We start from the raw sequence: 57,671 nt of genomic DNA on the forward strand, positions 1-57,671 counted from the left end.
GCGCCGAACGCGGCTGTTGCCAGGTTCGGCATCGGCAACGTCACAATCGGAGACATTCGATTGTGACGGAGAGGGCTCGTCGTCGTGTCCAGCCCTCGCGCTCCACCTCAGAGCAACCTCATCCTGAGGTGCCCGGCGTTAGCCGGGCCTCGAAGGATGCTCCTCCGGGTGCGCTCAAGCGAGCATCCTTCGAGGCTCGCTTCGCTCGCACCTCAGGATGAGGTCGCTCTATTGCATGAGCGGCCTGATGCCGCCTCTAGCTCTCCTCCAGAACCCAGGTGTCCTTGGTGCCGCCGCCCTGGCTGGAATTCACCACCAGCGAGCCGGCCTGCAGCGCCACCCGCGTCAGCCCGCCCGGCACGATGCGCACCTTGTCCGCTCCGGTCAGCACGAAGGGGCGCAGGTCGACATGGCGCGGCGCGATGCCTTCCTCGACGAAGGTCGGGCAGGTGGACAGCGCCAGCGTCGGCTGGGCGATGAAATTGGTGGGGTCCTGCTTCAGCTTGGCGCGGAACAGTTCGATCTGCGCCTTGTCCGCGCGGGGGCCGATGAGCATGCCGTAGCCGCCGGAGCCGTGCACCTCCTTCACCACCAGCTCGTGGAGGTTGTCGAGCACGTATTTCAGGTGGTCGGCCTCGCGGCAGCGCCAGGTCGGCACGTTCTTCAATATCGGCTCCTCGCCGAGATAGAAGCGGACGATCTCCGGCATGTAGCTGTAGACCGCCTTGTCGTCGGCGACGCCGGTGCCCACCGCGTTGGTCAGCGTGACGTTGCCGGCATGGTAGGCGCTCATCAGCCCGGGCACGCCGAGCACGCTGTCGGGGCGGAAGGCGAGGGGGTCGATGAAGTCGTCGTCGAGCCGGCGGTAGATCACGTCGACACGCTTCGGCCCCTCGGTGGTGCGCATGTAGACGATGTCGTTCTTGATGAAGAGGTCGCGCCCCTCCACCAGTTCCACGCCCAGCTTGTCGGCGAGGAAGGAGTGCTCGTAATAGGCCGAGTTGAAGATGCCGGGGGTGAGCACCACCACCACCGGGTCGCTGGTGGCGGTGGCCGGCGCCAGCGATTTCAGCGTCGCCAGCAATTCGTCGGCATAGTTCTCCACCGGCGCGACGCGGTTCTCCGCGAACAGCTCGGGGAACAGCCGCAGCATGATCTCGCGGTTCTCCAGCATGTAGGAGACGCCGGAGGGCGTGCGGGCATTGTCCTCGAGCACGTAGAAGGTGTCGGCGTCGATGCGCACCACGTCGATGCCGGCGATGTGCACATAGAGGTCGTGCGGCACCTTCTGGCCGTTCATCTCCGGGCGGAACACCGGGTTCTGGTAGACGAGGTCCTCCGGCACGATGCCGGCGCGCAGGATGTCGCGCTTGGAGTAGACGTCCTTGATGTAGAGGTTCAGCGCCTTGGTGCGCTGCTCCAGCCCCTTGGACAGCCGGCTCCATTCGCCGCTGGTCAGGATGCGCGGGATGATGTCGAAGGGGATCAGCCGCTCCTGGGCGTCACTGTCGCCATAGACGGCGAAGGTGATGCCGATCTTGCGGAAGATGAACTCGGCTTCCTTGCGGCGATGGTCGAGCACCTCGGGCGGAACATTGCTCAGCCAGCGGGCGAGGGCGGTATAGGCGGCGCGGATCGAGCCGTCCGCATTGGTCATTTCGTCGAAGGCGACGGTCATCGCGAAAGCTTCACTCCCCAACTCCGGCAAGTTAGCTACAAACGCCGTGCCAGCGGAAGAGGCCGCGAAGGCGCCGGGACGATATTGCGCCGATTGGTTTCATTTTGCCCAAAAGGCGGGCGTCGTGCCCTTGCCTCAAGCGAGCTTTGCGCGCATGTGCGGCAAATGCGCCGGAAGCTGGGGCGCCAGGGAGCGGGGAATCGGGTGATGAGCACGCAGGAAGCGATCACGGCGGGCATTCTGGTCATCGGCGACGAGATCCTCTCCGGGCGCACCAAGGACAAGAACATCGGCTACATCGCCGAATATCTCACCGCCATCGGCGTCGACGTGGCCGAGGTGCGGGTGGTGCCGGACATCGAGGACGAGATCGTCGCTGCGCTGGACGCGCTGCGCCGCCGCTACACCTATGTGTTCACCACCGGCGGCATCGGCCCGACCCATGACGACATCACCGCCGATGCGGTGGCGCGGGCGTTCGGCGTCGACATCTCGGTGAACCAGGAGGCGCGGGCCATGCTGCTGGAACGCATCCCCGAGGCCGATCTCAACGAGGCGCGGCTGCGCATGGCGCGCATTCCGCACGGCGCGACGCTGATTCCCAACAAGGTGTCGAAGGCGCCGGGCTTCCGTATCGGCAACGTCATCGTCATGGCGGGCGTGCCGACCATCATGCAGGCGATGCTCGACGAGGTGGCGCCGCAGCTGAAGACCGGCCGCGTCATGCTGTCGGAGACGGTGCGGGCGGATGCGAAGGAAGGCGATGTCGGCGGCCCGCTCGGCGAGATCGCCAGGGCCCATCCGGGCGTGTCGATCGGCTCCTATCCCTTTGCCGACGAACTTGGCCGGCCGAACACCAATCTCGTGGTGCGCTCGCGCGAGCCGGAGCTGCTCGCCGCTGCCATGGCGGACGTCAAGGCGATGCTGGCGGCGCGGGCAGGGTAGGGCGGCCGGGGCGCTGCCCCTGCCCGCCGCCGCCTCATTTGCCGGACGGGATCGCGCAGCCGTCGTCACCCTGGCCGCCGGACTGCTTGCCGCAGTCCAGATAGGTCTGGAAGTCCTTGACGCGGCGATCCGTCAATGCGCCGGCGCAGATGTTGAACTCCATCGGATTGATGCTGCCGCCGGCCGTGCTGGCCGTCGAGAGCGTGCATTCGGCGTCGCGGAAGGCGACCCATTTGCGCTGGGCGTCGACGAGCAGCTTCTTGGTGGCGTCATCGCCCTTCAGCCGGGCTGCCATTTCCCGATAGAGCTTGTTCAGCTGGTCGTCCGACCGCTTGAGATCGGCGACGGAGCATTCCGTGAGGGCCGCCTGGCTCTGCGCCTTGTCGTAACAGGCCTGGTCGGCCCATGCGGACGGCGAGGGGGCGAAGGCCAGCCATCCCAGCATGGCCGGGAGCAGGCAGGCACGGCGGGCGGAGGCGGGGGGCATGAGCGGTCTCCGAAACGCGTCGGAGCGGCAGGATAGTGCGTTCCTCTCGAATGAAGAGGTATTCGCATAAAGATCGCCAGTCGCCGCCGGCCCGTGCGCCAGTGGCGCTCAGGGCCCCGCTCCGCGGGCATCCGGCACCCCTCTCCCGGTGGCCGGCGGGTGGTATTGGCCACGGTCCGGCGTGGATCGGCGATCCGCGCCGCGCAATCCTGTTGTTTCCGCTTGTGGCCCCCTTCATCCCCGCCCCGGCACCGGCTATTGATCGCGCCGGGGAACATGCGTTCCCGCCGAAGGAGGCCCGACCATGTCCGATGACCGTCAGCAGAAGGCGTTTCCCGTCTCGTGGGACCAGTTCCACCGGGACGCGCGCGCGCTCGCCTGGCGTCTGCACGGCTTCGGGCCGTTCCAGGGGCTGATCTGCATCACCCGCGGCGGGCTGGTGCCGGCGGCGATCGTCGCCCGCGAGCTCGGGTTGCGGCTGATCGAGACCGTGTCCATCGCCTCCTATCACGACTACAAGAATCAGGGCGAAACCCTGGTGCTCAAGCCCATCGCCCAGGCGGTCATCGAGGCGGCCGGCGAGGGCGGGCGCGGTCTTCTGGTCATCGACGATCTCGTCGACACCGGCTCGACGGCGCGGCAGGTGCGCGCCATGCTGCCCAACGCGCATTTCGCCACCGTCTATGCCAAGCCGCTGGGGCGCGATGTCATCGACACCTTCATCACCGAAGTGAGCCAGGATACCTGGATCTACTTTCCCTGGGATATGGGCCTGTCCTTCCAGCCTCCCATCCGCGACGGCGTGGCCTAGAGGAGATTTTCAATGAGCGGCAATGACTTCCATGGAAATCCTCCCGAAGACGGCGAGGATGGTTACGACGAGGCCTATGAGAGCCACCGCGCGGCGCTGTGGGACATGCTGATGGCCTATGCCGACGAGCACGATCTCGCCGACGGCTTCCTGTCCGATCTGGTCTCCGATCTCGGCCTGTCGCTGCGGATGGTCGCCTATGCGGCGGAAACCGAGCGTCCCTCGGTCGGCGGCCTGCGGCTCGATCTCGACCGCTATGCCCGCGAGCTGGGTGAATCGGTGCGCGAGGCCAAGAAGGGCGCCTCCGAGTTCATCGCCGAGGCCAAGGCCGCGCGCGAGGCCGAAGGGGCCGAGGCGGAAGAGGGAGCGGCCGCCGGCGAGGCCACGGAGAGCGGCGACGAGGGCGAGGGCCTCGGCGAAGGTCTGGGCGAGGATGCGGGCGCCGAGGAGACGGCCGCTTCCGAGAAGGCCGGCGTCAGCGCCGCGCGCAGCTTTCCGCGACGTCAATAAAGCCGGCGCGGGCCTCGCAAACATGCGGCCGTTGCGGTATTCCGAGGTGTTCCGCAACCTTTGCCACAGGGCCCTTCCATGACGCCTGCCCTCATTTCCGCGATCCTCAGGTCGCCGGCCACCTTCCTGTTCGCGCGCGTGCTTCTGGTGGTGCCCTTCCTCGGCAGCGGCATCTCCAAGCTGGTCGATTTTCCCGGCGCGGTCGCGGAGATGGCGCATTTCGGGCTCAACCCGCCCTGGCTCTATGCGGTGGCCACCATCGTCACCCAGCTGCTGGGCTCGGTGCTGATCCTCGCCAACCGCGCGACCTGGCTCGGGGCCGGCGCCTTCGGCATCTTCACCGCGCTCACCATTCCGATCGCCCATCATTTCTGGACGATGGAAGGCATGCAGGCGCAGATGGAATTCTTCTTCGCGGTGGAGCACATCGCGGTCATCGGCGGCATGATCCTCGTCGCCATTCTGGGCGAGCGCACCCGCGCCGCCTAGCGGGCGCCGCCGGCGGCCTTGAGCAAGCCGGCCTCGCCATGCTCTAAGGCGGCGCGGAACCTAAAGTGACGGACATGGGAATGGCAGGAACGGCGATGGATCGCGGCGCGCGCAAGATCGATCCCAACAGCGACGTGGCGATAGCCGCCTCGGTGACTCCGCAGCCGATCGAGGAGGTCGGTGCCCGGCTCGGGCTCGATCCGCAGGTGCTGTTCCGCTACGGGCACATCAAGGCCAAGATCGCGCTGGAGGCGGTGCGACCGGCCGAGGCGCAGGCCGACGGCAAGCTGATCCTCGTCACCGCCATCAATCCGACCCCGGCCGGCGAGGGGAAGACCACCACCACCGTCGGGCTGGGCGACGCCCTCGCCCGCATCGGCAAGAAGGTCGCCATCGCGCTGCGCGAGCCGAGCCTCGGGCCGGTGTTCGGTTCCAAGGGCGGCGCCACCGGCGGCGGCCGGGCGCAGATCATCCCGATGCAGGACATCAACCTGCATTTCACCGGCGATTTCCACGCCATCAGCGCCGCGCACAACCTGCTCGCCGCCGCCATCGACAACCACATCTACTGGGGCAACGCCCTCGACATCGACGCCCGCCGCATCAACTGGCGCCGCGTCGTCGACCTCAACGATCGTGCGCTGCGCCATGTCACGGTCGGCCTCGGCGGCCCGCCCAACGGCTTTCCGCGCGAGGACGGCTTCGACATCACCGTCGCCTCCGAGGTGATGGCGATCTTCTGCCTCGCCCGTTCCTTCGAGGATCTGGAGGAGCGGCTCGGCCGCATGGTGGTGGCGCAGACCCGCGCCCGCCAGCCGATCACCGCCGCCCAGCTCAAGGTCACCGGCTCGATGGTGGCGCTGCTGCGCGATGCGTTCCAGCCCAATCTGGTGCAGACGCTGGAAGGCACGCCGGCGCTGGTGCATGGCGGACCGTTCGCCAACATCGCCCATGGCTGCAACTCGGTGGTGGCGACGCGCACCGCGCTCGGCCTCGCCGACTATGTGGTGACGGAAGCCGGCTTCGGCGCCGATCTCGGCGCGGAGAAGTTCCTCGACATCAAGTGCCGGCAGGGCGAGATCGCTCCCTCGGCGGTGGTGATCGTCGCCACGGTGCGGGCGCTGAAGATGCATGGCGGTATCGCCCAGAAGGATCTCGGCCCTTCGAACCCGGCCGCGGTCGCCGCCGGCGCCGGCAATCTGGTGCGCCACATCGAGAACATGAAGTCCTACGGCCTGCCGGTGGTGGTGGCGATCAACCGCTTCACCTCCGACACCCCGACTGAGATCGAGGCGATCGAAAAGGCCTGCGCCGCCGTCGGCGCCGAGGTGCATCTGTGCAATCACTGGGCGGAAGGCTCGGCCGGCGCGGTCGGCCTCGCCGAGGCGGTGGTGCGGCTCGCCGATGGCCCGTCCGACTTCAAGGTGCTGTATCATGACGACCTGCCGCTGGTGCAGAAGATCGAGACCATCGCCCGGCGCATCTACCGCGCCGGCTCGGTGGCCTTCGACGCCGGCGCGCTGAAGAAGCTGGCCGATTTCGAGGGCATGGGCTATGGCGACCTGCCGGTGTGCATGGCCAAGACCCAGTACAGCTTCTCCGCCGATCCCGGCCTGCGCGGCACGCCCTCGGGCTTCGTGCTGCCGGTGCGCGATGTCCGGCTGTCGGCCGGCGCCGGCTTCGTCGTCGCGCTGTGCGGCGACGTGATGACCATGCCCGGCCTGCCCTCGCATCCGGCGGCGGAGAACATCTATGTCGACGAGACCGGCTTCATCGCCGGCCTCAGCTAGGGCGGCCCGCCCGGAGGGGACGGCGGGGCGCCTGTCGAGCGGACGTGGCGAAACTGGTAGACGCACGAGACTTAAAATCTTGCGCCCTTAAAGGCTTACGGGTTCGAGTCCCGTCGTCCGCACCATCTCATCGCACCGGCGCCGCCCGGTGCTTCTGCCTCATCTGATCGTGCGCGACGGCCCGCACGGGGAGTGTCCTGATTGTTCGACCGGGATTTCGCCGCCTTCCTCTTCGACATGGACGGCACCGTGCTCACCTCCATCGCGGCGGCGGAGCGGGTCTGGACGCGCTGGGCGCTGCGCCACGGCCTCGACGTGGCGCGCTTCCTGCCGACCATCCATGGCGTGCAGGCCATCGACACCATCCGCCGGCAGGCGCCGAACCTGCCGGGCATAGACGTCGAGGCGGAAGCCGCCTGGGTGACGCGGGCGGAGATCGAGGATGTCGGCGGCATCGAGCCGATACCCGGCGCGGTCGCCTTCCTTGCCTCGCTGCCGGCCGGGCGCTGGACCATCGTCACCTCGGCGACGCGCGAACTGGCGGAGGCGCGGCTCGCGGCGGCGGGCCTGCCGCCGCCGGTGCAGATGGTCTGCGCCGAGGACATCTCGCGCGGCAAGCCGGCGCCGGACGGCTATCTGCTCGCCGCCGAGCGGCTCGGCGTCCGGGCGGCGGATTGCCTGATCGTCGAGGATGCGCCGGCCGGCATCGCCGCGGCGGAGGCGGCGGGCGGCACGACGCTGGTGATCACCCACACCCATCACCACCCGCTCGCGACGCCGCACGTCACGGTGCCGGATTATCTCGGCCTCGCCGCGACGGCCGGCGCCGATGGCCGCATCCGGCTCACCTGCCGCACGGCGCAGGAGCGGGCAGGGAAGGGCGCCGCCCCCCGCTAAGCGCGAGGGCGCGCCGGGCCTTCTCAGTCGATGCCGTCCACCGCCTTGAGGCGGGGCACGATGAAGTCGGCGAAGGCCCGCACCGCCGGCCGCAGGAAGCGCGTCGAGGGGAAGCTGAGATAGAGCTCGCTCGGCTTCACCTCATAGTCCGGCAGGATGCGGACGAGTTCGCCGCGCGCCATCTCGTCGGCGACCAGCAGCTTCTGCACCGGCCCCGGCCCGTGCCCGTCCTTGAGGCTGCGCACCAGCACCTGCCCGACATTGGTGCGCAGCAGCAGTGGCACCGCCAGCTCGATGCTCTCGCCATCCTTCACCAGCATCAGCCGGTCGCGTTCGGAAAGCGCGCCCGCCGTCGCCACCATCGGGCGGGTGGCGAGTGCCTCCAGCGTGTCGATCGGGCCGGCATCGGCGAGATAGCCGGGGGAGGCGACCAGCAGCCGGCGCACCGTGCCCACCCGCCGGGCCACCACATCCGTGCCTTCCGGCCGGCCATAGCGCAGGGCGAGGTCGAAATTCTCGTAGACGAGATCGACATTGCGGCCGTCGAGCACCAGATCGGCGGCAATGCCGGGATGGGCGCGCTGGAAGTCGATCAGCAGCGGATGCAGGCACTGCGCGCCGATGCAGGCGGGCGCGAACAGGCGCAGCGTGCCCTCCAGCCGTCCGCTGTCGCGCCGCACCCCTTCGAGGGCGGCATCGATGGAGGCGAGCGCCGGGCGCGAGGCCTCGAACAGCGCCTGTCCCTGAGCGGTGGGGCGCACCGCCCGCGCCGAACGTTCGAGCAGGCGGGCATTCACATGCCGTTCGAGATTGCGCAGGTGCTTGGTTACGGCCGGCTGCGAAATGTCGAGGTCGCGCGCCGCGCCGGTCACCGATCCCTTTTCCACGGTGCGGATGAAGGCACGCAAGGCCAAGGATAGATCCATGGGTCTCCCGGGGAATGCCATATCCCAAAGTTATGATCACAATTACATCATACCATATGGACATGATTTCCGTCATGAGGCTTTCTGCCGCCATTGTTCAGTCGAGGCTGTGGAGAATCATGCTGCTTACCCGTCGTGCCGCGCTTATCGGTGCCCCCCTGTTTCTGGCCGGTTGCGCGACGCAGGGCCGCCTGCCGGCCCCGACTGCCGCCACCCCCGTGGTCGATCCGCGCTGGGCGGCGATGTATGGCCCGGTGGAAGGCGAGCCCTTCCCGGTGCCGGCGATTGATATCTCCGAGATCGATCCGCAGTTCCTCCGGCAGGAAGTAGCCTTCCGGGGCGCCGATCCGGCCGGCACCCTCGTGGTCGATCCCAATCGGCGCTTTCTCTATCTGGTGCGCGAGAATGGCCGGGCGATCCGCTACGGCGTCGGCGTCGGCAAGGAGGAAGGGTTCAATTTCCAGGGCGAGGCGACCATCGCCCGCAAGGCTCAGTGGCCGCGCTGGACGCCGACCCCCAACATGATCGCCCGCGAGCCGGAGCGCTACGGCCCCTATCGCGGCGGCATGCCCGGCGGACCGACCAATCCGCTCGGCCCGCGCGCGCTCTATCTGTACAAGGACGGCCGCGACACGCTCTATCGCCTGCACGGCACCACCGAGCCCTATACGATCGGCACCATGGTGTCCTCCGGCTGCATCCGCCTGCTCAACCAGGACATCATCGATCTCTATCGCCGCGTGCCTGTCGGTTCGCGCGTCGTGGTGCTGCCGGCCGGGTCGCCCGGCGTCGCCTGAATCGGGCGAGCGGTCAGGATGGATCGAGGCGGAGCGGGGCAGGGGTCCCGCTCCGCCTCATTGCTTTTCGGGGCCCCCCGGGGAGCCTGCTGGCTGCCGTCTCCCGCCTGTGGACGGATGGCGGAACCCGGTTGGAAATGTCGGGGAGTGGCGGCAGGATGCCGCCGCAATCTTGCCGCCAGCCTGTCCGCCGGCGGAGGTGGAGCCTTGAAAATGCAAGGCTTTCCGAAATGTCAGCTTACCGTTTGTTTACCACGTTGTAATGTGCGCCGCATTTTCGCCGCACTCGGGCAGCCTCCTGTGGCATAAGGAGTGGGGGATCGGGTGTCTGGCCCGATGTCCCGAATGTGGGTTTGCAGCCGCCAGTATTCTCGACGTCAGCCTTCAATCGGCGTCGCGGCGATTGCCAACGGAACGGTCGGGTGCATGGGGCAGGAAGCGGCTCTGGGTCGGGGTGCCGGCAAAAAAACAGCGCGGTTTGGTTCGTCGGGCCTCTCGGGGGTCTGCCGCGTCGCGGTTCTTGTCGGGGCTGGCCTTCTGGTCGCCAACTGCACGGGTGAGAACAAGCTCACCAGCAAGATCGATCCCAAATATGGCGTGTCGGCCAGCCCGCGCGTGGTGAAGCCGGGTGATCCGGTTCCCAAGGGTGGCGGCACCTATCGCGTCGGCAAGCCCTACACGGTCGCCGGCCGCGTCTACACGCCCTCCGAGAACAGCAAGTATCGCTCCGAGGGTCTCGCCTCCTGGTATGGCGACGATTTCCACGGCCGCCTGACCGCCAATGGCGAAGTCTTCGACATGCACTCCATCGCCGCGGCGCATCCGACGCTGCCGATGCCGAGCTATGTGAAGGTCACCAACCTCTCCAACAACCGCTCGATGGTGGTGCGCGTGAATGATCGCGGGCCCTATCACGGCAACCGCGTCATCGACGTGTCCTCGCGCGCCGCCGACCTGCTCGGCTTCAAGCGCTCCGGCACCGCCCGCGTGCGGGTCGAATATGTCGGCCGTGCCCCGCTCGAGGGGTCCGACGACATGCAGCTCGCCTCCACGCTGCGGCAGGATGGGCGGCAGGTCGTCCCGACCACCATGCTGGCCTCGGCCGGCTCCGCCCTGCCGACCCGCATGGCCACGCCGGCCACTCGCGTAGCCGCCGCCAACGTGCCGCTGCCGCCGAGCCGTCCGTTCGAGCTCGGCGAGCCGAGCGCCGAGGACGTCGCCGAGGCCCCGGTCGCCGGGTCGCGGGTCGCGAGCGCCTATTCCGTCAATCCGGTGCGCGTCAGCACCCGTCCGGCGCAGCAGGCGGCGGCCGTGGTCGCTCCGCCGGCTCCCGCTCCCCAGCAGGTCGCCTTCGCGCCGCTGCCGCCGAAGCCGGCGGCCAAGCCGGTCGCGCCCGCCCGTCCCGCCGCGGTGGCCACCGCTCCGGCTCCCCGGCCGGCGGCTCCGGCCCGGCAGGTGCCCGCCACCGCGCCGGCCGCCGTCGCCCAGATGGCGCCGCAGCCGACCCAGCAGCAGGCGCTGGCCGCCTCGGGCTGGGTGGTGGGCGCGCAGCCGGTGATGAGCTATTCCCCCTCGCAGGGCAGCGCGGCGACCGGACAGGGTCTCTACTGATCCGTTCGCCTTCCACCGGCGACCGACGGCGGGGCTGATTGCCCCCGCCGGGTTCGGCTGGTAACTGTTCCGGCATGCGCGGAGGGTCGTCGAGCATGTCGTCTGGCAAGCGGTCATCGTCTGTCGCCGCCGGGCTCGGCCGGATCGGTCAGTTCGGCCTGCGTTTCGGCCCCATCGTACACCTCATCGTCCTGGTTGCGGCGTTCTCCGGCTCCCCTGCCCAGGCGCAGAGCCAGCCGCCGGTGATCGCCTCGCCGCAAGCGATTCTGGTCGATTACGAGAGCGGTACCGTGCTCTTCGAACGTGGCGCCGACACGCGCGTCGCGCCCGGCAGCATCGCCAAGATGATGACGACAGCCGTTGTTTTTCAAGAGCTTGCGGAAGGCCGGCTGACGCTCGACACCAGCTATAAGGTGAGCGAATACGCCTGGCGGCACGGCGGTGCGCCCTCCGGCGGCGCCACCATGTTTGCCGGCATCAACACGTCGATCAAGGTGTCGGACCTGCTGCGCGGGGCGATCATTCCCTCCGGCAACGATGCAACCATCATTCTCGCGGAAGGTATCGCGGGCAACGAGCTCGCCTTTGCGCAGAAAATGAACGAGGAGGCGAAGAAAATCGGATTGACCGACTCCGTCTTCGCAAATGCAAGCGGGCTGTCGGATCCGACGCAACTGACGACGGCTCGGGATATGATGAGGTTGGCGACCCATATCATTCGCCAGTTCCCGCAATTTTACACGATCTATTCCGAAGCGGATTTCCTCTGGAACAAGATTCGTCAGAGCAATCGCAACCCTCTGCTGGGCATGAGCCTCGGGGCCGATGGGTTCCAGACCGGCTATCTCAAGGAATCGGGGTTCAATCTCGTCGGGTCGGCGATACAGAACGACCAGCGCCTGATCCTGGTGATCCTGGGGGCCAAGAGCGACAAGGAGCGGGCCGAGGATGCCCGTAAGCTGTTCGAATGGGGGTTCCGCGCCTTCGAGGCCAAGCTGTTGTTCGATAAGGGACAAGTCGTTGGAGAGGCTGCGCTTTATGGCGGAGAACGTGGCGGTGTCCCCTTGGCCGGCACCTCCGCGATCCGCCTTCTGGTGCCGCGAAACGGCGCGGAGAGGATCAATGCCCGCATCCTGTATGAGGGCCCCATCGACGCGCCGGTAGCGGCGGGTACCGAGCTTGCCCGGCTGCGGGTGATGCGGGGCGACCAGCTGGCGCTCGAGGTGCCGCTGGTGGCGGCGGAGGATGTCGTGCGCGGGCCGCTCTGGCGACGGGCGCTTGATGGGGCCTATGAACTGGTTGTCGGCCTTGCCCGGCAAGGTTTCAGCAAGCTGAAGAGTGCTTATGCCCGAGCCACTTAAGTCGCGTGCGCCGCGCCGGCGCACGGCGCGTTCTCCAGTGCCGGGGCGCTTCATTACCTTCGAGGGCGGGGAGGGCGCCGGCAAGTCGACGCAGGTGCGCCTGCTCGCCGAGCACCTGCGCCAGGGGGGGCTGGAAGTGGTCACGACCCGGGAACCGGGTGGCTCGCCGGGAGCGGAAATCCTGCGTCACGTCATTCTGTCGGGTGCCGCCAAGCCTTTGGGGCCGCTTGCGGAAGCGACCCTGTTCGCCGCGGCCCGCGCCGATCATCTGGATGCCACCATCCGTCCCGCCCTGGCCGCCGGCTGCTGGGTGATCTGCGATCGCTTCGCCGACTCCACGCGGGTTTATCAGGGCGCGCTGGGACAGGTGGATATCGGCGTGCTGCGGCAGCTCGAGACGGTGACGGTCGGCGAGACGCGCCCGGACCTCACCCTCGTCCTCGACGTGCCGGCGGAGGAGGGGCTGGGGCGTGCCGCCGCCCGCTCCGGGGCGGGTGCAGATCGCTTCGAGAGCGAAGGCCTCGGCTTTCACCAGCATCTGCGCGAGGCGTTTCTCGCGCTTGCGCGCCAGGAACCGGAGCGCTGCGCCGTGATCGACGGCCGTCGCGGCATAGAGGCGGTCGCGGCCGATGTCCGGCAGGTGGTCGGCGAGCGATTGAAGCCGCCCGCAGCACGCAGCCGAGCGAGGAAGTCGCTATGAGCGAGGCCAATGCCCTGGAGGCCGATCGCTTCGGTGCCGCTCCGACGCCGCGCGCCAATCACTGGCTGATCGGTCATGACGAGGTCGAGGCGGCCATTCGCGAAGCCTGGGATGCCGGCCGGTTGCCGCATGCGCTGCTGATCGGCGGACCGGAGGGCATCGGGAAGGCCACCTTTGCCTATCGTCTTGCGCGCTTTGTTCTTTCCGGTGGGAAGGCTCCCGTCGGTACGCTGGAGATTGGTGCCGATCATCCGGTTTCGCGACAGGTGACCGCGCTTTCGCATCCCGACCTTCTCGTCTTGCGCCGGGTACCCAACGACGCCGGCAAGCTGCCGACCGCCATTCCCGCCGAGGTGGTGCGCCGGGTGCGAAGCTTCTTCGGGTCGACAGCGGCCGCCGGCGGCTGGCGGGTATGCGTCGTCGATACGCTGGACGAGATGAACGCGCAGGGCGCCAACGCCCTGTTGAAGACGCTGGAAGAGCCGCCGGACAACGCGCTGTTCCTGCTGGTCAGCCATGCCCCCGGCCGGCTGCTCCCGACCATCCGCTCGCGATGCCGCTCGCTCACGCTGCGCGCGCTGCCGCAGGATGGGGTGATGGCGGCCCTGGAACATCTTGCCGGCCACATGCCGGACCTTGCCCGCGAGCGCTTCGCCGAAGCGGCCGAGGCGAGCGATGGCAGCGTGCGCGAGGCCCTCGCGCTCCTCTCCGCGGACCGCCTAGCGGTCCGGCGCGCCACCAACGAGCTTCTGGCACAGTTGCCGCATGTCGATTCCAGGGCGTTGCACGGCCTCGGCGACAAGCTGCAGGCCGACCGCGAAGGCGGCATCGAGAGCTTCGTGGCGGCGGTTGAAAACTGGATTTCCGACCGTGCGACAGGGAGAGTGCAAAGCCCCGGCGTGCGCCTTGCACGCCTGCCGGAGGTGTGGGAGAAGGTTCGCCGCGCCGCGATCGACGCGGATGTCTACAATCTCGATCGCAAGACGTTCGTATTCCGCATCTTCGCGTCGCTCCACGAGGCGGTGAAACCCTGACCGCCGAAGGCAGGCCGCGAGGTCCGGTTGCCGCAGGATCGTGCCAGGATTACGCCTCGTGAAACCCGCCTTCTACATCACCACGGCCATCGACTACCCGAACGGCGCGCCGCATATCGGCCATGCCTATGAGAAGATCGCCACCGATGCCATCGCCCGCTTCAAGAAGCTGGACGGCTACGATGTGTTCTTCCTCACCGGCACCGACGAGCACGGGCTGAAGATGGCGCAGACGGCGGAAAAGCAGGGGCTGACGCCGTTCGACTGGGCGACGAAAAACTCAAACCGCTTCAAGGCGATGGACGAGTTGCTGCGGGTCGACTACGACCGCTTCATCCGCACAACCGACGCGGACCATATCGCCGCCAGCCAGGCGATCTGGCGGCGCATGGCGGATAATGGCGACATCTATCTGAGCGCCTATTCCGGCTGGTATTCGGTGCGGGACGAAGCCTACTACGCCGAGGACGAGACCACGGTGAACGCCGACGGCGTGCGGCTCGGTCCGCAGGGCACGCCGGTGGAGTGGACCGAGGAGAAGAGCTACTTCTTCCGGCTGTCCGCCTATCAGGAGAAGCTGCTCGCCTTCTACGAGGCGCACCCGGATTTCATCCGCCCGGACAGCCGGCGCAACGAGGTGCTGAGCTTCGTGAAGGGCGGGCTGCAGGATCTCTCGATCAGCCGCACCACCTTCTCCTGGGGCGTGCCGGTGCCTGATGATGCCGAGCATGTGATGTATGTGTGGGTCGATGCGCTGACCAACTACATCACCGGCGTCGGCTTCCCGGACGATTCCAGCGAGCCATTCAAGCGCTTCTGGCCGGCCGACCTGCACGTCATCGGCAAGGACATCATCCGCTTCCACGCGGTCTATTGGCCGGCCTTCCTGATGTCGGCCGGCCTGCCGGTGCCGAAGAGCGTGTTCGCGCACGGCTTCATCCACAATCGCGGGGAGAAGATGTCGAAGTCGGTCGGCAACGTCATCGACCCCTTCGACCTCGCCCAGGCCTATGGCGTCGACCAACTGCGCTATTTCCTGCTGCGCGAGATCCCGTTCGGCCAGGACGGCTCCTACAGCCACGAGGCTATCGTCGCGCGCACCAATGCCGATCTCGCCAACGATCTCGGCAACCTCGCCCAGCGCTCGCTGTCGATGATCGCCAAGAATCTCGACGGCGTGCTGCCCGAGCGTGGCATGCTCTCGCCGGAGGACGCTACCATGCTGGCCAGCGCCGACGGCATGCTGTCGGCGGCTCGCAACGCCATGGACGAGCAGCAGATCCATCATGCTCTGGCGGCGATCTGGACGGTGGTGGCGGATGCCAACCGCTATTTCGCCGCCTCCGCGCCGTGGGAACTGCGCAAGAGCGCGCCGGAACGCTTCGGTACGGTATTGTGGACGACCGCCGAGGTGATCCGCCAGGTGGCCGTGCTGGCCCAGCCCTTCATTCCCGATAGCGCAGCCAAGCTTCTGGATCTGCTCGCGGTTCCCGGCGATCGCCGGGACTTCGCGGCGCTGGGGGAGGGCGGGCGTCTCGCGGCGGGCACTCTCCTGCCCGCTCCCGCGCCGGTATTCCCGCGCTATGTCGAGCCTGAGGCGTCTGCGGGCTGATGATCGTCGACAGCCACTGCCATCTCGATTTCCCTGATTTCGCTTCCGAGATCGACGCGGTGGTCGCGCGGGCGCGCGCGGCCGGCGTCGGCCGGATGGTCACGATCGGCACCCGGGTGCGCCGCTCGGGCGAGGTGAGGGCGATCGCCGAGCGTTTCGAGGATGTATTCTGCTCGGTCGGGACGCATCCGCACAATGCCGGGGAGGAGCGCGACGTCACCCTCCCCGAGCTTCTCGCCGCCGCCGATCATCCCAGGGTGGTGGCTATCGGCGAAGCCGGGCTCGACTATCACTACGACACCGCTCCACGCGACGATCAGATGGCGGGCTTTCGCCTGCATATCGCGGCGGCGCGCGAAACCGGGCTGCCGCTGGTCATCCATGCCCGTGAGGCGGATGCCGACGTCGCCCAGGTGCTGGAGGAGGAATACGCCAAGGGGGCTTTCTCCTTCGTGTTGCATTGTTTTACGGCCGGGGCCGAACTTGCGCGCCGGGCCGTGGCGATCGGTGGCTACGTGTCCTTCTCGGGCATTCTGACCTTCAAGAGCGGTGCGCCGCTGCGGGAGATCGCCGCCGCCTTGCCGGCCGAAAGGCTGCTGGTCGAGACGGATGCTCCCTATCTTGCGCCCAATCCCTGGCGCGGAAAGCGCAACGAGCCTTCTTATGTCGTCGAGACGGCGCGTATACTGGGCGAGACGCGCAACCTCGGGGTCGAGGCCATCGCTGCGTTGACCACCGAGAACTTCTTCCGACTGTTCTCCCGCGCCCATTGAGAGCGAGCCGGCAGCGCCATGGTCTTGACGTTCACCATCCTTGGCTGCGGCTCCTCCGGCGGCGTGCCGCGGGTGGGACAGGGCTGGGGTGCCTGCGATCCCTCCGAGCCGCGCAACCGGCGCCGGCGCTGCTCGCTGCTGGTGGAACGCTCCGACGGGGAGGGCGGGCCCGTCACCCGGGTGCTGGTGGACACCTCCCCCGATCTGCGTGAGCAATTGATCGACGCCAAGGTGGACCGGCTCGACGGCGTGCTGTTCACCCACGAGCATGCCGACCACACTCATGGCATCGACGACCTGCGCCCTCTGACCATCCTGCACCGCAAGCGGATGAACGTGTTTCTCGACGCCGAGACGTCGGCGATCCTGAACAACCGCTTCAGCTATTGCTTCCAGTCGCCGCCCGGCAGCGACTATCCGCCGATCCTGGACGAGCACCGCTTCGGCCACGGCGACACCATCCGTATCGACGGGCCGGGCGGACCGATCGAGGCGACGGCGTTCCGCATGTTCCACGGCTCGATCCTCGCCTATGGCTTCCGCTTCGGCGACCTCGCCTATTGCCCGGATCTGCACGACCTGCCTGCCGAGAGCCTGGCCTATCTCGAGCAGCTCGACACCTGGATCATCGATGCGCTGCGCTACACGCCGCATCCCACGCATCTCTCGGTAAGCGAGGCGCTGGGGTGGATCGAGCGGGTGAAGCCGCGGAGCGCGGTGCTGACCAATCTGCATACCGATCTCGATTACCGCAGGCTGGCCGCCGAATTGCCGGCTGGGGTCGTGCCCGCCTATGATGGCATGCAGCTAGCCTTATCGGCGTCGTGACAGAAGGTTGGGGCCGTTGCCTCGCCCAGATTGATATGAAGATATTTTCCATAATATGTCTTCTGCGACTTGTCGGAATATCCAAGGAGACATCGCCATCGTGACGCCCTCCCGCGACATTCAGCGCCTCCTCGACATCATGACGGCGCTGCGTACCCCTGGCACCGGCTGCCCCTGGGACCTCGAACAGGACTTCGCCTCCATCGCGCCCTACACCATCGAGGAGGCCTATGAGGTCGCCGACGCCATTGCACGTCACGATCCCGAGGATCTGTGCGACGAGCTTGGCGACCTGCTGCTCCAGGTGGTGTTTCACGCCCAGATAGCGCGCGAGGACGGGTTGTTCGATTTCGGCGATGTGGTCACGGCGATCACCGCCAAGATGATCCGCCGGCACCCGCATGTCTTTGGCGCCGAGCAAGGCCGGGACGTCGCGGCGGTCAACCGGGCCTGGGCGGACATCAAGGCGGAGGAAAAGCGCCTGCGGGCCGAGCGGCGCGCCCAGCGCGGCCTGCCAGCGGAGGAGGCCGATGGGCGGGTGCTCTCTGGCGTGCCGGTCGGAGCCCCTGCCCTCACACGCGCGGTGAAGCTGCAGCAGAAGGCTGCAACGGTGGGGTTCGACTGGCCGGATACGGGGCCGGTGCTGGCCAAGATACGCGAGGAGATCGCGGAGGTGGAGGCGGAGATCGCCGCGAACAATCGTGCCGCCGCGGCGACCGAGGTGGGCGATCTTCTGTTCGCCGTAGCGAATCTGGCGCGCCATCTCGGCGTGGATGCCGAGGCGGCCCTGCGCGGCACCAATGAAAAATTCACCCGGCGCTTCGCCTATATCGAGGACACGCTGGCACGAGGGGATCGAGGTCCCGCAGATGCCAGCCTCGATGAGATGGAAACGTTGTGGCAGGAGGCCAAGTCGCTGGGCTAGCCGCTCGCTGGCCCATGGCTTGGGCCTCGCTGCTGCTCGGGCGCGTGTGGGAATGTCACATATGGAAGAGGAAGATCGTGCATTCCAGCATCTACTTTTGATCGAATCTCGGCTAGGCACGTTCAAGTCGGCTCGACAGAATGGACGTCTCGGCCCTACGATTTCCTCCTTGGCCACCCGGCAGACGGCGCAGGGCGAAACCCTGCCTGGCACGAGCCTGGCGGACGTTCGCAATTGGATGGGTTAATGGAATTTCCTCGTACGCCGGCGCCAGCGATCACGGAGGCCGGCCGGCCGGGCAAGGCCACGCCACGCATTCTGATGTACAGCCACGACACCTATGGGCTGGGCCACATCCGGCGTACCCGCGCGATCGCCAACGCTCTGGTCGGCGCGCATGAAAACCTGTCGGTGCTCATCATTTGCGGCTCCGCCCTCGCCGGCAGCTTCAACTTCGCACCTGGCATCGATTTCGTCCATGTGCCGAGTGTCGCCAAGAGCGAGGACGGCGAATATGCGAGCGCCAATCTGCGCCTTGGCCTGCCGCAGGTCACGGCCATTCGCGAAGCGCTGATCCGCCAGACCGCCGAAGCGTTTCGCCCGGACATCTTCATCGCGGACAAGGAGCCCGCCGGTTTCCGCGGCGAATTGCTGCCGACGCTCAAGCTGATGGGCCATATGGGCACGCGGCGCGTGGTGGGGATCCGCGACGTGCTGGACGGGCCGGAGGCCATCCGCGTCGAATGGCACGACAAGGGAGCGATCCGGGCGCTGACGGAGCATTATGACGACGTGCTCGTCTATGGGCTCGAGCAGTTCTACCGTCCGCTAGATGGCATACCCCTGCCCGCCGAGCTTCGCTCCCGTCTGGTCTATACCGGATATCTCCGCCGCTCGGTGCCGGGCGGGCTCGCCACCATGCGCTATCCGCGAGCGACCAAGGAACCGTTCATCCTGGTCACCACCGGCGGTGGCGCCGATGGTGCGGGGCTGATCGACTGGGTCATTTCCGCCTATGAGGCCGACCCCTATATCCCCCTGCCGGCTGTCATCGCCTTCGGGCCCTTCCTGTCGAATACGCAGCGGGGGCATTTCCTGGAGCGGATCGAACGCCTCGCGAAGGTCGATGCCATCGTGTTCGACCCGAAGATCGAGCGCCTAATGAATCGTGCCGCCGCAGTGGTCGGCATGGGTGGCTACAACACGTTCTGCGAGATCCTGTCGTTCGACAAGCCGGCATTGCTGGTCCCGAGGGCACGCCCGCGCCTCGAGCAGACGATCCGTGCCGCCCGTGCCGCCGATCTCGGCCTGATGCGGATGCTCGAAGATCCGATGGAATATGGCGCGTCGTCCCGGGACCCGCTGCAGATGGCGGCGGCGCTGACGAGCCTGTGCGACCAGCCCTCCCCGTCCAGCGTGCCCATGCCCGGATTGCTGGATGGGCTGAACCGAATCATCCAGCATCTGGATCCCCACATTCGCAAGCCGGACCACGACAGTGAGCCCGCCATCGGGATCGGGGTCTGAGGCATGACGGTCGCTTTACGCGAAGGCGGCACCGCATCGGTGCAGATTTCGCACGGGGATGCCGCCTCCCCTCGCCTGGCCATCGTGCTCAAGGGCTATCCGCGCCTGTCGGAAACCTTCATCGCCCAAGAGCTTCTCGCGCTGGAGCGGGCTGGATACAACCTCGACATCTGGTCGCTGCGGCGGCCGACCGATCGCTATCGCCATCCCATGCACGAAGAGATCGCCGCCCGGCTGTTCTACCTGCCGGAATATCTGCAGGACGATCCGCGCCGGGTGATGCGCGCCTTGGCGCATGCTCTGCGGCGCCTGGATTGGCGGGCGGTACTGCCGGTATTTCTGCGCGACCTCGGGCGCGACTTCTCCGCGAGCCGCGTTCGGCGGCTCGGCCAGGCGCTCGTGCTGGCGCGGGAGGTCGATCCCGCCATCAAGCATCTGCATGTGCATTTCCTGCACACGCCGGCCTCGGTCACACGCTATGCGGCCCTGCTGACTGGGCGGTCCTTTTCGTTTTCCGCGCACGCCAAGGACATCTGGACCACCCCGGAATGGGAGCGTCGCGAGAAGATCGCCGCCGCAGAATGGGGCGTGACCTGTACCCGCGACGGTTGGTCGGAACTGCAGCGCGTGGCCGAGACCGGTACCCGCGACCGGCTTGAGCTGGTCTATCACGGTCTCGACCTGGCCCGCTTTCCGGCACCGCCCGCCAGCCGCGCCGCAGAGGACGGGCACGATGCCGCGCGGCCGGTGCGGCTGCTGGCGGTTGGCCGTGCCGTTGAGAAGAAGGGGTTCGACGATCTCCTCGCCGCTCTGGCCCGCCTGCCCCCTGCCCTGCATTGGCGGCTGGTTCATATCGGCGGTGGCGAGCTTCTCGATGCGCTGAAGGCGCAGGCGGCCGAACTCGGCCTTGCCGAGCGCATAGAATGGCGCGGCAGCCAGGCACAGGGTGCGGTTGTCGAGGCCATGCGGCAGGCGGATCTCTTCGTGCTGCCCAGCCGGCCGGCCGGCGATGGCGACCGCGATGGTCTGCCCAACGTGCTCATGGAAGCCGCGACGCAGGCCTTGCCCGCCATTTCCACCGATTTCGCCGGCGTGCCGGAATTCATCGAAAACGGCGTCAATGGCGTTCTGGTCCCCCCCAAAGCACCCGAAGAGCTCGCCGCGGCACTTGCCGCGCTGATTTCCTCTCCCGGGGAGCGGCAGCGCCTGGGGCTGGCCGCCTATGAGCGGTTGCGGGCGGCTTTCTCCTTCGAAGCAGGTATCGCACGGCTGGACGAGTTGATGAGGCCGCTGGCGCTGTCCCGCCCCCGGCCATGAAGATCCTGTTCCTGGCGCCGCTCAAGCCGCCGGATCATCCGGTGCCATCGGGCGAGCGCACGGTCGCGCGCCTGTTCCTGAAGCTGCTCGGGCGGCTGGGCTATGAGGTGGAACTGGCGTCCCGCCTGCGGACCCTCGTCAGGCAGCCGTCTCCGGGAGCGTGGAGCGATGTGCAGGAGGAGGCGCGCGGCGAGCTCCGGCGCATCCTGGCTGCGCCAGTGGCAGCCAGCGGGCCGATCGCCTGTGTCTTCACCTATCACGTCTACTACAAGGCGCCGGACCTCATCGGCCCTACCCTCGCCGCTGCCCTCGGAGTCCCCTATGTCATCGCCGAGGCCTCGCGCGCATCGAAGCGGGCGACAGGTCCCTATGCCGAGGGACACAGGCTCAGCGAGGCGGCCATCGACCATGCCCGCCTCATATTGACGCCGACCCGTCACGATAGAGCGGCGCTGGAGGCAATGCGCCCGCCACAGCAGCGCATCGTCGACCTGCGCCCCTTTCTCGATCTCGGCGAATGGCCTCTGGCCGGCATGCCCCGCCCCGCCCCCGCCCCTCGCGGCATCACCAGCTTGATCACCGTGGCGATGATGCGTGAGGGCGACAAGCTGGCTTCCTTCCGCCAATTGTCGGACGCGCTGTCTCTCCTTGGCGATCGTTCCTGGCACCTCACCGTGGTGGGGGACGGGCCTGCCCGTGAGGCCGTGGAGGCGCTTTTCGCCAGCTTCGGGAACCGCGTGAGTTTCCCCGGAGCCATCGTCGAGCGCCCGGCACTCGGTCGTCTGTTGGCCGATGCCGATCTGTTCGTCTGGCCGGGCGTGAACGAAGCGTTCGGGGCGGTTTACCTGGAGGCCCAGGCACACGGCCTGCCTTGCGTCGCGGCCGGCTATGGCGGTATCCCCGACGTCATATGTGACGACGTTACCGGCCGGCTCACGCCACCGGGAGACATCGCCGCCCTGGCAACCGCTATCGGTGCTCTCATCGACGATCCCGCTGGCCGAGCCTCGATGGCGACGGCTGCGTCGCGCTTCATCGCCGCCGAGCGCGACCTTGCTGCCGCTTCCGACAGCGTTGCCCGGGCCTTCCATTTGGCAGGTATCGCCTTGCCGGCCTCCTCGCCCGGAGCTTGATCGTGACCGACCGCACGGCTTTCATCGTCGTGACTCATTTGCTGGGCGTCGGCCATCTGGCGCGGATGGCGGCGCTCGGTCGCGCATTGGTCGCGGAAGGATGGCGGGTGGTCCTCGCATCGGGAGGGCGACCGAACCTCACGGTTCAGATGGATGGGTGCGAACTGGTGCAACTCCCTCCCCTCCACTGCGTCGGCGCGGATTTCGGCACATTGCTGATGCCGGATGGCCGGCCAGTCGACGAGGCCTATCGCGCGCGACGTGTCGAGGCATTGGTCGAGGCTTTCGAACGAGCCCGGCCGGAGGTGCTGATCACCGAGCTTTATCCATTCGGCCGCCGCAGCCTGAGCGACGAATTCGAGGCCGTCCTGCAATGCGCGCTCGCCCAGCACCCACGGCCGGCCATCTTGTGTTCCATCCGCGATGTGCTCAACCCGCCTTCACGGCCGGAAAAGGCCGAGCGCGCCCAGGCCCGACTGGCGGCCAGCTATGATGGAATCCTGTTCCATGGCGACAGTGAGGTTGTCCCGCTTTCGGCATCGTGGCCGGTGGTGGATGCACTCATCCGACGTGTAAGAAATTCTGGCTATCTTCATGACAACAATCGATTCATCGAGAACGATGGACGGGACGGGTGTGACGAGATCGTGGTTTCCGGCGGAGGGTCGACTGCGGGCCTGCCACTGGCCCGCGCTACCCTGCTGGCCGCGGCCGAATTGCCGGAGCATCGCTGGCGGCTCTTGATCGGCCATGGCGTCGCGGAGCCGGATTTCACCGATCTGGTGGCCTCGGCTCCTTCCAATCTGATCGTGGAACGAGCGCGCCCGGACTTTCCGCTGCTGTTGCGCCGGGCGGCGTTGTCGATCAGCCAAGCCGGCTACAACACGGTGCTCGATCTGGCGGCGGCAGGGGTTCGCTCCTTGCTGGTGCCCTTCGCCGAAGGGGGCGAGCGCGAGCAGACGCTGCGCGCCGTGGAACTGGAGCGGCGTGGCCTTGCCCGGGTCATCCCGACATCGGAGATCGATGGAAATCGCCTGGCGCACGCCGCTTCCACCTTGCTGGCGGAGCCTCGCCCGGACTGGTCCGGCATCGCTCGCGACGGCGCCACGCGGGCGGTGCGGTGGATCGATACGTTCGCCGGACAGGCTGCGGCGCGCTCAACGGGCCTTGACCGGCTCGATGCGATTCTGCGGCGCGGCGAGGCAATGCAGCGGACGTTTCGCTTCTGGTGGCGCGACGACGATGCCGTCGCGCCAAGCCCGGCATTGGACCGCCTGCTCGGTCGGGCGGTCGCACGCAACATTCCCGTTGCATTGGCGACCATACCGGCAAGCACGACGTCGGAACTCGCGCGCCATGTCGAAAGGCTCGATCGGGTAGACGTGCTGGTTCACGGCTGGAAGCACGGCAATCACGCGTCCGTCGGCGAGAAGAAGGCGGAGTTCGGCGCCCACCGGCCGGTCTCCGACATGGCGACCCAGGCGCGGCAAGGCTTGGAGCGGGTGACGGACCTGTTCGGCGACAAAGCCGTTCCGGTCTTCGTGCCGCCGTGGAACCGCGTGACGCCGGAACTGGTGAGCGCCCTGCCCGATGCCGGCTATATCGCGCTGTCGACCTATCAGCGGCGGAAGCAGCATTGTGCTGTCCCGAAACTGCTGCAGATCAATACCCATCTCGATCCGATTGCGTGGCGGAGCGGCGGGGGGCTCGTCGACGAGGCGGAATTGTTGGACCGGCTGGTCCTGCTGATGGAGCAGGAACTGGCGGCGGAGCCCGGCATGTTGGAGCCGATCGGGCTGCTGACCCATCATCTGGTGCATGACGGGTGGATCGAGCGCTTCCTCGACGAACTCGTCTACCGGTTGCTGGCGTCAGGCGTGGTGCACTTCGTGAGTATCCGCGAACTGGTGGCGGAGCGGTGAATCCGCTGCCGCTCAGTCCTGGCGCCGATACAGGTAATAGCGGTCGGGAGAGGCGCCGTCCGGCACCGGCACTTCGTCGAAATCTTTGAGATTCAACGGTAAATCCGACATGACGATGCCGCCCGGTGCCATGAACGGGGGCAGAAGGTCGCTGGCCAATCCGGCGACACGGCGGTTCGATTCCCGGTCGAAGGAGCCGAGATCCGAGTTCGCGAGCACCACCCGGCCGGCAAGGCGCTCCCGCAATCGGGGCAGGGTTTCCTCGATTTCCCCGAGGATGAGGAAGCGAGGATCGGGCTGGCATTCCGCATAGGCGCCGTTGACCCGATCGAAGACGTAGATGTCGCGTCCCGGCAGGTGCTTGCGCAGGTGGTCGAAGGTGCGGCCGAGACCGAGACCGAGCTCTATGACCGGGCCGGTGCGGTGTACGATGCGTTCGAAAGCCCAGGCCAGGCAGGCTTGCTGTGACTGCAGGCGAAGCAGCGTCTTCTCCAGACGGGACAGGCCGGTCATGTGCGGCTTGCCTATCGATAGGGATCGGCCGCGTCGCGCAGCCCGTCGCCCAGGAAATTGAAGGCGAGGATCACCGCGATCACCGGCACCACCGGCAGGATGAGCCAGGGATAGAGCACGACGATGTTGATGTTCTGCGCCTCGTTCAGCATCACCCCCCAGCTGGTGATCGGCGGACGCAGGCCGAGGCCGAGGAAGCTGAGCGCGGTCTCGCCGAGGATCATGCTGGGAATGGCGATGGTGGCCGAGGCGATGAGATGGCTCAGGAAGCCCGGCACGAGGTGGCGGAACACGACGCGCGGCGTGCCCGCCCCCATCAGTTGCGCCGCGACGACGTAATCGTCCTCGCGCAGCGACAGCAGCTTGGAGCGGACGGCGCGCGCCAGCCCGGTCCAGTCCATCAGCCCGAGGATCACGGTGATGCCGAAATAGACCAGGATCGGGCTCCAGCTCGGCGGCATGATGGCGGAGAGCGCCAGCCACAGCGGGATGGTCGGCAGCGACTGCACCACCTCGATGGTCCGCTGCACCAGCAGGTCGAACAGCCCGCCATAATAGCCGGCGAGGCCGCCGATCACGATGCCCAGCGTGAAGCTGACGGCGATGCCGATGAGCCCGATGGTGAGCGAGATGCGCGCGCCGTAGATGATGCGCGAGAGCATGTCGCGGCCCAGCCTGTCGGTACCGAGCAGGAACAGCGTGCCGCCCTCCCCCGGGCAGACGAGATGGAGATTGCCCTCGAACAGGCCCCAGAACCGGTAGCCGTCGCCGCGGCAGAAGAAGCGGACCGGGAAGATCTGCTGCGTGTTCTCCGCGTAGTTGCGCTTCAGGCTGGTCATGTCGAGCGTCGAGGTCAGCCCGTAGGTGAACGGCCCGACGAACTGCCCCTCATGGAAGAAATGGACGCTCTGCGGCGGCGTGCGGATGAAATCGGTGTGGCGGACCTGATAATTATAGGGCGCCAGGAACTCGCTGATGAGGATCGAGCCATAGAGCAGTATCAGGAAGACGCCCGAGGCGACCGCCAGCCGGTGCTTGCGGAACTTCCACCACATCAGCGTCAGCTGCGAGGCGAGGTAGACCCGCTCCTGCGCCTTGGTGAGCTTGTCGGCCTGGTAGGGATCGAACGCGCCTCCGGCCACGTAGTGGGGTAGCGGCGTGCCGGAGGGCGGCAAGGCAACCGGTTGGTTCATTTCGTGCGCCCCCCCTGCAGGCGGATGCGCGGATCGAGGAAGCCGAGCAGGATGTCGGAGATCAGCACGCCGATCACCGTGAGGCAGGACAGGAACAGCAGGAACGAGCCGGCCAGATACATGTCCTGGCTCTGCAACGCGCGCAGCAGCAGCGGGCCGGTGGTCTGCAACGACAGCACGACCGCGGTGAGCTCCGAGCCGGAGACGATGGACGGCAGCACGTCGCCGATATGCGAGACGAAGAAGTTGAGCGACATGCGCAGCGGGTACTTCACCAGCGCCTTGCCGGGCGGCAGGCCCTTGGCCTTGGCGGTGACGTAATACTGCTTCTGCAACTCGTCCAGGAGGTTGGCGCGGATGGCGCGCACCATGCTGCCGGTGCCGCCGGCGCCGATGATGAGCACCGGGATCCACAGATGGGCGAGGATCGACTGCGCCTTGGCCCAGCTCATCGGCTGGTTGAAATAGATCGGGTCCATCAGCCCGCCGATGGACAGGCCGAACCACACATTGGCGAAGTACATGAAGATCAGCGCCAGCAGGAAGTGCGGCACCGCGATACCGATGAGGCCGATGAAGGTGAGCCCGTAATCCGCCCAGCTATATTGATGCGTCGCCGAATAGATGCCGATCGGGAAGGCGATGATCCAGGTCATCAGGATGGTGCAGAACGACACCAGCACGGTCAAAGCGAGGCGTTCGCCGACCACGTCGCTGACCGGCATCTCATATTCGAACGAGTAGCCGAAATCCCCCTGGACGAAGCCGGTGACCCAGAGGAAATAGCGTTCGATCAACGGCTTGTCGAAGCCGTATTCCCTCTTGAGGAATTCGACGCGGCTCATGTCGGCATGCTCGCCCTGCGCCGCCATCTCGGCCACGTAGGTCTCGAAATAGTCGCTGGGCGGCAGCTGCATCACCGTGAAGATCAACGCGCTGGTGATCAGCAGCGTCGGGATCATGATCAGGATGCGACGGGCTATGTAGCGCAGCATCGCCTAGTCCTTTGCGTCGTCGAACCAGAAGGTGTCGGGCAGGTACACGCCGAAATAGGCGCCGGGCTCGAAACTGTAGATGCCGACCTCCGGCACGTTCTTCAGGCGATTGGAGACGACGACCGGCTGCGAGGCGCGATTGACGATGCCGATGGTGAACACCTCGTCGGCATTGATCTCCAGCATGCGCTGCCAGATGGCGCGCCGCTCCTCCGTGGTGACCGACTGCCGCCAGCGCTTCTGCAGGTCGATCAGTTCCTGCGCCGCCGGCAGATCGGGCTTCTCGCCCATCTGGCCGCTGGTTTCGACGTGCTGGCCCCATTGCGGCCACTGGAACTGCATGGAATTCGACGGTGCCAGGCCATCCGGCGCCATGTCGGGCCCGGGAATGGCATTGTCGATGCCGGGCCACACCGACATCATGGCGTTGCCGGAGCTGACGCTGCGCCGGAGCAGGTCGGTCTGCGTCGCCCGCACGAACAGCTTGATGCCGACCTTCTCCCAATCATAGGCGACGAGCTCGAGGATGTCGGTCTCCTCCGTGCTGTTGCCCGCCGTCTGGATGGTGATCTCGGCGCGCCGGCCGTCCGGCAGCAGGCGGATGCCGTCGTCGTCGCGCTTCGACAGTCCGGCGGCGTCGAGCAGCTTGTTGGCGAGCGCCGGGTCGTATTGCGCCCAGGCGGTATCGTATTTGGAATCGTAGAGCGAGCTGCCGGGAATGATGGTGTTGGCGCCCTCATGGGCGAGGCCGAAGAAGATGACCTGGTTGATGTCGCGCCGGTTGATGGCGACGGACAGCGCCCGCCGGACGTTCACGTCGCGCAGCACGGCGCGCCAGCCGGGATCCTGCACGTTGAGATTGGGGAACACCGCGACATAGGCCCCCTCCCCACGCTCCCACAGCCGCACCGTGTAGTTGCCGCGCTGCTCCCCCTCCTTGAGGAAGGTGTAGTTGTCGAAGCGCAGATAGCGGGCCTGCAAATCGGACCCGCCGGCGCCGACCTTGGCCGGGATGAGCGAGGAGGTGCCGATGGCGATGGTGACGCGATCGATATAGGGCAACTGCCAGCCGCGCTCGTCGATACGGTGGAAATAGGGGTTGCGGTCGAAGACGAAGAATTCCGCCGGCGGCTTGGTGCGCGGGATCCAGGGCCCGAGCATCGGCAGTTCCGGGTTCTCCGGCCGGTAGGAACGCGCCATGCGGTCGTGCAGCGCGCCCCAGTCCTTCACCCGCTCCTGCCGGATCAGCGCCCCCAGCCGGATGGGATCGGCATAGCGCTGGTGGAACATGCGCAGATAATGCGCCGGCGCGTAGATCTCCAGCGGCTGCGCCCCGGCGAGCGCCGGCAGGAAGGACGGATTGGGCTTGCTCCAGGTGAAGCGCACCGTCGTCTCGTCGACGACCTCGAACCGGGCGATCTCGCCATCGACATAAAGCTGGACATTGGGCGGCCCGCCCGGGCTGAGCCGGTCGTTATTGGCCATGTCCTCCCACCAGTAGCGGAAGTCCTCGCTGGTAAAGGGCCAGCCATCCGACCATTTGTGCCCCTTGCGCAGATGCAGGGTGAAGATGCGGCCCTCCTCCACATCGACCTTCTCCAGCAGGTCGGGGACGATCCTGCCGGCGGTGTCGAACACCACCAGCCGCGTGTAGCCGTAGATGCTGATGGCGCGGATATCGCGCTGGTCGCCCATCAGCATGCGCATGGTGCCGCCATAGCGCCCCGGCTCGCGGCCCATGCCGGCGACGTCGATCACCCGGGGCGAATCCGGCAGCCGGTCCGCCATGGCCGGTATCTGGTTGATGTCGACCTCGGTGCGCAGCAGCGGCGGTTCCGGCGGATAGCGCCCGCCGGGCGCGGCGAGCGCCGGGCCGGCGGCCAGCAGCAGGGTGAGTGCCAGTAACGTGATCCGGCGCATGACGACCCCTATGCGCAGCGAATGTCTTGGGCGGTGCAGTTCTCGGCCGCCAGCACGCTATGGCCGTTGCCGAGATCGATCATTCCCAGGGGAGAGCCTTCGGAGCCCCGGAACTCCCGCGGCCAGCTCGCCGGATCCGACGCCGTGCCGCCGGACATGGCGATGTCGAAGTCCAGCTTGCGGTCGAGGTCCGGCAGCGGCACCGCCTTCAGCAGGCACTGGGTATAGGGATGCGCCGGATGGCGGAACAGCTCCTGCCGGGGCCCGATCTCGACGATGCGCCCGCGCGCCATCACCGCGATGCGCTCGGCCATGTAGTGCACCACGGCGAGATTGTGGGAGACGAACAGGTAGGTGAGGCCGAGCGAGGCCTGCAGATCCTTGAGCAGGTTGAGGATCTGCGCCTGCACGGAGACATCCAGCGCCGATACCGGCTCGTCGCAGATGATGAGCTCGGGATCGAGCGCCAGGGCGCGGGCGATGCCGATGCGCTGGCGCTGCCCGCCGGAGAAGCTGTGCGGGTAGCGGTTGAGGAAGCGGGGGTCGAGGCCCACCGCCTGCATCAGCTCCACCGCCCGCTCCTTCTGGGCGCGGATGTCGCCCCGGCCCTGGATGATCATCGGCTCGCGGATGATGTCGAGCACCGTCATGCGCGGCGACAGCGAGCTGACCGGGTCCTGGAAGATCATCTGCATGTGCGGGCGGAAGGCCTTCAGCGCGTGGGAATCCAGCCCCAGCACGTCGACGGCGCCCTTCTCGCCGTGAAAGACGACGTCGCCGGCATCCGCCTTGCGCGCCCGCATGATCATGTTGCCGACGGTGGTCTTGCCCGAGCCGCTCTCGCCCACCAGGCCGAGGCATTCGCCCCGCCCGATGTCGAAGCTCACATCGTCGACCGCCAGCACCGCGCCGCCGCTCTTGGAGCCGTAGGTCTTGCGCAGATGGCGCACGCTCAGCAGCGGCGCGCTGTTGTCATAGGCGGGCTTGAGCCGGGTCGGCGCCACCGGCGCCACGTCGCGCAGCGCCACCAGGCGCTCGCCTTCCTTCATGTCGAAGTCCGGCGACGCCTTCAGCAGCGCCTTGAGATAGGGATGCGAGGGCCGGCGGAAGATGTCGTCCACCGGGCCGGCTTCCATCACCTCGCCGCGATAGACCACCACCACCTCGTCCGCCATGTTGGCGACGACGCCGAGGTCGTGGGTGATCAGGAGGATCGCCATGCCGATGTCGTGCTGGAGCTCCTTCATCAGCTTCAGCACCTGCGCCTGGATGGTGACGTCGAGCGCGGTGGTGGGCTCGTCGGCGATCAGCAGCGCCGGGTGGCAGATGAGCGCCATGGCGAGCATGGCGCGCTGGCGCAGGCCGCCGGACAGTTCGAAGGGGTAGCGGTCATAGGAGCGGGGCGGGTCGCGGAAGCCGACCAGGCCGAGCATCTTCTCGGTGACCGCCCTCGCCTCCCGGCGCGGATGCGGGCGATGGAGCTGCAGCGCCTCCTCGATCTGGCTGCCGACCGTGTGCACCGGCGACAGCGAGGACATCGGCTCCTGGAAGATCATGCCGATGCGCCCGCCCCGCAGCTTGCGCATCTTGGTGCCGTCGGCGGGAAGCTGGGCGATGTCGAGGACCTTGCCGTCCTTCAGCGGGTCGCTGAACAGGATGCGGCCTTCGGTGATGAGGCCGTTGCGCGGCAGCAGCCCCATGACCGCCTGGGAGATGACGGTCTTGCCGGAGCCGGATTCCCCCACCAGCGCGACCGTGCGCCCGGCGGGCACGCGCAGTGACACGCCCTTCACCACCTCGTTGAGATGGCCGTGCATCTCGAAGGAAATGCGCAGGTCCTCGATGCGCAGGACATCGGAAGGCGTCGGGAGCGCCACGCGTCTATACTCCGGCCTTGTTCAGGACCCTGAGCATAGCAGGGCGCGCCATGATCTTGTCCAGCGCCGCGCGATCGGAAACGGCATAGGCCGGGACCGTCGTGTTGTGCGCGTCGACCACGACGTCGCGGACGCTGTAGTCGGTGAAGTCGTAGCCGGAGGCCTCGGCCGTCGTGGTCGAGACCACGTAGTCCGCCAGGAACTCCTTCGACGCCGCCTCCAGGCCCACCGAGAAGGCGACGGTGGTGCCGATGGCGCGCATGACGGAATTCTGCAGGCCGTCGCCGATGCGGGCCAGCACCACCGGCCCGGTATGGACGCCGATGCCGGCGCGGATGGGGATGGGCAAAGCACCCCTCATTTCCGAATTCAGCAGGTCGAGCACCCGGCTCATGTCCCGCATCGCGCTCAGCGCCGCCCGGGCGCCGGCACCGACATGGTGCTCGTCGGCGTCGAAGACCGCTACCAGGCCGTCGCCATACATCAGGTCCACATGACCGCCATGGCTTTCCACTGCCTGGGTCATCTCGGCGGCAAAGCGATTGATCAGCACAGCGATCTCATAGGGGAGCCGGTTCTGCGTCAGCGTGCTGAAGGCCCGCAGGTCCAGGCACAGCACGGTGGCGCTGCGCTCCAGCGCCCATTCATTGGCGTCGCCGTCGACGTCGGCCGTCGCGCGGCCGAGCACCGGCATCAGCACCCGCACGCCGATGTCGTGATTGGGACGGAGCTGGCAGCCGAGGCGCACATTCTCGGGCGCGCCGATATGGGCGAGCAGCATCCGCTCCGGTCCCGACGTCTCCGGCAGCCCCTTGGCGCCGGCCAGTATATGCACCCGGCAGGTCGAGCAGCGCCCGCGCCCGCGGCAAGTCGAGGGGTGCGGAATGCCGTGCATGCGGCTCGCCTCCAGCACGGAGACGCCGCGGGGCACCTGGATGGGGCCGTAGCCGCGATAGGTGATGGTCACCGTCGCCCGCGCCCGCCGGCGCAGATAGGCGAAGCCGATGAGGCCGGCCAGCCCGATGCCGAAGGCGCCGAGACCGCTGTCCAGCATCATCCGCGCCCGGTCGAGGCCGGCCCGCTGCTCGGCCGTCATCGGCTTGGGATTCACATAGGTTCCCCCCGCCTCGCGTCCCGAGGCGACGAAGCCGGCGAGCGACAGCAGCGGGATGATGATCGCCACCACGCGCAGCGTCGCCTGCCAGTGCGGGTACCAGCCCTGGTAGCGCAGCGAGTGGTGGATGCCGACCACGCCATGCGTCCAGGCGACCAGGAGGAGCATGGTCTGCCACGGGGCGACCGCCGGCCACATCCGGGAGAGCACCGCGTGGTAGGTCTCGTCGGCTCCGAACCAGGTGCCGCCGACCCGGGTCTCCAGCACATGGCCGGCGGCCAGCAGCGGGATGGCGAGGCCCGACACGATCTGCCAGGCCTCGTCCCGCGGCATCCGCCAGGTATGGCGGCGCAGGATGCGCTGGCTGGCGAGGACCAGATGCGTCGCGAAGGAGCCGTAGAGCAGGACGGTGCCGGGAAGCGACTTCCACAGCAGCCACCGCCATTGCTGCGCGACCTCCATCGCCTCGATGCCGAATATGCCGACCGCATGGTTGACGAGATGCGTCAGCACGAAGGTGAACAGTACGATCCCCGACCAGAGCCGCGCATGGCAAGCCCAGGGACGGTCGCGAAGATCCTGCTGGATCCTGCCGGGCGCCGGCGTGCCGGTGGTGGTGATCGAGGCCATCTAAGTGGTCAATGTGCGTGCTGCGGCTCGGAAATGTTGCGCCCGGCATCGGCCGCCGCCGCCCCCTCGGGGAGCTGCTGCACCAACTGGGCGCAGATATTGTTCAGGTCCATGATCTGGCGTCCCAGCTCGCGCATGACGGCGAAATTGAAAGGCGGCGATTCTTTCAGCAACTGCAAGAAGATATCGCGATCGATGCGCAAGGCGACGACAGGAGTTTCGGCGGTGATGGTCACCATGCGGTCCTGATCGCACAGCACGCCCGCCTCGCCGAGAATGGCGCCGCGCACGTGCTGGGCGAAATTGATCACCCCCGCCGCCGCCGTGCGGAGCGAGACGGTGAACTGCCCTTCCAGCACGATGTAGACCGCATCGGAGGCGGCACCCTGCTCGTAGATCACCTCGCCCGGCTGGAACGTGATCCGGTCGCTGACCATGGCGAGCAGCTTCAGCTTGGACGCCTCCACATGATGGAACATGCGGAATTTCTGCATCGACCTGACTTCGTCCTCGATGGTCATGTTCAACCTCCTGAGGAGCTCGGCCCCCTATGCAGATGCCGTCGCAGGCTCCGACGCCACCGCATCGGAAGGTATCCGAGCGCTCTCTCTCCGTTCAAGGCCAGTAAACTTAGCACCTTCGAATTTAAGCACTGTGTCGAAGGACGACAGGTCATCCTCGCCCGACTGGGTCACGATGACGGTGCGCCCTTCCATGGCGTCCATGATGTTCTCAAGGATCATATGGCCTTCCGACGGCGTGAAGCTAGATAGAGCATCGTCGAGTATGAGGATATCCGGCCGCCGCAGCATGGCGCGGGCCAGCTGCACCGTCACCCGCTGCTGCACCGAGATCAGCCGGCCCCCCGGGCCGACCTCCTGGTCGAGGCCCTTGGAGACCACGAAGCTTTCCAGCCCGTGCTCGTTCAGCACCTCGGCGATGGCGGCGAGAAGCTTGTCGCGCATGTGCGCCTTGCCATAGCGGACGCGGCCGAAGATGAGGTTGTCGCGGATGGAGGCGGCCGGCATCAGCCGCCCCTCGTCGTAGAACTCCACGTCCTTGGCATCCGACGCCGGCAGGAACTGCCGGAAACTGGCGCGCGCGCGCAGGATGCGGGCCACCAGCCGGTCGTCGATCAGGTTGAGGCGATGGCGCGGCTCCACATACATCAGCGCGTAGCCGATCAGCTTGTCGCGGACCTGCGCGCTCAGATGCCGACGCTGCCCGCGATTCCAGGCGGAGCGAACCTCCGGCCACACCGCCTCGATCTCGGCATTGTCGATGAAGGAATAGCGCTCGCGCAGCGGATTGTCCGGGGCGAGGTCCTGGAAGACGTCGGCCACCGTCTCCACCATCTTGATGCCGATCGCGGTCAGCGGAGCGGTCAGCGCCTCGGCGGCGATGATCGAGCGCATGAACGGATCGGCGGCCATGTTCTCCGGGCTGAAGCGGTTCCCGACCGCGACGCCGTAGAGCAGGTTCTCGCCGATGCTGGCGCTGGTGTTGAACGTGTCGGGCTCGAAGGCCTCGACATATTGCAGGAGGCCCCGCTCCTTGAAGCGCTCGATCATCGCCGGCCGTGCCGCCAGCAGGCGCTCGGCGGTGTCCGGGGGCGTGTCGTCGCCGAGCCGGCTCGACATGCCGACCCGGAAGATCTCGTCATAGCCGCGCACGATCCGCAGGGCATTGCTGACGGCGGCGTCCACCTCCGCCGGGCTGGAGGCGCCGATGGCGGCGTAGTCGATCCAATCGGCATCGGGCGACACCAGCGGATTGTCGGTCTTGCGCGCCTCCTCCAGCCAGTAGCGCTGCTTCGCGGAGAGCTCTGCGCGCTCGTCCGGCCGCGGGGTGGCGCGGCGCAGCGCCAGGGTGAGGTTGTCGCGAATGGAGCCCGACATGATGAAGGGCTCGCTCGACACGTAGAGCAGCAGGGCGCTGGCCTCGCGGTCCGACATGCCGGCGATCTCCCGTCCGTCGATCGCCACGCTTCCCTGGTAATCGGTGACCTGACGGCCGATGACCTTCGCCAGCACGTCGCGCCCTCCCCCCGCCGGGCCGGCGAGGGCGATGCGGCCGGGGCGGTCCATGGCCACCGACATGCGATCCAGCTGGACGAGGCCGCGGCCATTGACCACCCGCAGCCCGACCACGGTGATCGGCGCATCGGCCGCCACCGCCGGCGGCGGCTCGATGGTTTCCTTCGGCAGCAGCGTGTCCTTGGAGAACTGGCTGACCACCTGCTCGTATTTGACGGTGACGTCCGCCCGCTGCTGGTCCCAGTCGATCAGTTCCTTGATCGGCGTCGGCAGGTCGCGATAGGCGGCGATCACCGCCACCAGCTGGCCGATGTCCAGCTGGCCCTTGAGCGCGAGGTAGCCCCCGAGCGTGTAGAAGACGAAGGGAGTGAGCTGGGCGAGCAGGTTGTTGAGATACTTGACCGCGAATTTGCGGCGATAGAGCCGCAGGCGGATGTCGAACAGCGTGCCGAGCCGGTGGCCGATCTCGGCCGAGGAATGGCCGGTGACGCCGAAATTATGCAGCGCCGGCGCCGCCTCGATCATCTCGCCGATGCGCCCGGCGAGGATGCGGGATTCGATCTGCCGCTCGCGCCCGAGGCGGATCTGCTCGCGGCGCAGATGCGGGATGACGAGGCCCTGCACCAGGATGAGCGCAATGGCGAGCGTGCCCAGCCACATGTTCTGGACGAGGATGAACGCCATGGCGGTGAGCGCCTGGGTGCCCAGAAAGGCCGGGGTGATGAACGCCTCGCCGAAAAAGCCGCCGATCGGCTCGACCTCGTCCTTGATCATCGAGGTGACTTCCGCCGGCTTGGTCGTGCGGATGTCCTCCGGGCGGAAGCGCATGACCAGCCCGAACAGGTCGAAGCGCAACCGGCGCAGCATGCGCTCGCCGAGCACGCCCTTGCGGATGTTGATGACGTATTTGAACCAGCCGTTGATCAGCGTGAGCACCAGGAACACCAGGCTCAGCGCGAAGAGATAGGGCAGCTGGGCCAGCAGCAGCCCGTCGGAGATCACATAGCTGCCGCCGCCGAGATAATCCGGCAGCGAAAGATTGTAGGCGAACAGGCGGGCCTGGGAGACCCCGTTCTCGAAGACGCTGCCCTGGATGCCCTCGTTGACGATGCGCTTGGGCACGTCGAGCGACCACCAGTAAAAAGGCAGCGACGCCGCCACGTAGAACAGCACGATGAGCTGCTCACGCCGGCTGTACATCCAGACGTAACGAAAAAAATTGACCGACAACGCGCCTGGCGCCTTTTCTCAGGGGTACTCTCGTGGCGACATATGGTGTGCGAGGCGCTCGCCCGCAGGGGGCCTCACTGCTTTATGATCCTAGCATGACAATCGAGTCCCGGTGAGATGCGCATTGCCCCGACCGCTGCCCTGTTCGTCGCCCTGCTGACCTCGCCGGGAATGGCCGATCCCGCCACCCCGCTCGCGGACGGTTTCGAGGGCCAGGATTTCGCGCCCGCCGGCGGGCTCTACTACAAGCACAACCGCGAGCAGAGCGCCGGCACCGTGGTGTTCCAGTCGCAGGTGGTGCGGGCCGGCCGCCAGGCGCTCGACCTGTCGGTGCGCCCGATGTGCAAGCCCGAGAACGAGCTGTGCAGCGAGCGCGCGGAGATCTGGGAAAAGCCGGAGGTGCTGGTGCCCTATGGGCAGCCGACCTGGTACGGGCTGTCGATGCAGCTCGCCCAGCCGGTGTCCACCGAGCGCCATCGCTACGTGATGATGCAGTGGAAGCGCGAAATCGATCCGGGCGCGATGGGCGACTACAGCCCGCTGCTGGCGCTGCGCCTGATGGAAGGCCGCCTCGCCGTCACGGTGGACACCGATACCGGCACGTTCGCCCCCATCGGCACGCCGGAGCGCCCGGACGGCTGCAAGCCGGGAGAGGCGATGGCGGCGGCGCCCGACGAATACAACCAGTTCCGCTCGCTGGTCGCCATCGAGCCGGGCGCGATGGGGGCGGAGGAAGCCGGCTTCACCGGCTGCACCCCGGACATAAGGGTGACGCCGCGCGGGCCGCTGCCGGCCGCCGGCTCGGGCTGGGTCGACTACGTGTTCATGGTGAAGCCGGGGCCCACGGGCGACGGGCGGATCGACGTGGTCGCCAACGGCCAGTGGATCGTCACCGTCGAAGGCAAGATCGGCCATGAGGGGCCGCAGCTCGGCGAGCACATGTATTTCAAGTTCGGCCCCTATCGCGGCGGCGACAGCAACATCTGGCGCATCTATTACGACGACTTCCGCCGCGGCCCCGCCTGCTCCGACGTGGCCGACGCCGCCCTCTGCGCCCGGATCGGCAAGTGAGGCCGGCCCGCGTCAGGCCCTGACCAGCCGCCGCGGCGCCAGGCCGAGGCGCGCGAAGACGTTGCGGGTGTCCACCACCAGCCGGGCCTGCTCCGCTACCAGCGCGTAATCGACGTCGTCATGGTCGGTCGCCACCAGCACGGCGTCGAAGCCCGCCAGGGCCGCGGCATCGAGCGGGATCGACGGCTTGCCGCTGAGGCGCGGGTGCCTGCGCGTCGGCGGCAGCGCCGTCACCTGCGGGTCGTGGAACTCGCAAAGCCCGCCGCGCTCGTCGATCAGCTCCATCAGCTTCAGGGCCGGGCTCTCGCGCACATCGTCGACATTCTTCTTGTAGGCCGCACCGAGTACCAGGATGCGGGCGCCGGCAAGGCCGCGACCGAAGCTGCGGTCGAGCGCCTCGGCGAGCTGGTCGACGACCAGATACGGCATGCGGGTATTGATCTGGCCGGCGAGCTCGATGAAGCGGGTCTCGATGTCGAACTCGCGCGCCTTCCAGGTGAGGTAGAACGGGTCGATCGGGATGCAGTGTCCGCCGAGCCCGGGGCCGGGATAGAAGGGCATGAAGCCGAAGGGCTTGCTGCTGGCCGCCTCGATCACCTCCCAGATGTCGATGCCCATGGCGGCGTAGACGCTCTTCAGCTCGTTCACCAGCGCGATGTTCACCGAGCGGAAGATGTTCTCCGTGAGCTTCACCGCTTCCGCGACCTGGGTGGAGGAGACCGGCACCACCCTGCTGATCAGCTGCCCGTAGAGCAGCTGCGCCAGCGCGCCGGCCTCGGGGCCGTCTCCGCCCACCACCTTGGGGATGGTGGCGGTGGAGTAGCTGGCATTGCCGGGGTCTTCCCGCTCCGGCGAGAAGGCGAGGAAGAAATCGCGACCGCAGACGAGCCCGGTCTCTTCCAGGATCGGCCTGACCAGCTCGACCGTGGTGCCGGGCCAGGTGGTGGATTCCAGCACCACCAGCTGGCCCGGGCGCAGCGTCGCGGCGATGGTCCGCGTCGTCTCGGCGACGAAGGAGAGATCGGGCTCGCGCTGGCGCGTCAGCGGCGTCGGCACGCAGATGACGATGGCGTCGCAGGCACCGAGGCCGGAGAAATCCTCCGTGGCCCGGAAACGCCCGTCCGCCAGGGCCGCCTTCATGCGGTCGGCGGCGATGTAGCGGATCACCTGCTCGCCGGCATTGATCGCCTCGACGCGGCGCGGGTTGATGTCGAAGCCGCGCACCGGGAAGCCCGCCTCGGCGGCGACCAGGGCCAGCGGCAGGCCGACATAGCCGAGGCCGATGATGCCGATCGTGGCGCGGCGCGAGCGGAACAGCGTGTCGAGCTCGGCGAAGGGAGACGTGGTCATCTGGAAGGGTCTCGGAAGGGGCGGATCTTGGGAAGGCGTCGCTCAGGCGGCGCCGCGCCGGGACGCGGTGCGGCGGGCGCCGAAGCGGCGCTCGATGTTTCCGGCCCGATCCGGCGCCACCCGCACCACCAGATGCAGCGTGCCGTTGTCGGCGGCCCGGCGATCCAGCACCTCGCTGTGGCGATAGAGCCAGCCGAGCCCCTCCCCGTCCGCCGGATCGAGATCGAGCGCCAGCGTCACGCGGTCGCGCGACAGCCGGCGGGCGATGGCGAGCTTGAGTTCGTCCATGCCCTCGCCCGTCAGCGCCGACACCGGAATGGGATGCGCGTCGCCGGTGAGCCGCGCCGCCGAATTGAAGGTGCGGGTGCGCCCCTCCTCGTCGAGCCGGTCGATCTTGTTCCACACCTCGATCAGCCGGTGATCGTCGTCCGGGTCGACCCCGAGGCCGCGCAGCACGTCGGCGACGTCGGCCGCCTGCGCCGCGGTGTCCTCGTGCGAGACGTCGCGCACATGCAGGATGATGTCGGCCTCGATGACCTCCTCCAGCGTCGCCCGGAAGGCGGCGACCAGTTGCGTCGGCAGGTCGGAGATGAAACCCACCGTGTCGGAGAGGATGATCTGGTCGCCGGTGTCGAGCTTCACTTGCCGCAGCGTCGGGTCGAGCGTGGCGAAGAGCAGGTCCTGGGCCATGACGCTGGCGGCGGTGAGCCGGTTGAACAGCGTCGATTTGCCGGCATTGGTATAGCCGACCAGGGCGACGACCGGGTAAGGCACCTTCTTGCGGCTGGCGCGGTGCAGCGCCCGGGTGCGCTTCACCTGTTCGAGCTCGCGCTCGATCTTGGTGATGCGCTCGCCGATGATGCGCCGGTCCGCCTCGATCTGCGTCTCGCCGGGACCGCCGAGAAAGCCGAAGCCGCCGCGCTGGCGCTCCAGATGGGTCCAGGAGCGGACCAGCCGGCTCTTCTGGTAGTTCAGGTGCGCGAGCTCGACCTGGAGCACGCCTTCCTTGGTGCGGGCGCGCTGGCCGAAGATCTCCAGGATGAGAGCCGTCCTGTCGATCACCTTGGCGGACCACGCCTTTTCGAGGTTGCGCTGCTGCACCGGGCTGAGCGGCGCATCGACGAAGACGAGGCCCGCCTCATGGGCCTTCACGTCCTCGCCGATCTCCTCGACCTTGCCGCTGCCGAGATAGGTGGCCGGCCGCACGGTGGAAAGGCCGATGACATGAGCCGCGACGACATCGAGATCGATGGCGCCAGCAAGGCCGACGGCTTCGTCGAGCCGGGCCTCGGGCGAACGCCGGCGCTCCCCCTCCTCGCCCGGCCGGCGCGCGACATGCGGCACCAGCACGACGACGCGGGTGGCGTCGCCGGTCGGCTCGTCGGTGGTTGCGGGGCTCTCGCCGGAACCGGCGGGCGAGCGCCGGGGATTCCTGCTTTCCAAGCTCAACCCTTCTCGCCGGTCTCGTCAGGCTCGAAAAGTTGGACGGGATGACCGGGCATGATGGTGGAGATCGCATGCTTGTAGACGAGCTGCGAATGTCCGTCCCGCCGCAGCAGGACGCAGAAATTGTCGAACCAGGTGACAACTCCCTGCAGCTTCACGCCATTGACGAGGAATATCGTGAGCGGCGTCTTGTTCTTGCGGACGTGGTTGAGAAAAGTGTCCTGAAGATTTTGGGTACGTTCCGCGGCCATGTTTTTTGATCCGTTGTTTGTGTGGTGCGCCGGCGCGGCCATCGTCGCCGCCTTTCCCGTCCGGGGATCGGCAGCCACGACGTGCTCTTTTAGCATCGCACACCAAGCCTATCGCGCAAGATGCCTTCGTCTGTGAAGAGCTTTTGCGCTATTTGCGGGCAAATTCCGCAACATTGTAGAAAGAATCGCGCAGCGAACGCGCCACGGGACCGGGTTTGCCATCGCCAATGGTCTTCCCGTCTATGGTGACGATGGGGACGACCACGTTGCTCGCCGACGAAATGAATGCTTCTCGCGCGGCAAATGCCTCCTCGAGCGTGAAACCGCGTTCCTCCACCGTCAGGCCGAGCCGATTCGCCACCTCGAACAGCACGGTGCGGGTGATGCCGCGCAAAATGCCCGAATCGGCCGGCCGGGTGATGATCGCACCCGCTGCGGTGACGATCCAGGCATTGGTCGAGCCGCCCTCGGTGACCACGCCGTCGCGCACGAACCAGGCTTCGCGCGCGCCGGCCTCCTTGGCCGCCTGCTTGGCCAGCACGTTCGGCAGCAGGCCGACGGTCTTGATGTCGACCCGCTCCCAGCGATTGTCGGGGACGGTGATGATGGCGGCGCCGTTCGCGGCCGCCGCCGCGGCCTTGGCGGCATCGGTCGACCGGGCGGTGACGACGATCGACGGTGGGGTATCCGGCGCCGGGAAATAGTGATCGCGCCGGGCGACGCCGCGCGTCACCTGCAGATAGACCATGCCCTCGCGCACGCGGTTGCGGCGGATGGTCTCGCGCAGCACCACGCCCAGCGCCGCCAGCGACATCGGCATGACGATCCGCAGCTCGCGCAGGGAACGCTGCAGCCGCTCCATGTGGCGGCGCTCGTCGACCATCCGGCCGCCACGCACCTCGCACACCTCGTAGACGCCGTCGGCGAACTGGTAGCCCCGGTCCTCCACATGCACGGCGGCCTCGGCGTGCGGGACATAGAGACCGTTCACATAAGCCACGCGCGACATGAAATCCTCGATCCGTCCTCGTCACCGCCGCCACAAGGCGAAATGCGCCAGGCCCAGGACGACAAGGATCTCAAGGCGTCCGAGAATCATGGCGAGGGCCAGTATAATCTGGGCATAGGCCGGCAGGGCGATCCAATCCGGCCAGACCGCCGTCTGCGACCAGTCGGCATAATAGACCGGGCCGGCATTGCTGATCGCCGCCACGACAGCCACCAGCGCCGCCTCGAAGCTCGGCATGGCCGGCGCGACCGCCGCCGTCAGGATCGCGACCATCGAGCAGGCGACGCCGAAGCACAGCCAGATCGCCTTCATCATCTGCATGGAGATGCTCTGCTGCCCGAGCCGGCGCGGATGCACGGCGTTGGGATGCACCAGGCGCTCCAGCTCCAGCGACGCCTGCACCGCCATGGCGGCGGCGCGGTACATCTTGATGCCGCCCGCCGAGGAGAAGCTGGCGCCGCCGACGAAGACCACCGCCAGCACCAGGGCGAGCGGCAGCGCCGCGAAGGCGCCGGCATGCGGCTCGATGGCGGTGGTCGTCACCAGCGCGATGCCGGTGAACAGCCCGTCCTCCAGCGCCAGCGCCAGCGACTGGCCACCGACCGGCGTCGCATACCAGCCGGCGGCGGCGAGGATGCCGATGGCAAGGCTCACCAGCACGACGCCGAGATTTTCCTGCTGCCCGAGGGCGAGGCGGAAGCGGCGGCTGAGGATCATGCGATGCCAGAGAATGCTGGTGCCTCCGACCAGCATGAACAGCATCATCACCAGCTTCACCGCGAATGGCCCATAGGCGGCCATGCCGTCGGCATCGGGCATGAGGCTGCCGGTGGACAAGGCGGCGCCGGCGAGGCCGAGCGCGTCGAACACCCCCACGCCGGTCGCGTAGAGCATGACCGTGCAGATGGCGGTGGCGCCGAGATAGAAGGGCAGCACCTGCCGCATGGCATCGGAGACCGAGGTGGCGCCGCTCCGCCGCAGCAGGTGGCTGCGTTCGGCGTGATCGGGCAGCCCGCCGACGCCGGCGGGGCCGAGCACCGCGACGAAGCCGACCAGAGTGAGCAGCCCCCCGGTCCATTGCAGCGTCAGCAGCCATCCCAGCGTCGAGCGCGACAGGGAGGAGATGTCGTGAACCGAGCCGCCCCCGGTGGTGGTGAAGGCGGAGATCGCCTCGAACCACGCCTGCGCGAAGGTGAGCGGCGTGGTGGCGGCGATGGGAAAGGCCGCGATGAGCGGAAGGCCGAGCCAGAGCACCAGCAGCAACGCGAAGGAAGACAGCCGGTCAAGCTGCGCGGTGAGGTTGCGCAGCCCCAGATAGACCGCCCCGGCGCCGAAGACGGTGAGGAGCGCCGTCGCCAGGAACGCCGCCGCACCGTCCTCGCGCCGCAGCAGCGCGCCTATCGCCGCGGCGAGCAGGAAGGTGGCCATCACGCAGGCGGCGGCAGCTCCGTAGCGGGCGAGCGCGATCATCGGCAGCAGCCCTCAAAAGAATTCCAGGCTGACCCGGAACATCTGCTCGACCCGCTTCACCCGGTCGGCCATCGCGAACAGGATCACCCGGTCGCGGGCGTGGATGACGACGTCGCCGCGGGGCAGGATCAGCTGCCCTCCCCGCAGGATGGCGCCGATGCGCATGCCGTCGAACAGGTCGAGGCTGCGCAGCGGCTTGCCGACCAGCGGCGAGGTTTCCAGCGCCTCGGCCTCGATCACCTCGCCGGCGCCGTCCAGCAGCGAATGCACGCCGCGGATGCGCCCCTTGCGGACATATTGCAGGATCTTGGAGACGGTGATCTGCCGCGGATTGACATAGGCATCGATGCCGAGCCCGCGCGCGAAGCCGGGATAGTTCGGGTCGTTCAGCAGCGAGAGCATGCGGCTGGCGCCGAGCTCGCGCGACAGCAGGCAGGACAGGATGTTGACGCGGTCGTCATTGGTGACGGCGATCATGGTGTCGGCGTCGCCAACCGCCGCCTCCTCGAGGATCAGCCGGTCGAGCGCGCTGCCGCGCAGCACCACCGTCTTGGACAATTGCTGGGCGATGGTCTCCGCCCGCTCGGCATTGTCCTCGATGATCTTCACCCGCGCCCGGGGATTGCGCCGCTCCAGCTCGCGGGCGACGTAGAGGCCGATATTGCCGCCGCCGCCGATCACCACGCGCTGGGCCGGCGGCTCGTCATGGCCGAAGATCGACAGGGCGCGCGTCACCTGGTCGGCGCCGGCGACGAAATAGGCGAGGTCGCCGGCGATCAGCGCGTCGGCGCTGCGCGGCACGAACACCCTGCCCTTGCGATTCACCGCCACCACCACCGCCCGCAGATCGGGGAACAGGTCGGTGAGCTGGCGCAGCGGGGTGTCGAGCACCGGGCAGTCGTCGAGGCAGCGCACGCCCACCACCACGGCGGCACCGTCGCCGAAACTCACCGTATCGACGGCGCCGGGCAGCGACAGGCGCCGCAGCACCATCTCGCCCACCTCGATCTCCGGGGAGATGACCACGTCGATGGGCAGGTGATCGCGCGAGAACAGGTCGCGCCAGTGGCCGTGCAGGTAGCTCTGGGCGCGCACGCGGGCGATCTTGGTGGGGACGTCGAACAGGGCGTGCCCGACCTGGCAGGCGACCATGTTCACCTCGTCGTGCAGCGTCACGGCGATGAGCATGTCCGCCGCTTCCAGCCCGGCACGCTCCAGCACGTCGGGGTGCGAGCCGTGGCCGACAAAGCCGCGCACGTCCAGCGTGTCGGTCACCGCCTGGATAAGGCGCGGCGACGTGTCGATGATCGACACGTCGTTCTGTTCGGCCGCCAAACGCTCGGCGATGCCGAAACCCACCTGGCCCGCGCCGCAGATGACGACCTTCATCGCTACCCCCAAACTCCCAAGCGGGAGACTATATCATTCCGCCGGCCGCGCCACGGGCCCTCAGCCGATGCCGAGGGCCTTCAGCTTGCGGTGCAAGGCCGAGCGTTCCATGCCGACGAATTCCGCCGTGCGCGAGATGTTGCCGCCGAAGCGGCTGATCTGCGCCACCAGATATTCACGCTCGAACACCTCGCGGGCATCGCGCAGCGGCAGGCCCATCAGGTGCTCGCCGCCATTGCCGTTGGGCAGGTTCGGCACCAGCGAGCCGACATCCGGCGGCAGCATGTCGGCGGTCACCGGGGCGTCGGGCTCGCCGCTGGCGAGGATGAGCAGCCGCTCGATATTGTTGCGCAGCTGACGGACATTGCCCGGCCAGTCATGCGACTGCAGCACCGCGAGCGCGTCGTCGGCGATGCGCCGGCGCGGCAGGCCGGTGCCGTGCGAAATCTGCTCGAGGAAGAACTCGACCAGTTCCGGCACGTCGTCGCGGCGTTCGGCCAGCGGCGGGACGCGGATCGGCACCACGCCCAGGCGGTGATAGAGGTCCTCGCGGAAGCGCCCCTCGGCGATCTCCTTCTCCAGATTGCGCGCCGTGGAGGAGATGATCCGCACATCCACCGATACCCGCGTGGTGCCGCCGACGCGCATGAAGTTCTGGTCGACCAGCACCCGCAGGATGCGGTTCTGGGTCTCGCGCGGCATGTCGGCGATCTCGTCGATGAACAGCGTGCCGCCATGCGCTTCCTCCAGCGCCCCGACCTGCCGCCCCTGCCCGCCCGTCGCCTCGACGCCGAACAGCTCGACCTCCATGCGCTCGGGCGTGATGGCGGCGGCGTTGATCACCACGAACGGGCCGCCCGCCCGCGCGGAAGCGGCGTGCAGCATGCGCGCGGTCAGCTCCTTGCCGGAGCCGGAGGGGCCGACGATCATGATGCGGCTGTTGGTGGGCGCCACCCGCTCGATGGTCTGGCGCAGCTGGTTCATCACCGAGGACTTGCCGATCAGGTGCTGGGCGAGCGGGGCGCGCTGCTTGAGGTCGCGTACCTCGCGCTTGAGCCGCACCGTCTCCAGCGCCCGGTTGGCGACCAGGATCAGCCGATCGGAATTGAACGGCTTCTCGATGAAGTCGTAGGCGCCCTGCTTGATCGCCGCCACCGCGGTCTCGACGGTGCCGTGGCCGGAGATCATCACCACCGGCACTTCCGGGTGGTTGCGCTTGATCGCTTCCAGCAGCTGCAGGCCGTCGAGCTTGGAACGCTCGATCCAGATGTCGAGGAAGATGAGGTGCGGCCGGCGCGCCTCGATGGCGGCGAGTGCCTCGTCGCTGTCCTTGGCGGTGCGGGCGCCATAGCCTTCGTCTTCCAGAATGCCGGCGACCAGCCCCCGGATATCGGCCTCGTCGTCGACAATCAGAATGTCGGTCGCCATGGGCGGGTCTCCTTCAGCCGGCCTGCTGCGCAGGCGCGGTCCTGTCACTGGTTACGAGGTTGGGAAGGCCGCTCCCGGCGCGGGAGAAGCGCAGGCGAATCCAGGCGCCGCGGCCTTCAGGCGCGTCGGCGAGCTCGATGCCGCCGCCGTGTTCTTCCATGATCTTGCCGACGATGGCGAGGCCGAGCCCGGTGCCCTTCTCGCGCGTCGTCACATAGGGTTCGAGCAGGCGCGCCCGGTTCTCCACCGGCAGGCCCCTGCCATTGTCGATCACGTCAATGGTGACCACCCGCTCATCGGTGGAGAGACCTACCTTGATGCGCGGAGGGGTTATTCGCTCTTCAGGCGTCATGCCTTCAAGGGCTTCCGTGGCGTTCTTCACAATATTGGTGAGCGCCTGCGAAATGAGCCGGCGGTCGAACCGGGCGGTGACGGGCCCCTCGGGCGCATCGAACTGGATGTCGATCTCCGGGTTGCCGACCCGCATCAGGAAGACCACCTGGCGGACGGTCTCGGCGACGTCCTGCTCCTCGACCACCGGCTTGGGCATGCGGGCGAAGGAGGAGAACTCGTCCACCATGCGGCCGATGTCGCCGACCTGGCGGATGATGGTGTCGGTGCACTGGTCGAAGATCTCGCGGTCCTCGCCGATCACCTTGCCGTAGCGCCGGCGCAGGCGCTCCGCCGAGAGCTGGATGGGGGTCAGCGGGTTCTTGATCTCGTGGGCGATGCGGCGGGCGATGTCCGCCCAGGCGGAGGAACGCTGGGCAACGACCAGCTCGGTGATGTCATCCAGCGTGACGACCCAGCCGTGATCGGCCTCGCGCGACTGCTCGGTGGTGAAGCGGACGGCGATCACCCGGTCGCGGCCGTTGCGCGACAGGGTGGTGTTGCCCTGCACCGTGCGCGGCCCTGCGCCCATGGCCTCGGTCAGCATCGGCGCGATCTCCGGCACGATGTCGCCGAGCGGCTTGCCGAGCGCGTCCTCCTCGCTGACGCCGAGCATCTTCTCGGCGGGGCGGTTGATGATGGTGGTCGAGCCCGAGGAATCCACGCCGATGACGCCGGCGCCGACGCCCGACAGCACGGCTTCCGTGAAGCGGCGGCGGGTGTCGATTTGGTCGCGGGCCTGAACGAGGTCGTTCTGCTGGGTGCGCAGTTCCTGCGTCATCTTGTTGAAGGTCTCGGCAAGGCTCGACAGGTCGCCCTCCGCCCGGCGCACCGGCACCTCGACATAGAGATTGCCTGCGGCGACGAGATCGGCGGCGCCGATCAGCCGGCGGATCGGCGCGACCAGACGGTTGGCGAAATGGATGCCGAGCCACACCGCGCAGAGCAGCACGGTGAGCGAGATCACCGCATAGAGCAGCGCGAAGGCCACCTGCACGCCGATGCGCTGCTGCTCGAGATTGCGGTAGTCGGCGACCGCCGCCTGCGTCTCCTTGAGATAGTTGATGACGCGCGGATCGATGGGACGGGCCACATAGAGGAACAAATCCCCGAAGTCTTTCAAGGGGATGACCGCGCCGACGAAATCGGCGTCGGTCGGCAGGTAGATGAGCGGCTGCTCCTCGGTCGCGTCCTTCACGGCGAGGTTGGAGGGCACCACGAATTCGCGGCCGGTGCGGATGGTGGTGCGGTCGACCACGGCGAGGTCGCGCTGGATCACCATCGCCGCCGGCAGGCCGCGCACCACCGCCTGGGCGGTCATCGCCTGGCGGAAGCGGCTGCGGTCGGTGTCCCAGAGCGGGCGGATGCGCTGCAGGTCGCGCGCCATGCCCATGACGTCGCCGCGGATCGAATAGGCGTGCTCGCGCACATAGGTCTGCGCCACCGATACCGCGTTGTCGACGATGGCGCGGGTACGCACCGAGAACCAGCGATCCAGCCCACGATCTAGCGTGATGCTGGCCAGAAGCGCTACCAGTAGTGCCGGCACCACGGCGACGATGCCGAACAGCCCGACGATGCGCACATGCAGCCGCGCCGCCGCCCGGCCCCGCCGCCGGGCCTTGACGATGCGCCAGACCTCGCGGCCGATGATGCCGAGGAGGATCAGCGACATCGCGCCGTTGATGCACAGCACCACGACGACGATCTCCTGCGACGGCACCAGCGGGGTGATGCCGATCAGGATGATGAAGCTGACCAGTGAGGTGACCAGTGCGGTCAGAACGGCCAGTGGGGCCAGCCCCCAGAGCGAGAATCGAAAGCCCATGCCCCCGAGATCGGGGGTGTCGCGGGTTTCGGTGTCTCGTGCTCGATCGGTATCCGTCATGCCTCACCGCAGCGGCGGACGGTTCGATTCGGTCCGGCGCAACTGATGCAGTGAAACGACACTGGTGCAAAAATGTGACATGCGCCAGAGCCGGCCGCATTTAATCGGCCGGCATCCACATCACTTGAAGGTCAGCGGGCCTCTCAGCGACTCGTGCGGATGATCTGGATGTCGAGGTCGCGGATCTTCTTGCGCAGCGTGTTGCGGTTGAGGCCCAGCAGTTCGGCGGCCTTGATCTGGTTGCCGCGCGTCGCCGCCAGCGCGGCGGAGAGCAGCGGATACTCCACGTCCTTCAAGATGCGGTGATAGAGGCCCGGCGGCGGCAGGTTTTCGCCGAAGCCGCCGAAATAGGTGTTGAGGTGCCGCTCGACCGAGGAGGACAGCGTCTCGTCCTGCCCGCCCTCCTCCGGGGTCGCGGTGGAGACCGGGGTGGCGAGCTCCGCCTCGATGATCGAGGCGGTGATGATCTCCTGCGGGTAGAGCGCGGCGAGACGGCGGATCAGGTTCTCCAGCTCGCGGACGTTGCCCGGCCAGCGATAGCGCTTCAGCCGGTCGAGCGCGGCGATGTCGATCTGCTTGCGCGGCAGGCCCTCGCGCTCGGCCTGCAGGAAGAAGTGGCGCACCAGATCCGGGATGTCCTCGGTGCGCTCGCGCAGCGGCGGCAGCCGGAGCGGCACCACGTTGAGGCGGAAGAACAGATCCTCGCGGAACAGGCCCTGTTGGATCAGGATGCGCAGGTCCTTGTTGGTGGCGGCGACGATGCGCACGTCGGTCTTGATCGGCGTGCGGCCGCCCACCGTGGTGTATTCGCCCTGCTGGAGGACGCGCAGCAGCCGGGTCTGCGCCTCCATCGGCATGTCGCCGATCTCGTCGAGGAACAGCGTGCCGCTCTCGGCCTGCTCGAAGCGGCCGGCCGAGCGGGCATTGGCGCCGGTGAACGCCCCTTTCTCATGGCCGAACAGCTCGCTCTCGATGAGGTCGCGCGGGATGGCCGCCATGTTGATGGCGACGAAGGGGCCGTTGCGGCGCTTGCCGTAATCGTGCAGCGCCCGCGCCACCAGCTCCTTGCCGGTGCCGCTCTCGCCGGCGATCATCACCGTGAGGTCGGTCTGCATCAGCCGCGCCAGCACGCGGTAGATGTCCTGCATCGCCGGCGAGCGGCCGACCAGCGGGATGGCGTCACCGTCCTCGCCGACCTTGGGCGCCAGATCGTGCTTCTTCGGCTCCGACAGGGCGCGGCCGACGATGGCGATCAGCTCCTTCAGGTCGAAGGGCTTGGGCAGATATTCATAGGCGCCGCGCTCGGAGGCGCGGATGGCGGTCATGAAGGTGTTCTGCGCGCTCATCACGATCACCGGCAGATCGGGGCGCACCTTCTTGATCCGGGGCAGCAGGTCGAACGCGTTCTCGTCCGGCATCACCACATCGGTGATGACGAGATCGCCATCGCCCTGGCTGACCCAGCGCCACAGGGTGGCGGCATTGCCGCAGGAGCGCACCTCGTAGCCGGCCCGTGACAGCGCCTGATTGAGCACGGTGCGGATGGCGGCGTCGTCATCGGCGACCAGAATACTTCCCGTGGGCATGGCGCTCTCAATTCTTCTCAGTGCCGCGGGCCGCGCCGCGATACATGGGCATGAGGACTCGGAAGGTGGTGCGGCGCGGCTGGCTGTCGCATTCGATGATGCCGCCATGGTCGCCGACGATCTTGGCGACCAAAGCGAGGCCGAGGCCGGTGCCGGTGGGCTTGGTGGTCACGAACGGGTCGAACAGATGCTGCATCAGGTCCTCCGGCACGCCGGGACCGTTGTCGCGCACGCAGAATTCCAGCGGCAGGCTCACCCGCGTCGCCGAGCCGGGCACGGTGAGCCGCACGCCGGGACGGAAGGCGGTGGTGAGCATGATCTCGCCATCCGGGCTGTCGCCAATGGCTTCCGCGGCGTTCTTCACCAGATTGAGGAAGATCTGCACGAGCTGGTCGCGGTTCGCCAGCACCGGCGGCAGCGAGGGGTCGTATTCCTCGACGAAGCGGATGTTGCGGGCGAAGCCGGTGGAGGCCAGCGTGCGCACATGCTCCAGCACCGCATGGATGTTCACCGGCTCGCGCTCGATCGGGCGCTCGTCGGAGAATACCTCCATGCGGTCGACCAGCTTGACGATGCGGTCGGCCTCGTCGGTGATCAGCCGGGTGAGCGAGCGGTCATCGTCGCTGGCGTTGAGCTCCAGCAACTGCGCCGCGCCGCGAATGCCCGAGAGTGGGTTCTTGATCTCGTGCGCCAGCATCGAGGCCAGCGCGGTGACGGAACGGGCGGCGCCGCGATGGGTGAGCTGGCGGTCCATCTTGTCGGCGATGGTGCGCTCCTGCAGCATCACCACCACATGGCCGGGCGCCTCCGGCAGCGGCGCGACGTGGATGTCGACGATGCGCTCGCCGCCATTGCGCGGCGTGCCGAGATCGACGCGATACTCGTTGACCGCCGCGCCGGAGTTGCGGACCTGCTCGACCAGCGCCAGCAGCGGGCTGCCGAACGGAATGAATTCCTGCAGGCGATGCCGGGCGAGGACGGCGTGGCCGGCCTCGAAGAAGGCTTCGGCGGCGACGTTGGCCTCGATCAGGTGGTCGTCGTCCGAAACCGTGAACACCGGATGCGGCAGCGCGTTCACCACCGCCTCCGACATGGCCGGGCTGCCGGCCTCCAGGCCGGGGGACGCGCCCTTCGCGGCCAGCTTGCGGGGCGCCGGAGCCTTGGTCTCCCCTCCCTTGGCCTCCCCTCCCTTGGCCGCGGCATCGGTCTTGAGCGTCTTCATGCTGCGGCACTCCATGACAATTCGTCGAAGGCGGCACGGATGCCGGCGCAAACCTCGCGGGGCGCCTCCTGGGTGAGGATGCGCTTGCGCCAGTGGGCCAGCGCATCCGGGGCGCGGCCGGCCGTGACGGCGGCCGCCTCCAGCGCCCAGCCGATGTGCTTGCGCGCCTGCCGGCGGCCGAGCTCGACGCCGTAATGCGACAGCCAGTCTTCATAGAGTTCGAGGAGCACGTCGCGCTGCTCGGCAAGGCCGGGATCGGCCGGCACGCGGCCATCGGCGAGATAGGCCGCGACCTGGGCCGGAAACCAGGGGCGCCCCTGGGCGCCGCGCCCGATCATCACCCCGGACCCGCCCGAATCGGCGAGCATGGACGGCGCCTGCTCCGCCGAGACGAGATCGCCATTGGCGAGCACCGGCAGGTCGATGGCGCTGCTGACGGCCGCGATCGCCGTCCAGTCGGCCGAGCCGGTGTAGAACTGGCAGCGGGTGCGACCGTGGATGGTGACCATCCGCACGCCGATATCCGCCGCGCGGCGGGCGAGTTCCGGCGCGATGAGCCCGCTATCGTCCCAGCCGAGCCGGGTCTTCAGCGTCACCGGCACCCGGACGGCGCCGACCACCGCCGCGATGATGGCGGTGGCGAGGTCGAGATCGCGCAGCAGCGCCGCCCCGGCGAGGCCGGTGGTGACCCGCTTCGCCGGGCAGCCCATGTTGATGTCGATCAGCGCCGCGCCGGAGGCCTCGGCCATGGCAGCGGCACGCGCCATCGAGGCGGGTTCGTTGCCGGCCAGCTGGACCGCGTGGACGGGCACGCCGGCGGCCTCGGCGCGGAGCGTCGTCTCGGCATGGCCGGATTCGAGCGCTTCCGAGGCGACCATTTCCGAGATCACCAGGCCGGCGCCATAGCGATGCGCCATCCGCCGGAACGGCGCATCGGTGATGCCCGCCATCGGCGCCAGCACGACGCGATTCGGCAGCGTCAGCGTGCCGACGGTCAGATTGGCGCTCGGAAAGGCAGTAACGAACAAGCGGTGATCACTCGGTGCACACGAAATGAGCCCAGAGGGCGGTGCCTACATAATAGACAGTCGGGGCTCGCCATCAAGCCTCTACCGCCAGATGCTTCGAAACTTTTGCACGGCCGTGCCGCTTTTGCGCTAAACGGGAAGCCGGGGCAAGGCCCGGACGCGTGCGCCGCAGCATGGCGACGGGCCCTGCCCGCGCGTGGAGGCGGAGTTGCGGGCGGACGACGTGCAGGTGAGCGGGGCGCGGGACGAAGCGGTGGACGCGACGGCGGATGTCGTGGTGGTGGCGGCGGGGCGCGGCACCCGCGCCGGCGAGGGGCTGCCGAAGCAGTACCGCCCCATTGGCGGGCGCCCGCTGCTGCGCCACACGCTGGAGCGCTTCCTCGGCCAGCCCGGCATCCGCCGGGTGGTGACGGTGATCGACCCTGCCCATGCCGAGCTCTATGCCGCGGCGACGCAGGGGCTTTCGGGTGCCGGCGGCGCCCGCCTCGCGGCACCGGTGACGGGGGGCGCGACCCGGCAGGCCTCGGTGCGCGCCGGGCTGGAGGCGCTGGCGGAGGATCCGCCCGAGCTGGTGCTGATCCACGACGCCGCCCGCCCCTTCGTCTCGGCGCGGCTGGTGGCCGATGCGCTGGAGACGGCCGCGCGGCATGGGGCGGCGGTGCCGGTGCTGCGGCTTGTCGACACGGTGAAGCGCTGGGAGGCGGACGGCTTCGTGGTCTCCGGCCCCGACCGGGACCTGCTGCGCAGCGTGCAGACGCCGCAGAGCTTTCGCTACGCCCTGATTCGCGAGGCGCATCGCGCGCTCGCCGGGCGCGACGACCTCACCGACGACGCCGCGGTGGCGGATGCCGCCGGGCATCGGGTGGCGAGCTTCACCGGCGATGCCGCCAATCTCAAACTGACGACGCCGGAGGATTTCGTGGGCGCCGAACGGGTTCTTGCGCGGGAACTTCGCGACCTCGCCGATGTGCGCAGCGCCACCGGCTATGACGTGCACGCCTTCGGCGAGGGCGACCATGTGATGCTGGGCGGCATCGCCATTCCCTTCGGGCGCGGGCTGGCCGGCCATTCCGACGCCGATGTGGTGCTGCACGCGCTGACCGATGCGCTGCTCGGTACCATCGGCGCCGAGGATATCGGCTTCCATTTCCCGCCCTCCAAGCCGGAATGGAAGGGGGCGGCCTCCGACCAGTTCCTGCGCCACGCGGTGGACCTCGTCGCGGCCAAGGGCGGGCGGGTGGCGCATCTCGACGCCACCATCGTCTGCGAGGAGCCGAAGATCGGCCCGCATCGCCAGGCGATGCGCGAGCGGATCGCCGGGATCGCCGGGCTTCCGGTGGCGCGGGTGAGCGTGAAGGCGACCACCAGCGAGCGGCTGGGCTTCACCGGCCGGCGCGAGGGCATCGCCGCGCTCGCCACCGCCACGGTGCGGCTGCCCTTCACGGAGGACGGGGAATGAACGATCGCGATGCGCTCGCCAGCCGGGTGCTGGAGCTGTGCCGGGCCCGCGGCCTCACCGTGGCGACGGCGGAATCCTGCACCGGCGGGCTGGTCAGCGGGGCGCTGACCGAGATCGCCGGCTCGTCCGACGTGGTGGACCGGGCCTTCGTCACCTATTCCAACGCCGCAAAGGTGGCGGTGCTCGGCGTCTCCGAGGCGACGCTGGCGGCGCATGGCGCGGTGAGCGAGGAGACGGCGCGGGAGATGGTGGCCGGGCTGCTGAAGGTGGCCGGCACCTCGCTCGGCGTCTCCGTCACCGGCATCGCCGGGCCGGGCGGCGGTTCGCCGCAGAAGCCGGTCGGGCTGGTACATTTCGCCGCCGCGCGGGCCGATGGCCGGGTGATCGTGCGGCGCGAGGTGTTCGCCGGCGAGGACCGCACCGGCGTGCGCGCCCGTTCGGTGATGACGGCGCTGGATATGCTGGCGGAACTGGCGGAAGGCTAGACGCGCTCCACGCCACGGCCGCCGCCGCCGCGCGGCCGAGGGAGCGGCCTCAGGCCAATGTGCCGTAGACGATATCGGCGCGCTTCTCGAACGCCTCGGCGAAGCGGCGGAAGGCGGCGTCGAACATCGCCCCCATCAGCATGCCGAGCGTGCGCGAGCGGAACTCGTAATCGATGAAGAACTCGACCTCGCAGGACCGCTCGCCGGTCTGGCGGAAGGTCCAGCGATTCTCCAGCCGGCTGAACGGGCCGTCGAGATATTCCACCACGATGGTGAGGCGCGGCCTGTCGAGCGTCACCCGGCTGGTGAAGCTCTCGCGGAACAGCTTGTAGGCGACGCTCATATCGGCGACGAGGATGTCGATCCCCTCCCCGCTCGCCACCTTCCGGCGCACATGCAGGCTCTCGCAGAGCGGCACGAATTCCGGGTAGCGCTCGACATCGGCGACGAGATCGAACATGTCGGCGGCCGAGTGCCGGACCTGCCGCTTGCTGCGGAACGAGGGCATGGCTCAGGCGGGCGAGAGCGCAGGAGCCGCGGTGCCGAGCTTGCCCGCCCGCGCCGCGCGCAGCCGGGCGAAATCCTCGCCGGCATGGTGCGAGGAGCGGGTCAGCGGGCTCGACGAGACCATCAGGAAGCCCTTGGCATAGGCGATGGTCTCGTAGGACTTGAACTCCTCCGGCGTCACGAAGGCCATCACCGGGTGATGCTTGCGGGTGGGCTGCAGGTACTGGCCGATGGTCATGAAATCGATATCCGCCGAGCGGAAATCGTCCATCAGCTGCAGCACCTCGTTACGGACCTCGCCGAGGCCGACCATGATGCCGGACTTGGTGAAGATCGACGGATCGAGCTCCTTCACCCGCTGCAGCAGCCGCAGCGAATGGAAGTAGCGCGCGCCGGGCCGCACCTTGAGATAGAGCGAGGGCACGCATTCGAGATTGTGGTTGAACACGTCCGGCTTCGCCTCGACCACCACTTCCAGCGCGCCGTCCTTGCGCAGGAAATCCGGGGTGAGGATCTCGATGGTGGTGCCGGGGCTGGTGGCGCGAATGGCGCGGATGGTGCGGGCGAAATGCTCGGCCCCGCCATCGGCGAGGTCGTCGCGGTCCACCGAGGTGACGACGACATGTTCGAGGCCGAGGCGGGCCACCGCGTCCGCCACCTTCTGCGGCTCGTCGCGGTCGAGCGGGCCGGGCATGCCGGTGCGGACGTTGCAGAAGGCACAGGCGCGCGTGCAGGTGTCGCCCATGATCATGAAGGTGGCGTGCTTCTTCTGCCAGCACTCGCCGATATTCGGGCAGCTGGCCTCCTCGCACACGGTGACGAGGCCGCCGGCGCGCACGATGTTCGCCGTCTCCTGCCAGGCGGGATTGCCGGGCGCGCGCACGCGGATCCAGTCCGGCTTCTTCAGAGCCGGGGTCTCGGGCCGGTTCACCTTCTCGGGGTGGCGGGGCTTTTCGAGAGCGCGGTTCAAAGTGTTGAGGACGGTGACCATGCAGTGCCCGATTCCGTTGGAGTTCGGCCCGTACGCGTTGCGCCTTCACACTTAGTCGCTGTGTGACGGCCGGGAAACCCCGCCTTGCGGAGGGGAGACCCGAGCCGGACGCAGGACAGCCGCGCCGTCAGCGGCTGCGAAGCTTGCGCCAGATGAACAGCACGATGATGGCGCCGACGGTGGCGGCGATCAGGGTGCGGAAGAAGCCGAACACCGGGATGTCGACCAGCTCGGCGAGATATTTGCCGACGAAGGCGCCGATCAGGCCGAACAGCAGGTTGGCGAACAGGCCGTGATCGCTCTCGGTGACACGCTCGGCGATCCAGCCGGCGAGCAGGCCGATGATGATCATGGTGAACCAGCCGACACCCGGCTGGTTCGCGACGGCGGCGAAGCTTTCCATGGACGATTCCTACCCCTGCCGATCGGCCCCGAAGGCCCCCTCAGATGTGGATGGCGCGCCCATAAGCGGCGAGCACGCTCTCATGCATGGTCTCAGAAACCGTCGGGTGCGGGAAGACGGCGTTGATCAGCTCTTCCTCGGTGGTTTCGAGATTCATGGCGAGCACGAAGCCCTGGATCATCTCGGTCACTTCGGCACCGACCAGATGAGCGCCGAGCAACTGGCCGGTCTTGGCGTCGAAGATGGTCTTGACGAGACCTTCCGCCTCGCCCAGCGCCACCGCCTTGCCATTGCCGATGAAGGGGAAGCGGCCGACCTTGACCTCGTAGCCGGCTTCCTTGGCCTTCTTCTCGGTGAGGCCGACGGACGCCACCTGCGGCATGCAATAGGTGCAGCCGGGGATCATCAGCTTGTCCATCGGATGGGCGTGCTTGCCGGCGATGCCCTCGACGCAGATCACGCCTTCATGCTCGGCCTTGTGCGCCAGCATGGGCGGGCCGGCGACGTCGCCAATGGCATAGATGCCCGGCACATTGGTGCGGCACAGGCCATCGATGACTACGCAGCCGCGATCGGTCTTCACGCCGAGCTTCTCGAGGCCGAGATTCTCGATATTGCCGACCACGCCGACCGCCGAGATGAGACGGTCCGCCGCCAGGGTGACGGTCTTGCCGTCGGCGGTCTCGACGGTGGCGCTGACGTTGTCCGCGCCCTTCACCACCTTCGACACCTTGGCGCCGGTGAGGATCTTGATGCCCTGCTTCTCGAAGCGCTTGCGGGCGTGATCGGCGATCTCCTCGTCCTCGACAGGGAGGATCTGCGGGAGCAGCTCGATGATGGTCACGTCTGAGCCCATCGCCTTGTAGAAGGAGGCGAATTCGACGCCGATGGCGCCCGAGCCCATGATGAGCAGCGACTTCGGCACGCTGGCCGGCGCCAGCGCGTCGAAATAGGTCCAGATCAGCTTGCTGTCCGGCTCGATGCCCGGCAGCGCGCGCGGGCGGGCGCCGGTGGCGACGATGATGTTCTTGGCGGTGTATTCGCCGGCGCCGAGGGCGCCCTTGGGCGCGCCATCGGTGGCGGCGACCGACACCTTGCCGGGCGCGGTGAGGGTGGCCTGGCCCCAGATCACCTCGACCTTGTTCTTCTTCAGGAGGAAGCCGACGCCGTTGCTCATCTGGCTGGCGATGCCGCGCGAGCGCTTCACCACCCCGGCGATGTCGACGCCGAACTTCTCGGCGACGAGGCCGTAATCCTTGGCGTGCTCGATATAGTGGAAGATCTCCGCCGAGCGCAGCAGCGCCTTGGCCGGGATGCAGCCCCAGTTCGGGCAGATGCCGCCCATGTACTGGCGCTCCACCACGCCGACCTTGAGCCCGAGCTGGGCGGCGCGGATGGCGGCGACATAGCCGCCGGGGCCGGAGCCGATGATGAGGAGGTCGTAGGAAGCGGCCATCTGGGTTGTTCCGTCATGCACCGGGGCCGCGCGGGCGGTTCGCGCCGGCAGGCCCCTCGCGAAGGTGGAGGCCGGGACGGCTGCCCCGGCCATGACGAGATCGGCGGTCGCTCAGACCAGCATCGACATCGGCTTCTCGATCAGCGCCTTGAAGGCGGTGAGAAGCTGCGCGCCCATGGCGCCGTCCATGACGCGGTGGTCGCAGGAGATCGTCACCGTCATCACCGTGGCGACGGCGAGCTCGCCCTTCTTCACCACCGCCCGCTGCTCGCTGGCGCCCACCGCTAGGATGGTGGCGTGCGGCGGGTTGATGATGGCGGTGAAGTCCTTGATCCCGAACATGCCGAGATTGGAGATCGCCGAGGAGCCGCCCTGGTACTCGTTCGGCGCCAGCTTCTTGTTGCGGGCGCGGATGGCGAGGTCGCGGGTCTCGTTGGAGATCGCCGACAGGGACTTGGTCTCCGCCTTGCGGATGATCGGGGTGAGCAGGCCCTTGCCGCCGTCGATCGCCACCGCGACGCCGATGTCGGAGTGCTTCAGCTTGAGGTAGCGGTCGCCGCCCCACACCATGTTGGCGTCCGGCACCTGCTGGAAGGCCAGCGCATAGGCCTTGATGACGAAGTCGTTGACCGAGAGCTTGTAGGACGGCTTGCCGTCCTTCTCCGGCGCGGCCTTGTTCAGGGTCTCGCGGAGCTTGAGCAACTCGTCCACGTCGCAATCGACGGTGAGGTAGAAGGTCGGCACCGTCTGGCGGGCCTCGGTCATGCGCTGGGCGATGACGCGGCGCATGCCGTCGAGCGGGATCTCCTCATAGGTGCCGGCCTCGTAATAGGCCTTGACCTGATCGAGCAGCGCGCCGGGGGCCGGGGCGGGCTTGGCGGCCGGGGTCGCAGCGGCGGGCGCCGCGGGCGCCGCGGCAGCCGGCTTGGTGGCGCCGGGCGTCGCGGTGCCGATGTCGGCGGCGACGATGCGGCCGCGCGGGCCGGAGCCCTTCACGGTCGACAGGTCGACGCCCTTGTCCCTGGCGAGGCGGCGGGCCAGCGGCGAGGCGAAGACGCGCTCGCCGGTAGCGACCGGTGCCGGCGCAGCGGCAGCCGGAGCCGGTGCCGCGACGGGAGCGGCGGCGGGTTCGGCCGGCTTCGGCGCTTCGGCGACGGGCGCCGGAGCCGCTGCGGCCGGTGTCGGGGCGGAGGCGCCGCCGGCGGCGACCGCCTTGGCGTCCTCGCCGTCAGTGGCGAGCACGGCGATGAGCTGGTTCACC

48 protein-coding genes, 1 tRNA gene and 1 pseudogene (1 of these 50 cut by a window edge) are annotated in these 57,671 nt (G+C 67.9%); 23 read left to right on the top strand and 27 right to left on the bottom strand.

The features are described 5' to 3' along the window. Positions 1-256 precede the first annotated feature (256 nt). Positions 257-1,678 carry a circularly permuted type 2 ATP-grasp protein gene (locus tag KHC19_RS05535; RefSeq protein ID WP_213351320.1) on the bottom strand — a complete coding sequence of 474 codons (1,422 nt, stop codon included), beginning with the start codon at positions 1,676-1,678 and terminating at the stop codon, positions 257-259. A 207-nt stretch (positions 1,679-1,885) separates the two neighbouring features. Here KHC19_RS05535 and KHC19_RS05540 point away from each other — a divergent pair, with 207 nt between their 5' ends. Beyond that, positions 1,886-2,623: a competence/damage-inducible protein A gene (locus tag KHC19_RS05540; RefSeq protein ID WP_213351321.1), complete on the top strand. Its 738-nt coding sequence runs from the start codon at positions 1,886-1,888 to the stop codon at positions 2,621-2,623. A gap of 34 nt (positions 2,624-2,657) precedes the next feature. On the opposite strand, the gene KHC19_RS05545 is transcribed toward KHC19_RS05540, so the two are convergent. Further along, complete coding sequence (locus tag KHC19_RS05545) at positions 2,658-3,110, bottom strand: lysozyme inhibitor LprI family protein (protein ID WP_246548274.1); 453 nt, start codon at positions 3,108-3,110, stop codon at positions 2,658-2,660. A gap of 304 nt (positions 3,111-3,414) precedes the next feature. Here KHC19_RS05545 and gpt point away from each other — a divergent pair, with 304 nt between their 5' ends. From gpt to KHC19_RS05575, 6 genes are all read left to right on the top strand, one after another. Continuing rightward, positions 3,415-3,921, top strand: coding sequence for a xanthine phosphoribosyltransferase (gene gpt / locus KHC19_RS05550; protein WP_213351322.1), 507 nt, complete (start codon positions 3,415-3,417; stop codon positions 3,919-3,921). Between the two features lie 12 nt (positions 3,922-3,933). Beyond that, a complete protein-coding gene (locus KHC19_RS05555; protein WP_246548276.1) occupies positions 3,934-4,431 on the top strand; it encodes a hypothetical protein in 498 nt (165 codons plus the stop codon). A 78-nt stretch (positions 4,432-4,509) separates the two neighbouring features. Next, the gene (locus tag KHC19_RS05560) at positions 4,510-4,920 is read left to right on the top strand and encodes a DoxX family protein (protein ID WP_213351323.1); all 411 of its coding nucleotides are present in this window, start codon (positions 4,510-4,512) and stop codon (positions 4,918-4,920) included. An 80-nt stretch (positions 4,921-5,000) separates the two neighbouring features. Beyond that, positions 5,001-6,710, top strand: coding sequence for a formate--tetrahydrofolate ligase (locus KHC19_RS05565; RefSeq protein WP_246548278.1), 1,710 nt, complete (start codon positions 5,001-5,003; stop codon positions 6,708-6,710). A gap of 38 nt (positions 6,711-6,748) precedes the next feature. Further along, positions 6,749-6,835: transfer RNA gene (locus KHC19_RS05570), tRNA-Leu, on the top strand. A gap of 76 nt (positions 6,836-6,911) precedes the next feature. Continuing rightward, positions 6,912-7,607 carry an HAD-IA family hydrolase gene (locus tag KHC19_RS05575; RefSeq protein WP_246548281.1) on the top strand — a complete coding sequence of 232 codons (696 nt, stop codon included), beginning with the start codon at positions 6,912-6,914 and terminating at the stop codon, positions 7,605-7,607. A gap of 23 nt (positions 7,608-7,630) precedes the next feature. Here KHC19_RS05575 and KHC19_RS05580 read toward each other — a convergent pair whose 3' ends face one another. Next, complete coding sequence (locus KHC19_RS05580) at positions 7,631-8,533, bottom strand: LysR family transcriptional regulator (RefSeq protein WP_213351324.1); 903 nt, start codon at positions 8,531-8,533, stop codon at positions 7,631-7,633. A gap of 119 nt (positions 8,534-8,652) precedes the next feature. On the opposite strand from KHC19_RS05580, the gene KHC19_RS05585 reads away from it, so the two are divergent. The 13 genes from KHC19_RS05585 (at position 8,653) to KHC19_RS05645 (ending at position 24,073) form a co-directional block, all read left to right on the top strand. After that, positions 8,653-9,330: a L,D-transpeptidase gene (locus KHC19_RS05585; protein ID WP_213351326.1), complete on the top strand. Its 678-nt coding sequence runs from the start codon at positions 8,653-8,655 to the stop codon at positions 9,328-9,330. Between the two features lie 426 nt (positions 9,331-9,756). Then, complete coding sequence (locus KHC19_RS05590) at positions 9,757-10,941, top strand: septal ring lytic transglycosylase RlpA family protein (protein ID WP_213351328.1); 1,185 nt, start codon at positions 9,757-9,759, stop codon at positions 10,939-10,941. 95 nt (positions 10,942-11,036) lie between these two features. Further along, a complete protein-coding gene (locus KHC19_RS05595; protein ID WP_213351330.1) occupies positions 11,037-12,302 on the top strand; it encodes a D-alanyl-D-alanine carboxypeptidase family protein in 1,266 nt (421 codons plus the stop codon). Next, a complete protein-coding gene (gene tmk / locus KHC19_RS05600) occupies positions 12,286-13,002 on the top strand; it encodes a dTMP kinase (RefSeq protein ID WP_213351332.1) in 717 nt (238 codons plus the stop codon). The genes KHC19_RS05595 and tmk overlap by 17 nt, the downstream gene beginning before the upstream one ends. Then, the gene (locus tag KHC19_RS05605) at positions 12,999-14,036 is read left to right on the top strand and encodes a DNA polymerase III subunit delta' (RefSeq protein ID WP_213351333.1); all 1,038 of its coding nucleotides are present in this window, start codon (positions 12,999-13,001) and stop codon (positions 14,034-14,036) included. Before tmk ends, KHC19_RS05605 begins: the two co-directional genes overlap by 4 nt. Positions 14,037-14,094: 58 nt before the next feature. Beyond that, positions 14,095-15,648 carry a methionine--tRNA ligase gene (metG, locus tag KHC19_RS05610; protein ID WP_213351335.1) on the top strand — a complete coding sequence of 518 codons (1,554 nt, stop codon included), beginning with the start codon at positions 14,095-14,097 and terminating at the stop codon, positions 15,646-15,648. Then, the gene (locus KHC19_RS05615) at positions 15,648-16,421 is read left to right on the top strand and encodes a TatD family hydrolase (protein WP_213351337.1); all 774 of its coding nucleotides are present in this window, start codon (positions 15,648-15,650) and stop codon (positions 16,419-16,421) included. The genes metG and KHC19_RS05615 overlap by 1 nt, the downstream gene beginning before the upstream one ends. Positions 16,422-16,439: 18 nt before the next feature. Then, positions 16,440-17,249, top strand: a complete 810-nt coding sequence (locus tag KHC19_RS05620) for an MBL fold metallo-hydrolase (RefSeq protein ID WP_213351338.1) — start codon at positions 16,440-16,442, stop codon at positions 17,247-17,249. A gap of 100 nt (positions 17,250-17,349) precedes the next feature. Next, entirely contained in the window at positions 17,350-18,174 is an 825-nt protein-coding gene (mazG, locus tag KHC19_RS05625) for a nucleoside triphosphate pyrophosphohydrolase (RefSeq protein WP_213351339.1), read from the top strand. Between the two features lie 246 nt (positions 18,175-18,420). Continuing rightward, a complete protein-coding gene (locus KHC19_RS05630; protein ID WP_213351340.1) occupies positions 18,421-19,701 on the top strand; it encodes a glycosyltransferase family protein in 1,281 nt (426 codons plus the stop codon). A gap of 3 nt (positions 19,702-19,704) precedes the next feature. Further along, the gene (locus tag KHC19_RS05635; RefSeq protein ID WP_213351342.1) at positions 19,705-21,018 is read left to right on the top strand and encodes a glycosyltransferase family 4 protein; all 1,314 of its coding nucleotides are present in this window, start codon (positions 19,705-19,707) and stop codon (positions 21,016-21,018) included. Continuing rightward, positions 21,015-22,151, top strand: coding sequence for a glycosyltransferase family 4 protein (locus KHC19_RS05640; RefSeq protein ID WP_213351344.1), 1,137 nt, complete (start codon positions 21,015-21,017; stop codon positions 22,149-22,151). The genes KHC19_RS05635 and KHC19_RS05640 overlap by 4 nt, the downstream gene beginning before the upstream one ends. Positions 22,152-22,153: 2 nt before the next feature. Further along, the gene (locus KHC19_RS05645; RefSeq protein WP_213351346.1) at positions 22,154-24,073 is read left to right on the top strand and encodes a glycosyltransferase; all 1,920 of its coding nucleotides are present in this window, start codon (positions 22,154-22,156) and stop codon (positions 24,071-24,073) included. Positions 24,074-24,085: 12 nt separating this feature from the next. Here the strand turns inward: KHC19_RS05645 and KHC19_RS05650 are convergent, their stop codons facing one another. The 8 genes from KHC19_RS05650 to KHC19_RS05685 all read right to left on the bottom strand — a co-directional run bounded on the left by KHC19_RS05650 (position 24,086) and on the right by KHC19_RS05685 (position 35,551). After that, positions 24,086-24,586, bottom strand: a complete 501-nt coding sequence (locus KHC19_RS05650) for a class I SAM-dependent methyltransferase (protein ID WP_213351348.1) — start codon at positions 24,584-24,586, stop codon at positions 24,086-24,088. Between the two features lie 11 nt (positions 24,587-24,597). Continuing rightward, on the bottom strand, positions 24,598-25,779 hold the full coding sequence (locus KHC19_RS05655) for an ABC transporter permease (protein ID WP_213351350.1): 1,182 nt from the start codon (positions 25,777-25,779) through the stop codon (positions 24,598-24,600). Further along, positions 25,776-26,774, bottom strand: coding sequence for an ABC transporter permease (locus KHC19_RS05660; RefSeq protein ID WP_213351351.1), 999 nt, complete (start codon positions 26,772-26,774; stop codon positions 25,776-25,778). The genes KHC19_RS05655 and KHC19_RS05660 overlap by 4 nt, the downstream gene beginning before the upstream one ends. Before the next feature lie 3 nt (positions 26,775-26,777). Continuing rightward, positions 26,778-28,694, bottom strand: coding sequence for an ABC transporter substrate-binding protein (locus tag KHC19_RS05665; RefSeq protein ID WP_213351352.1), 1,917 nt, complete (start codon positions 28,692-28,694; stop codon positions 26,778-26,780). Positions 28,695-28,702: 8 nt separating this feature from the next. After that, complete coding sequence (locus KHC19_RS05670; protein WP_213351731.1) at positions 28,703-30,511, bottom strand: ABC transporter ATP-binding protein; 1,809 nt, start codon at positions 30,509-30,511, stop codon at positions 28,703-28,705. Between the two features lie 64 nt (positions 30,512-30,575). Then, positions 30,576-32,315: a 2Fe-2S iron-sulfur cluster-binding protein gene (locus tag KHC19_RS05675; RefSeq protein WP_213351353.1), complete on the bottom strand. Its 1,740-nt coding sequence runs from the start codon at positions 32,313-32,315 to the stop codon at positions 30,576-30,578. An 8-nt stretch (positions 32,316-32,323) separates the two neighbouring features. After that, positions 32,324-32,836 (bottom strand): cyclic nucleotide-binding domain-containing protein, encoded by a 513-nt coding sequence (locus tag KHC19_RS05680; RefSeq protein WP_213351355.1) that lies wholly within the window; start codon positions 32,834-32,836, stop codon positions 32,324-32,326. Between the two features lie 27 nt (positions 32,837-32,863). Then, entirely contained in the window at positions 32,864-35,551 is a 2,688-nt protein-coding gene (locus tag KHC19_RS05685) for an ABC transporter ATP-binding protein (RefSeq protein WP_213351357.1), read from the bottom strand. 147 nt (positions 35,552-35,698) lie between these two features. Here KHC19_RS05685 and KHC19_RS05690 point away from each other — a divergent pair, with 147 nt between their 5' ends. After that, positions 35,699-36,652 (top strand): polysaccharide lyase family 20 protein, encoded by a 954-nt coding sequence (locus tag KHC19_RS05690; RefSeq protein ID WP_213351359.1) that lies wholly within the window; start codon positions 35,699-35,701, stop codon positions 36,650-36,652. A gap of 12 nt (positions 36,653-36,664) precedes the next feature. Here KHC19_RS05690 and KHC19_RS05695 read toward each other — a convergent pair whose 3' ends face one another. From KHC19_RS05695 to dusB, 11 genes are all read right to left on the bottom strand, one after another. Continuing rightward, positions 36,665-38,002, bottom strand: coding sequence for a nucleotide sugar dehydrogenase (locus tag KHC19_RS05695; RefSeq protein WP_213351360.1), 1,338 nt, complete (start codon positions 38,000-38,002; stop codon positions 36,665-36,667). A 42-nt stretch (positions 38,003-38,044) separates the two neighbouring features. Then, positions 38,045-39,445 carry a GTPase HflX gene (gene hflX, locus KHC19_RS05700; protein ID WP_378296647.1) on the bottom strand — a complete coding sequence of 467 codons (1,401 nt, stop codon included), beginning with the start codon at positions 39,443-39,445 and terminating at the stop codon, positions 38,045-38,047. Between the two features lie 2 nt (positions 39,446-39,447). Continuing rightward, on the bottom strand, positions 39,448-39,699 hold the full coding sequence (gene hfq, locus KHC19_RS05705; RefSeq protein ID WP_213351732.1) for an RNA chaperone Hfq: 252 nt from the start codon (positions 39,697-39,699) through the stop codon (positions 39,448-39,450). A 148-nt stretch (positions 39,700-39,847) separates the two neighbouring features. Then, positions 39,848-40,708 (bottom strand): D-amino-acid transaminase, encoded by an 861-nt coding sequence (locus KHC19_RS05710; protein ID WP_213351363.1) that lies wholly within the window; start codon positions 40,706-40,708, stop codon positions 39,848-39,850. 21 nt (positions 40,709-40,729) lie between these two features. Continuing rightward, the gene (locus tag KHC19_RS05715; RefSeq protein WP_213351364.1) at positions 40,730-42,178 is read right to left on the bottom strand and encodes a potassium transporter TrkG; all 1,449 of its coding nucleotides are present in this window, start codon (positions 42,176-42,178) and stop codon (positions 40,730-40,732) included. Positions 42,179-42,190: 12 nt separating this feature from the next. Next, positions 42,191-43,567 carry a Trk system potassium transporter TrkA gene (gene trkA, locus KHC19_RS05720; RefSeq protein ID WP_213351365.1) on the bottom strand — a complete coding sequence of 459 codons (1,377 nt, stop codon included), beginning with the start codon at positions 43,565-43,567 and terminating at the stop codon, positions 42,191-42,193. A gap of 60 nt (positions 43,568-43,627) precedes the next feature. Next, positions 43,628-44,995 carry a nitrogen assimilation response regulator NtrX gene (gene ntrX / locus KHC19_RS05725; protein WP_213351367.1) on the bottom strand — a complete coding sequence of 456 codons (1,368 nt, stop codon included), beginning with the start codon at positions 44,993-44,995 and terminating at the stop codon, positions 43,628-43,630. A gap of 13 nt (positions 44,996-45,008) precedes the next feature. Next, positions 45,009-47,273: a sensor histidine kinase NtrY-like gene (locus KHC19_RS05730; RefSeq protein ID WP_246548285.1), complete on the bottom strand. Its 2,265-nt coding sequence runs from the start codon at positions 47,271-47,273 to the stop codon at positions 45,009-45,011. A 143-nt stretch (positions 47,274-47,416) separates the two neighbouring features. Beyond that, positions 47,417-48,859, bottom strand: coding sequence for a nitrogen regulation protein NR(I) (gene ntrC, locus KHC19_RS05735; protein ID WP_213351369.1), 1,443 nt, complete (start codon positions 48,857-48,859; stop codon positions 47,417-47,419). A 7-nt stretch (positions 48,860-48,866) separates the two neighbouring features. After that, the gene (locus tag KHC19_RS05740; RefSeq protein ID WP_213351734.1) at positions 48,867-49,952 is read right to left on the bottom strand and encodes a two-component system sensor histidine kinase NtrB; all 1,086 of its coding nucleotides are present in this window, start codon (positions 49,950-49,952) and stop codon (positions 48,867-48,869) included. Between the two features lie 125 nt (positions 49,953-50,077). Beyond that, positions 50,078-51,109, bottom strand: a complete 1,032-nt coding sequence (gene dusB, locus KHC19_RS05745; protein WP_281418542.1) for a tRNA dihydrouridine synthase DusB — start codon at positions 51,107-51,109, stop codon at positions 50,078-50,080. A 253-nt stretch (positions 51,110-51,362) separates the two neighbouring features. Here dusB and KHC19_RS05750 point away from each other — a divergent pair, with 253 nt between their 5' ends. Both KHC19_RS05750 and KHC19_RS05755 read left to right on the top strand, forming a co-directional pair. After that, on the top strand, positions 51,363-52,568 hold the full coding sequence (locus KHC19_RS05750) for a bifunctional 2-C-methyl-D-erythritol 4-phosphate cytidylyltransferase/2-C-methyl-D-erythritol 2,4-cyclodiphosphate synthase (protein WP_213351736.1): 1,206 nt from the start codon (positions 51,363-51,365) through the stop codon (positions 52,566-52,568). After that, positions 52,565-53,188, top strand: a pseudogene (locus KHC19_RS05755) (CinA family protein); the annotation flags it as partial. The gene KHC19_RS05750 and the pseudogene KHC19_RS05755, both read left to right, overlap by 4 nt. Here KHC19_RS05755 and KHC19_RS05760 read toward each other — a convergent pair. From KHC19_RS05760 to KHC19_RS05780, 5 genes are all read right to left on the bottom strand, one after another. Further along, on the bottom strand, positions 53,103-53,561 hold the full coding sequence (locus KHC19_RS05760; protein WP_213351372.1) for a type II toxin-antitoxin system RatA family toxin: 459 nt from the start codon (positions 53,559-53,561) through the stop codon (positions 53,103-53,105). The pseudogene KHC19_RS05755 and the gene KHC19_RS05760 sit on opposite strands and share 86 nt — an antisense overlap. Positions 53,562-53,564: 3 nt before the next feature. Next, on the bottom strand, positions 53,565-54,551 hold the full coding sequence (gene lipA / locus KHC19_RS05765) for a lipoyl synthase (RefSeq protein ID WP_213351373.1): 987 nt from the start codon (positions 54,549-54,551) through the stop codon (positions 53,565-53,567). Between the two features lie 127 nt (positions 54,552-54,678). Then, positions 54,679-54,954: a GlsB/YeaQ/YmgE family stress response membrane protein gene (locus KHC19_RS05770; RefSeq protein ID WP_213351374.1), complete on the bottom strand. Its 276-nt coding sequence runs from the start codon at positions 54,952-54,954 to the stop codon at positions 54,679-54,681. A 40-nt stretch (positions 54,955-54,994) separates the two neighbouring features. Beyond that, a complete protein-coding gene (gene lpdA, locus KHC19_RS05775; protein ID WP_213351375.1) occupies positions 54,995-56,410 on the bottom strand; it encodes a dihydrolipoyl dehydrogenase in 1,416 nt (471 codons plus the stop codon). Positions 56,411-56,521: 111 nt separating this feature from the next. Continuing rightward, positions 56,522-57,671: the 3' portion of a pyruvate dehydrogenase complex dihydrolipoamide acetyltransferase gene (locus KHC19_RS05780; RefSeq protein ID WP_213351377.1), read on the bottom strand. 206 nt of this gene lie beyond the right edge of the window; 1,150 of the gene's 1,356 nt are visible here — the last part of the coding sequence; the start codon falls outside the window, past its right edge — the gene reads right to left on this strand; its stop codon occupies positions 56,522-56,524.

It is taken from the genome of Ancylobacter oerskovii (assembly GCF_018390555.1).
Lineage (GTDB): Bacteria > Pseudomonadota > Alphaproteobacteria > Rhizobiales > Xanthobacteraceae > Ancylobacter > Ancylobacter oerskovii.

Excerpts from the sequence above, each read along its gene's own strand:
- KHC19_RS05535 (WP_213351320.1), bottom strand. The coding sequence starts at position 1,678 with ATGACCGTCGCCTTCGACGAAATGACCAATGCGGACGGCTCGATCCGC.
- KHC19_RS05540 (WP_213351321.1), top strand. The coding sequence starts at position 1,886 with ATGAGCACGCAGGAAGCGATCACGGCGGGCATTCTGGTCATCGGCGAC.
- KHC19_RS05545 (WP_246548274.1), bottom strand. The coding sequence starts at position 3,110 with ATGCCCCCCGCCTCCGCCCGCCGTGCCTGCCTGCTCCCGGCCATGCTG.
- gpt (WP_213351322.1), top strand. The coding sequence starts at position 3,415 with ATGTCCGATGACCGTCAGCAGAAGGCGTTTCCCGTCTCGTGGGACCAG.
- KHC19_RS05555 (WP_246548276.1), top strand. The coding sequence starts at position 3,934 with ATGAGCGGCAATGACTTCCATGGAAATCCTCCCGAAGACGGCGAGGAT.
- KHC19_RS05560 (WP_213351323.1), top strand. The coding sequence starts at position 4,510 with ATGACGCCTGCCCTCATTTCCGCGATCCTCAGGTCGCCGGCCACCTTC.
- KHC19_RS05565 (WP_246548278.1), top strand. The coding sequence starts at position 5,001 with ATGGCAGGAACGGCGATGGATCGCGGCGCGCGCAAGATCGATCCCAAC.
- KHC19_RS05580 (WP_213351324.1), bottom strand. The coding sequence starts at position 8,533 with ATGGATCTATCCTTGGCCTTGCGTGCCTTCATCCGCACCGTGGAAAAG.
- KHC19_RS05585 (WP_213351326.1), top strand. The coding sequence starts at position 8,653 with ATGCTGCTTACCCGTCGTGCCGCGCTTATCGGTGCCCCCCTGTTTCTG.
- KHC19_RS05590 (WP_213351328.1), top strand. The coding sequence starts at position 9,757 with ATGGGGCAGGAAGCGGCTCTGGGTCGGGGTGCCGGCAAAAAAACAGCG.
- KHC19_RS05595 (WP_213351330.1), top strand. The coding sequence starts at position 11,037 with ATGTCGTCTGGCAAGCGGTCATCGTCTGTCGCCGCCGGGCTCGGCCGG.
- tmk (WP_213351332.1), top strand. The coding sequence starts at position 12,286 with ATGCCCGAGCCACTTAAGTCGCGTGCGCCGCGCCGGCGCACGGCGCGT.
- KHC19_RS05605 (WP_213351333.1), top strand. The coding sequence starts at position 12,999 with ATGAGCGAGGCCAATGCCCTGGAGGCCGATCGCTTCGGTGCCGCTCCG.
- KHC19_RS05615 (WP_213351337.1), top strand. The coding sequence starts at position 15,648 with ATGATCGTCGACAGCCACTGCCATCTCGATTTCCCTGATTTCGCTTCC.
- KHC19_RS05620 (WP_213351338.1), top strand. The coding sequence starts at position 16,440 with ATGGTCTTGACGTTCACCATCCTTGGCTGCGGCTCCTCCGGCGGCGTG.
- KHC19_RS05630 (WP_213351340.1), top strand. The coding sequence starts at position 18,421 with ATGGAATTTCCTCGTACGCCGGCGCCAGCGATCACGGAGGCCGGCCGG.
- KHC19_RS05635 (WP_213351342.1), top strand. The coding sequence starts at position 19,705 with ATGACGGTCGCTTTACGCGAAGGCGGCACCGCATCGGTGCAGATTTCG.
- KHC19_RS05640 (WP_213351344.1), top strand. The coding sequence starts at position 21,015 with ATGAAGATCCTGTTCCTGGCGCCGCTCAAGCCGCCGGATCATCCGGTG.
- KHC19_RS05650 (WP_213351348.1), bottom strand. The coding sequence starts at position 24,586 with ATGACCGGCCTGTCCCGTCTGGAGAAGACGCTGCTTCGCCTGCAGTCA.
- KHC19_RS05655 (WP_213351350.1), bottom strand. The coding sequence starts at position 25,779 with ATGAACCAACCGGTTGCCTTGCCGCCCTCCGGCACGCCGCTACCCCAC.
- KHC19_RS05660 (WP_213351351.1), bottom strand. The coding sequence starts at position 26,774 with ATGCTGCGCTACATAGCCCGTCGCATCCTGATCATGATCCCGACGCTG.
- KHC19_RS05665 (WP_213351352.1), bottom strand. The coding sequence starts at position 28,694 with ATGCGCCGGATCACGTTACTGGCACTCACCCTGCTGCTGGCCGCCGGC.
- KHC19_RS05670 (WP_213351731.1), bottom strand. The coding sequence starts at position 30,511 with ATGCACGGCCATCTCAACGAGGTGGTGAAGGGCGTGTCACTGCGCGTG.
- KHC19_RS05675 (WP_213351353.1), bottom strand. The coding sequence starts at position 32,315 with ATGGCCTCGATCACCACCACCGGCACGCCGGCGCCCGGCAGGATCCAG.
- KHC19_RS05680 (WP_213351355.1), bottom strand. The coding sequence starts at position 32,836 with ATGACCATCGAGGACGAAGTCAGGTCGATGCAGAAATTCCGCATGTTC.
- KHC19_RS05685 (WP_213351357.1), bottom strand. The coding sequence starts at position 35,551 with ATGTACAGCCGGCGTGAGCAGCTCATCGTGCTGTTCTACGTGGCGGCG.
- KHC19_RS05690 (WP_213351359.1), top strand. The coding sequence starts at position 35,699 with ATGCGCATTGCCCCGACCGCTGCCCTGTTCGTCGCCCTGCTGACCTCG.
- KHC19_RS05695 (WP_213351360.1), bottom strand. The coding sequence starts at position 38,002 with ATGACCACGTCTCCCTTCGCCGAGCTCGACACGCTGTTCCGCTCGCGC.
- hfq (WP_213351732.1), bottom strand. The coding sequence starts at position 39,699 with ATGGCCGCGGAACGTACCCAAAATCTTCAGGACACTTTTCTCAACCAC.
- KHC19_RS05710 (WP_213351363.1), bottom strand. The coding sequence starts at position 40,708 with ATGTCGCGCGTGGCTTATGTGAACGGTCTCTATGTCCCGCACGCCGAG.
- KHC19_RS05715 (WP_213351364.1), bottom strand. The coding sequence starts at position 42,178 with ATGATCGCGCTCGCCCGCTACGGAGCTGCCGCCGCCTGCGTGATGGCC.
- trkA (WP_213351365.1), bottom strand. The coding sequence starts at position 43,567 with ATGAAGGTCGTCATCTGCGGCGCGGGCCAGGTGGGTTTCGGCATCGCC.
- ntrX (WP_213351367.1), bottom strand. The coding sequence starts at position 44,995 with ATGGCGACCGACATTCTGATTGTCGACGACGAGGCCGATATCCGGGGG.
- KHC19_RS05730 (WP_246548285.1), bottom strand. The coding sequence starts at position 47,273 with ATGACGGATACCGATCGAGCACGAGACACCGAAACCCGCGACACCCCC.
- ntrC (WP_213351369.1), bottom strand. The coding sequence starts at position 48,859 with ATGCCCACGGGAAGTATTCTGGTCGCCGATGACGACGCCGCCATCCGC.
- KHC19_RS05740 (WP_213351734.1), bottom strand. The coding sequence starts at position 49,952 with ATGTCGGAGGCGGTGGTGAACGCGCTGCCGCATCCGGTGTTCACGGTT.
- KHC19_RS05760 (WP_213351372.1), bottom strand. The coding sequence starts at position 53,561 with ATGCCCTCGTTCCGCAGCAAGCGGCAGGTCCGGCACTCGGCCGCCGAC.
- lipA (WP_213351373.1), bottom strand. The coding sequence starts at position 54,551 with ATGGTCACCGTCCTCAACACTTTGAACCGCGCTCTCGAAAAGCCCCGC.
- KHC19_RS05770 (WP_213351374.1), bottom strand. The coding sequence starts at position 54,954 with ATGGAAAGCTTCGCCGCCGTCGCGAACCAGCCGGGTGTCGGCTGGTTC.
- lpdA (WP_213351375.1), bottom strand. The coding sequence starts at position 56,410 with ATGGCCGCTTCCTACGACCTCCTCATCATCGGCTCCGGCCCCGGCGGC.